The following is a 55,865-nucleotide window of genomic DNA, read 5'->3' on the forward strand; positions in this document are numbered from 1 at the left end:
AAGAGCGGATCAGCACCATGTCGGGGCGTAGCGCAGCCTGGTAGCGCATCTGCCTGGGGGGCAGAGGGTCGTCGGTTCAAATCCGGCCGTCCCGACCACTGATCGAGCCGTAAACGCAGCCCTGGCGAAAGCCGGGGTTTCGTGTTTCTGGGGATCGGCGTCCGCCGGCCGCGCGACGATGCCGGTGCGGCGATGGGGGGGGGCATATGAGGCCCTGCCGCGCGAGGCTTTGCGCGCGCGAGCGCCCGCCGCGCGTCGGCGCCGAATCGCGTGCCGGTGGTGCGTCCCGGTCTTATCGATTCCGACTATTGGTCGACGACAGCGTGGAAGCCGCGAGGGTATGCTCGGCGCTCCCCCAATGTGGAAAGGAGTTCCAATGCGCTATCTGGCCGCAATCGTCCTTTCGCTGCTGCTGGCAGTGCCCGCTTGGGCCCAGTCGGTCGCCTTCGGCAGCAAGCTGGTCACCGTCGGCGACAGCACCGGCAAGGTCTATCAAGTCGCGGGCAAGCCCGACCGCGTCGTGCAGCTGCAGAACAAGTTCGGCGCCAATAACGGCGAACGCTTCGAGTACTACGTCGGCAATAAGACGGTGCTGATCACGGTTCGTGATGGGCATGTGGTGGAGATCAGCGAAGTTTTCTGAAGTCGTGGAACGAAGTAGCTCTTGGGGACGCGATTGACCGTGTTTTTTCAATCGCATCGCGCAAGGCCATGTCTGCGGTCGCTTCCCGTCGTCTGGTTCGGTCTGAAGTAGCGAAATATCAGCTCAGTTTCTGAGGTTTCCACCGCCCTCGAGTCGTAAACGAAGCCCCGGCGAAAGCCGGGGTTTCGTTCTTTATTCTTGGCAGTTGCGTCCCGATCATCGTCGACGAGGGGCTGCAGGCTGGCAGACACATGTATGAACCGGCCTGGCAAGGCGCACGACGCTGCAGGCGGTCATTGGACCGGGGCCGGATGAAGCGACGAAGATGAGTGTATCGGCGGTGGTTTGTGCACAGGGTATGGGGCTTGGAGGGATTCGGTTCGCGCCATAACTTTTCAACGACATATCAATGCTGTTGCGGCACTTCCTTGACGTCCTCGTCCACGATGCGAACCAGATCGGATCGTCGCGCCTCTATTCGTGAATCGAGCCGTTAATCAATCATTTCGAATGCGTTACCTTGCCGGTAGAGCGCTTACTACGACGGCCGATCGCGATGGCACTTAAATAAGTCACGTTTGGTCAATCATTTGGCGTAATCGAGTGCGTTAAATGTGCGCCAGGGCATTCGAAGCCAGGACGCAGCTTGTCGTCGCCGAACTGGTGTCCGCAAAGGGTGTAACCACTGGGGCTGCTGATAACGACGTGGTCCGAGAGTATTTTGACTTGGCTCGCTTTCTTCGTCCCCCGAGCACGCTTCTCTGTTTGCGTGAAATTTTTTGCATTCCGAACATGCAAATTATGTGTAGTAAATAAGTTGACGGATACACGCTCGCGGCATTTCATTGGCTCAATTATGCGACCTTCATGTCGTTAATCGATTTGGATCGGGCTTGAATACATGCAGTGAAAACAAGTACGCTCGAAGCGTTTATCGTTTCAGGTCGGGGAAGGCGCATGGGTTACGATTTTACTTATGACTGGTTTAGTTGGAATATTCCGCTTTTCGAGAAGCATCTAGGGCCATTGCGGGACACGCCGATCAACGTCGTGGAAATAGGCAGTCACGAAGGTCGGTCGACCACATGGCTGCTGGATAACGTTCTCACGCATAACGATGCGCGTTTGATTTGCATTGATTATCATCTGCAGGAAAAGTTCTGGCCCAATGTCGAGCAGACTGGGGCACGGGCCAAGGTCGAAATGATATTGGGGTATTCTTATCGGGGCTTGGCTTCGCTTCCCGCCGAAATCTACGACTTCGTCTATATTGACGGCAGTCATTGGTCCTGCGACGTGCTGGAAGATGCCGTGCTCGGATTTCGTCGTGTGAAGGTTGGCGGAATTATCGCTTTCGATGATTATCTTTGGAATGATCCAAAATACAACCAGCATGGTTGCCCCAAGCCGGCTGTCGACGCCTTCTTGCAGATGTATTCACACAAGCTGGAAGTGTTGGACGTGGCCCAACAAGTGTGGGTGCGAAAAATAAGCGACTGAAGGGATTGGACGGATTTATTGATGCACTCCGGTGTCGCTATTTCGTATCAATATTTTTCAAGTCCGCTCTTCCTGGGCGCTGATCGAGGCGTAAGCACAGCCCCGGCGAATGTTGGGGCTGCGTGTTCCCTCGCAGTGCTCGACCTTGCTCGCGCGTGGCGATAGCTATGCGCGCCGTGGCCAGACAGATTGCGAGACTGCATAGCGCCACTACGTGGCTCGTCCTATGCGCGGCTGAGTTTCCTGTACACGCCCCGTTCGCCTCGCGATCGCTTTGATCGATAGATCGGCTGCATGCATTCGGCTGTTCGATCCCGTCGCGGCCGCTGCGAGCGGTGTGCGGAAAATGGGCGGTGATGCCCATGCGCTTTTTTCCAGAGGTCGAGTGATTTGGTACTGGGCCGATGGCGGCGCGGCCGATGCGTTATCGCGATAGCAAGGACAGCCGATGTTTTCCTGGAGATGAGTATGGACAACGATCGAGGCAAACTATTTATCGGCGGCACCGTGGGGATCGCGGCGGCTTGCATGACGTTCGCCCCGGGGCAGAGTCGGGCCGCTGCCGCGCTTTCCTCCGATCAGGTCAGTTACCAGCCGTTGGGCGCGGCCGCGGTCGAGCGCACCGTGCGCGACAAGTTACGCGAGCAGGTCAGCGTCAAGGATTTCGGCGCGGTCGCCGATGGCGTCGCCGACGATCTCGCCGCGATCGATCAGCTGCACTCGCTCGGCGGCGGCTGATTGTTTCTGCCGGCCGGGTATCTACGACGTCGGCGCGGCGCTCGACCTGTCCGCGATCGATCACCTGTGGATCGATGGCTGCGGCCAGGACAACACGACCATCCGCACGACCTCGGCGACCGCGTCGATTTTCTTTTGCGGCGCCGACCGCAAGTATCGCAAGTTCAGCAATTTCACCCTGGGCAGCACCGTCGCCAAGACCGACGGCGCCCATTTCGACCTGTTGGCGGAGCGGCGGTCGATATTTCAGGATCTCAAGCTCAGCGGCTGGTTCAACGCATTTCGTCTGCGCGGCTTCGAGGAGTGCGAGATTTCGCGTTGCAAGATCGTCAATCCCTCGGGCGCGGGCACGGCCCTGCTGCTGAGCGCGCCGGGCGCCTGCGGGCAGAGCGCCAACTGGCATGTGATCGGCCGTTTCCTGCGCGGCAACGACGATATCGTCCAGAACGCGCCGACCGGGCTGTGGGGCTTGCAGACGTTCGATGTCGATGCGCTGCCCGCCGTAATCGGCGGGCTTTTTGTTTTCGCCGGCCTTGGTATCTGCGGATTGCGCCGACGATCTTTGCATTCGACTTTCGCTGGTCGACAGTGGTCGCTCGATTGTCGCGATATCAAGCATGCGTATTTATGTGCAGATATAGGCGTTATTTTTAGGCCTAGAGCAAAATTTGATTTTAACTAGAATTTCTTTATCGAACATCGATGAAGCGGCATGGAAAAAATTGGTTTGATTCAAGTGCTGCGTGCCTATGCGGCACTGTGGGTTGTGTGGCGGCACACTTATTACCAGGGGTTTGAAGTCGGTGTTTTTGGGGTCGATGTATTTTTCGTGATCAGCGGCTTCATCATGGCGTATATCTGCGCCGATCAAGCCGTGACTCCCGGCCGGTTCTTGTTGCGGCGCACGCTGAGGATCGCGCCCTTGTACTGGCTGGTGACCTGCGCCGCGTTCGGCCTCGCGCTGCTGGCGCCGCATTTGTTCAATTCGACGACGGGGAACTGGTCGAACCTGCTCAAGTCGCTGCTGTTCATTCCCTATCTCAAGGAGAACGGGACAGTAATGCCGGTGATTCCGGTCGGCTGGACCTTGAATTGCGAAATGCTGTTTTATCTAGCGATGAGCGCATGCCTGGGGTTCGGGCGCAAGCGCGCGGCCCTGGCCGCAGCGGCGGGGCTGGCGATGTTGCCGATTGTGGTGCGTGCCGATTTGGCCGACTCACCGGCCGCGTGGTTCTACAGCCAGCCGGTCATGGCCGAATTTTTATTCGGCGTGCTGGCGTTCATGGCCTGGTCGCGGTTACGCAAGCTTGAATTGTGGGTGCCCGTGCTGGCTGTTACGGCTGCGCTTTCGGCGCTGTCGCTGCCGATTCTGGAGTGGCAGCGTGGTGCCGCGACGGCGTTTGCAGATCGGCTTTTCCTGTTCGGGGTGCCGGCGGCGGCGTTGGTTTTATCGGCCGCATTGCTGGATGGGCGGTGCCGCGCGGTTGCGGCGCTGAAGAACCGGGTGGCGTTGATCCTGGGCGATGCGAGTTACTCGATCTACCTGTCGCATATCTTCGTCATCGAGGGGCTGCGCAAGGTCGTGTTCCCGCGCACCGGGCTGTTCGACATGACGACGTTCGCGGGCGCCTTCGCGGCGCTAACAACGGCGGCGCTGGTGGGCGTGGTCATTCACCGGCTGGTGGAGCGTCCGCTGATGGGCCTGCGCTCGTATTGCAACGGGTTGCCGGGGACGCCGCCGCCGGCGTCGGGCCATGCCGCTGGCGATGTCGTCGTGACGGTCGACGTCAGCGATCAGTCCGCGGCATCCAGGCGGCATGGCGGCTGACGCCCTGCCGTTTTCGCCGCGTTCCCGGCCGCATGGGTCACGGCTCAGGGATCCTCGACCGTATACCCCGCCGCGCGCAGCTTATCCAGCAGCCCGCCGGTTTCCAGCAGGTCGGCCACCGGCAAGGTCGCGAAGGTGCTGTTGTTCTTCGCGATCGCGTCTTCGGCGCGTTCCAGCCATTGCGCGGTGACGCGCTGGCGCAGGTCGCCCAGGTTGAGGCGCTTGGCCACGCCGGTCGCGGCGAGCGCTTCCAGGCAGGTGCGGTATTGGTCGCCCTGCGGCAGGGTGCGCAGGGTGGCGATGTCGCCGATCGCCCAGGCGTTGCCGCGCGCGCGCATCGATTCGAGGTCGCTTTCGATCCGCGACAAGGTCTTGGCGAAGCATTCGCGGTCGTCGAGCGCGCTGGCCGAGAATTCCTTCAAGGTGGCCTTGGGATCGTCGATTTTCAGGGTCACGCGCGCTTCGGTGATCGGCACGTCGTGCTGCTTGGCGGCCTTGTCGACCACCGGCTGGACCACGCCCTTGAGCGACATTCCGGACTGCTTGATCGCCGCTTCGTACAACTCCTGCGCGGCGAAGATCGGGCGCCATTTCTCGACTCCGCCGTCGCGGCCGATGTAGCGCGCCTTGAGCGTGGTCCAGCGCGCGTAGAGGTCGGCCGGGACGACTTCCTGCAAGGTTTTGCCGTCCGGGTTCTTGCGCGCCTTGAGCGCGGTCGGGATCAGCATCATCGTGCGCACCACGCCCAGTTCGGTGCCGAAGCTGACCGAGGGCGGGGCGATGACTTCCTGCGATTCGGCGATGGTCGCCTCGACCTGTCGCGACAGCCAGGTCATGTCCTTCGGCAGCGGGCTCAGGGTGCCGAGGATCCACAGCACGTGACCGCCGCGCATGACTTTCCACAGCCCGGGGCCGGGCTGTTCGCCGGTGACCACCAGGGTGTCGAAGTCGCGGATATCGCCGCCCGGCGGGGCGGCGGCGGGTTGGGTCGGGGCGGTCTGCGCGGCGGCGGCGCCGGGCAGCAGCGCCAGCAAGGCGAGGACGATGAGGGCACGACGCATCCGTAACGCTCCTGAGCGGGGGATGAGGACTCGGCGGAAGCCGGATCGTAGCCGTTCCCCGGTCGTCGCTGTGTACTCATCTGTAACCGGACCGCTGCGGCAAGGCGGGTTTGCGCCGTCGGTTCGATCCGAATCGCGACCGCGAATGGTTTGCAAATGAGAACCATTGGCAACTAGACTGGGCACTGGCCCGCCGCCGCGGGCGTCCGACCGCGCGGCAGGAAGCCGGCCCGGCCCTCGTCCGCCTACGAAACCGCATGACCGACACGCTCGCCCCCACGGCCTCCGCATCCGTTGCTTCGCGCAAACCGCGTCCGACCCTGTCGTGGGGTTATCGCGGCGGCGTCGCGTTGCGCGCGCTGGCCGCGATCGTGATCGGTTATCTGGTCGCGTATGGATTCACCGCGTTCGGCACCGTGGTTTTGCCGTTTGATCGCAACGACAGGGTGGTTGCGGCAAGTCTGCTCTGCTTCTTCGTGTGGTGCGCGGCGGCGATGTACGCCTTCGCCGCGCGCAGCGCCTGGCGCGCGTGCTGGGTGCTGGCGCTGTGGGCGGGCGCGATGTACGCGGTGGCGTTGCTGTTCCCCGAAGCCGCGGCGCGGCCATGAGCACCGTGAGGGCGCACGCATGAAGAATTCCTTCTCCCAGGCGATGGCCTGGTTGCATACCTGGGCCGGGCTGGTGATCGGCTGGCTGCTGTTCGTGATCTTCGTCGGCGGCACCATCGCCTGCTTCGACAAGGAGCTCACGCATTGGATGCAGCCGGCGCTGCACGGCCATGAGCGCAGCGGCGAAAGCATCGATCTGGACCAGGCCATCGTCCAGCTGCAGCAAGTGTCCAAGCCGCACCCGCATGCGTACTACGTGACTTTGCCGAGCGAGCGCAGCAAGTCGCTGGAAGGCGGCGTGTACTACGACGCCGGCGATCCGGACCTGCTCAGTCTCGATCCGGCGACCGGCAAGAAGATTCCCGAAACCGCCGGCGGCGAGTTCTTCTTCACCCTGCATTTCAACCTGCATTCGCCGGTCTGGGGGATGTACATCGTCGGCATCGCCGGCATGTTCATGCTGATCGCGATCCTGACCGGCATCGTGATCCACAAGCGTATCTTCAAGGACTTCTTTACCTTCCGGCCGAAGACCGGCGGCCAGCGCGCCTGGCTGGACGGACACAATCTGACCGGTGTGCTCGGTCTGCCGTTTCATCTGATGATCGCCTACACCGGCGTGGCGATCTTCGTCGCCAACTACATGCCGGCCGGGTTGAACGCGGCGTACAACGGCGATGTCGAGAAATTCTTCGTCGAGGCCGCGGACAGTTACGAGCGTCCGGAAACCGGCAAGGAATTGAAGACGATTTATCCGGTCGACAAACTCGTCGCGGATGCGCGTCAGCGTCTGGGCCAGCCGATCACCTGGGTCAGCGTGCATCATCCCGACGACACCAGCGCGACGATTTCCTTCGGCGGCGATCACAGCCGCAATGTGGCCTGGAATTTCGACTCGGTGTTCTACGACGCCAACGACGGCAAGTTCCTGCACCAGTCGGGCGCGCCGCAGGCCGGCTACAAGACCTATACCTTCCTCGGCGGCATGCACATGGCGCAGTGGGGCGGCAGCGCGCTGCGCTGGCTGTATTTCGTGATGGGCCTGGCCGGCTGCGTGATGATCGCCAGCGGCATGCAGGTGTGGGTGAGCAAGCGCGCGAAGAAGATCGCCGAGGCCGGCAGCGCATCGGGCTACGGTCTGGTGCAGGCGCTCAATCTCGGCGTCGTCGGCGGCCTGCCGTTGGCGAGCGCGGCGATGGTGATCGCCAATCGACTGATCCCGGCCGAGATCGCGCAGCGCGCCAACGCCGAGATCACCGTGTTCTGCGCGGTCTGGATCGTGGCCACGCTGTACGCGGCGATCCCGGCGGTGCACAAGCGCGGCTGGGGCCAGTTCTTCGCGATCAATGCGGTGGCGTTCGCGCTGATTCCGCTGGTGAATCTGGCGACCGCGTCGAACAGCCATCTGCTCGCGACCATCGCGCGCGGCGACTGGTCGCTGGCCGCGGTCGACCTGACCGCGTTCGCGCTGGGCGCCGGGTTCGCGCTGCTGGCGCGCAACAGTTTCGTCAAGGCGCGGCAGCCGATCGTCGAGCGCAAACCGCGTCGCGCCGAGCGCGGCAACGAGTCGGGCAACCAGCCCGCGCTCGCGGATCGCTGAGGAACACGCATGCTTTGGTTGGGTCTGTGCCTGGGAATCGCCGCGTGGTGCCTGTTGAGCCTGGGGCTGGAAAAGCACCATCGGCAGGTGTTCGCGGAAGCGTTCGACGCCTCGCGCGCGCGCCTGTTGCGCGGTGCCGGATGGTTGTTGCTGGCGGTGGATTTCGGCTTGTTCGTGTACGGCTGGGGCTGGGCGCAGGGGCCGATCTTCTGGACCGCCGCGCTGATTATTTCGGCGTTGGCGTGGAGTCTGCTGATGACGATGCTGCCGCGTGTGAGCACGAAGATCGTCGCGATCGCGCTGCTCAGCGCCGTGGTATTGATTCCGCTCTGGGCCGGTTGAAACGCTGACCGCAGCGTCGACGCGACCGTCGCCCGCGTCTCACGCGATCCAGCGCATCAATTTCTCGACATAGACACCGTCGCCGTCTTGAACCGGCGCGCGAGTCAGCAGTTCCTGTCTGAGTTGCGCTGGCAGCGCATCGGCCTCGATGCTGTCGAGCAAGCCGCGTATCTCCAGCGACCAACCGGCGCGCAAGGCTTCGCTGTGCGCGGCGTCGTGGCCGGACCACTCCCAGCCTTTGTCGTTGTACGCGGCGATCGATCCGAGCAGGGCGAGCAGCCGCTTCATCGCCATCGACGATGCGGCCGGTTCGCTCATCCGATCGCGTCGCTCACCTGATCGCGGTCTGCGCCGGCACCGCCAGCAACTGCGGCCAGCGCTTGAGCACCGACGCGCGAATCGACGCCGCATCCAATCCCGCTTCAGCCAGCAGCTGTTCGCGGCTGGCGTGGTGCTGGAATTCGTCGGGCAGGCCCAGGTGCAGCACCGGCAGCACGATGCCTTCGGCCGCGAGCAATTCGGCCACGCCGCTGCCGGCGCCGCCGGCGACGACGTTGTCTTCGAGGGTGACGAAGCCTTCGTGGCTCTTGGCCAACTCGAGAATCAGCGAACGATCCAGGGGTTTGACGAAGCGCATGTTGACGACGGTCAGCCCGAGTTCGGCGGCGACGGCTTCAGCCGCGGGCACGATCGCGCCGAACGCGAGCAGGGCGATGCGCGAACCTTGGCGGCGCAGTTCGGCCTTGCCGATCGGCAAGGTGTCCAGGCCGGGCTGGATCGTGGTGCCGGGGCCGGTGCCGCGCGGATAACGCACCGCGGCCGGGCCTTCGTAGCGATGGCCGGTGCTGAGCATCTTGCGGCATTCGTCTTCGTCGGCCGGCGCCATCACCACCATGTTCGGCACGCAGCGCAGGTAGGACAGGTCGAGATTGCCGGCGTGAGTGGCACCGTCCGGGCCGACCACGCCGCCGCGATCGATCGCGAACAGCACGTCGAGGTTCTGGATCGCGACGTCGTGCACGAGTTGGTCGTAGCCGCGCTGCAGGAAGGTCGAGTAAATCGCGACGACAGGTTTGGCGCCTTCGCAGGCCATGCCGGCGGCGAGCGTCACCGCGTGCTGCTCGGCGATGGCGACGTCGAAATAGCGTTGTGGGTATTCCTTGCTGAAACGCACCAGGCCCGAGCCTTCGCGCATCGCAGGCGTGATGCCCATCAGGCGCTCGTCGGCGGCGGCCATGTCGCACAGCCATTCACTGAAGATGTCGGTGTAGGTCGGCTTCTTCGCGCCGGGCTTGCTGATCAGGCCCTTCTCGGGATCGAACGGGCCGACCGCGTGATAGCCGATCTGATCGCCTTCGGCGAGTTCGTAGCCTTTGCCCTTGGTGGTGATGATGTGCAGCAGCTGCGGGCCCTTGAGGCCCTTGAGCGTCTTCATCGCGCCGAGCAGGGCGGGCAGGTCGTGGCCGTCGATCGGGCCGGTGTAATGGAAGCCGACTTCCTCGAAGAACGTGGACGGCACGAACATGCCCTTCCAGTGTTCTTCCCAGCGGCGCACGAACTTGGCCGCCGGCTTGCGCTTGTCGCCGAGCAGCTTCTTGCCGCCTTCGCGGATCGCGTTGAGCGTGCGGCTGCCGGTGAGCTGGCCGAGCATCTTGGTCACGCCACCGACGTTCTCGGAGATCGACATCTGGTTGTCGTTGAGGATCACCAGCAGGTTCGGTTCCGGATCGGTCATGCCGCCGGCGTGGGCGAGCGCTTCGAACGCCATGCCGGCGGTCATCGCGCCGTCGCCGATCACCGCGACGATCTTGCGCTCGTCGTTCTTGCGCTGCGCGGCGATCGCCATGCCGAGCGCGGCCGAGATCGAGGTCGAGCTGTGACCGACGCCGAAGGTGTCGTAGTCGGATTCGTCGCGCTTCGGGAACGGCGCGACGCCGCCTTGTTGCTTGACGGTGTGGATCTCGTCGCGGCGGCCGGTCAGGATCTTGTGCGGGTAGCACTGATGGCCGACATCCCAGACCAGACGATCGATCGGAGTCTCGTACAGCCAGTGCAGGGCGACGGTGAGTTCGATCACGCCCAGGCCGGCGCCGAAGTGGCCGCCGACCAGCGCGACCTGTTCGATCAAATAGGCCCGCAGCTCCTCGGCGATGGCCGGCAGTTCCTCTTCAGGAAAGCGGCGCAGATCGGCGGGGACCTGGATGCGGGAAAGACGCGGGTAGCGCTGCGAATCGATCATTCCGACCATCTGGCTTTCTGCTAGTCGGGCATTGTCCCGCCCCCGCGTGAGGCGAGCAAGAAGTGTGACGGTTTGATGTTCAGGCCCAATCGAAGCCGCCAGAGTCGGTCTGCGTCGACTGGCACCGCAGTCCGGACCGACAAGCCGCTCGATTCAGCGGCGTTCGTGGATATATCGCGGCGTTGCCGGACGTTGTCCGGACCGCGCCTGCGAGGGGCCGCGACGGTTCGTCGCAGCCGCCTCAGCGACCGCGCAGGCGCCCGAACAGGCCGCCGGACTTGGCCGGTTCGGCCGGGGTCGGATCGCCCTCGGCCTCGGCGAAGCCGGTGGCGAGGTTGGCGTTGATGAAATCGGCGACTTCGGCCTCGGTCACGCCGCTGGCCTCGGCGATCTCGGTCACCGTCGCCGGCGCCTTCATCATCACCGTGGCGATGCGGAAGTGCTTGGGGTATTCGCGTTCGGTCTGCGGCCACTTGGTCATGCGATAGCGGCGCTGCGGGTCGTAGCCCGGGGCGAGGCGGCCGTGGCCGGCCAGCAGGTTGCCGAACCACACCAGCCGGGTCAGCGGCATCGCCGCGCCGAGCTGGACGGCGGCGGCGTCCCACTGCGCGGCCGGCAGCAGTTCGAATTCGGACGGGGCGAAGCCGCGGTCGAACAAGCCGGCCAGCGGCTTGAGCGCGGCCGGGCCGTGGTATTTGCGCTGATCGGCATCGATCAGCAGGCGTTCTTCGCCGCTGCCGACGCGCAATAGGCCGCGCAGGCGGCCGGCGACCAACCAGTCGAGCAGGCCATCGCCGCGCGCGGTGATGCTGGGCACGGCCGGGTTCGCGGCCACGGGCGCCGCGGCAGGCGCGATCGGCGTCGGCGCGGGTGCGGCAGGCGCTGCGGCGACAGGAGCGGGCGCAACCGGTGCAGGCGCAGCAGGCGTGGGTGCGGCGGGAGCCGGAACCGCCGCCGGAGGCGCTGCGGTCATCGGTGCGGGCGCGGCCTGCTGCGCGGCCGCCTTGGCCTGGGCCAGGTCGGTTTCGAGCAGGTCCACCACCACGTCGGGCAGCGCCGCGGTCGGGTCGGTGCGCGGCTGCTTGGGAATCTCGACCGCGGTCGGCGCCGCGGCGGGCGCGGGCTTGGCGATCGCGTGGCCGCTGAGGGTCGCGATCTCGCCGAGCAGGGTCGACATCGAGTCGGCACTGAACGGATGCGCCAACAGATAATCGGCCTGGGTGCGCTGCGCGGCGGTCAGCGCAATCACCGACTTGCCCGCGGCGTGCAAACGCAACCAGCTCATCGGGCCGTACATGCTGTCCATGTCGACCACGACGAAATCGGCCTGTTGCTCGGGCACGATGGTCCAGTGACCGCCGAGTTGTGCGTTGGCGACCTTGAAGGCCGTCTGCAAAGCAGACTCCGTCGCCGGGTCCATGCCGGTCAGACCGAGGGTCAAAGGCATCTTGATTACATCCGTAAGTCGATGGCGACGAGTGTCCGGGACGACTGGATTGTCGTCAACGCGCGCTTGACGTCGCATATGCGCACTGATTGGCACATTCGCTGCAGCTATTTTGTGAATACTGCGACGCGCTTCACGACTTCAGCCGTTGAGGCGGGCTTTCTTCGGCAGCTGGTTTTTCAAGAACGCCATCTGATCGGCCAGGATGTTCCTGTTCGACAGGATCAGATGCTCGACCCAACTGGGCCGGTACGGCACCGCCAGCAGCGGCATGCTCGCCTGCTGCGGGGTGCGGTTGCCCTTGCGCGAATTGCAGGCGAAGCAGGCGGCGACCACGTTCTCCCACAGGTCGCGGCCGCCCTTGGACACCGGCACGACGTGGTCGCGGGTCAGGTGCGGGCGGTGGAAGTCGTGGCCGCAGTACATGCATAGATGGCCGTCGCGCGCGAACAGCGCGGCGTTGGTCAGGGTGGGCGTGGGATCGAGCGCGCCGGGCCGCGCATGGCCGCGCGCGGCGACGATGGGATGCAATTCGAGCACGCTGCGCTCGCCGGTGAAGCGGTTGATGCCGCCATGCACTTCCAGGCAGGGTTCGCCGAGGGTCCAGGCGACCGCGCCGCGTGCGTACAGGCAGCTGGCTTCCTGCCAGTTCATCCAGTCCAGCACCCGCCCATGCGCGTCGAGCGACAGCAGTCGCACCGAGTTGAGTCGTTCCAGGGCGTTGCGCGGTACCGCGCGCGGACCGAGCCAGGGCGAGTAAGGATCGGGGACACCCGAGGCATCCGGCTCACGCTGAAGCATTTCAGCGTGGGTTCCGGTTCGGACCAGGCGGATCTTCGCTCTATCGGTCTCCATCGGGGACCCAGCTTATACCCTCTGGATTACATTTTGTGTAGACGGGGCGACCTGTTGTCGACCGACCGGCGGCATAGGGGCGGGCTCGGTGGGCGATCGTGCGTGCTCACCCTGGGCGATGAGCTGCGCTTGTCGGTGTTCGCTGGATCGAAGCTTGCGCCCGGGGCTTTCTGGGTTCGCGGTCGCAGCTTGCGCAGCTCCTACAGTGGGAGGTGCGGCGGTCGCGGTGATTCGCGGTACCAGGCTTGGGCGCAATGCGGCAGCGTCGAGCCTGAGCGCCTCTTGCATGAGGCCTCAGGCGTCGACGCTTTCCGGGCCGGACGAATCAGTCGCCGAAGCCTTCGGCCGACAGGTTCATCAGCGGCGCGGTGCCGCTGTCGATCGCGGCCTTGTGCGCCTGGGTGCGCGGCAGGATGCGGCTGAAGTAGAAACGCGCGGTTTCGCGCTTGCTGTCCTTGAAGCCCTGCGACTGCTTGGAGGCTTCGGCCGCGGCGACGCTGCGCGCCCACCAGTAGGCCAGCGACACGTAACCCGAATAGAACAGGTAGTCGTACGCCGCCGCGCCGACTTCGTCGGCATTCGCCGCGGCGCGCTTGCCGATGCTCATGGTCAGCTGCATCCATTCGGCCGCGATCTTGCGCAGCGGCGCGACGAATTCGGCGACCGCGGCATTGCCTTCGTTTTCGGCGCAGAACGCTTCGATCTTCGCCAGCATCACCTGCAGGCCCGCGCCTTGCAGCTGCATGACCTTGCGGCCGAGCAGGTCGAGCGCCTGGATGCCGGTGGTGCCTTCGTACAAAGTGGTGATGCGCGCGTCGCGGGCGAGCTGCTCGATGCCGTGCTCGGCGATGTAGCCGTGGCCGCCGAAGCATTGCAGCGCGTTGTAGGTGCATTCCACGCCCCACTCGGTGAGGCAGGCCTTGACGATCGGGGTCATGAATCCGATCAGCGCATCTGCTTGAGCGCGTTCCTTTTCGTCCGGCGCGGCGTGGGCGATGTCGACCTGCAGCGCGGCGTCGTAGCCCATCGCGCGGCCGCCTTCGACCAGCGCCTTGCAGGTCAGCAGCATGCGGCGCACGTCGGGGTGGACGATGATCGGATCGGCCGGCAACTCGGGGAACTTGGTGCCCGACAGCGAGCGCATCTGCAGACGGTCGCGCGAATAGCGCAGCGCGTTCTGCAGCGCGCGGTCGGACAAGCCGAGGCCCTGCAGACCGACCGCGAGACGCGCGGTATTCATCATCGTAAACATGGCCATCAGGCCCTTGTTCGGCTGACCGATCAGATAGCCCTGCGCGCCGTCGAAATTCATCACGCAGGTGGCCGAGCCGTGGATGCCCATCTTGTGTTCGAGGCTGCCGCAGCGCACGGCGTTGGCCTCGCCGACGCTGCCGTCGCGCGCGACCTTGATCTTCGGCACGATGAACAAGGAAATGCCCTTGCTGCCGGTCGGTGCGTCGGGCAGGCGCGCGAGCACCAGGTGGATGATGTTTTCGGTGAGGTCGTGCTCGCCGGCGGTGATGAAGATCTTGGTGCCGCTGATCGAATACGAACCGTCGGCCTGCGGTTCGGCCTTGGTCTTGAGCAGGCCCAGGTCGGTGCCGCAATGCGGTTCGGTGAGGCACATGGTGCCGGTCCAGCGGCCTTCGACCAGCGGCTTGAGGAACACCTCCTGCTGCCATTCCTCGCCGTGGTGCAGCAGCGCTTCGGTCGCGCCGTGCGACAGCAGCGGGAAGTTGCCCCAGGCCAGGTTGGCCGCGTCGATCATTTCCTTGAGCGGCACGCCGGCCGCGTGCGGCAGGCCCTGGCCGCCGAACTTCACTTCGGCGGTGAGACCCGACCAGCCGCCTTCGACGAACTGGGTGTAGGCCTGCTTGAAGCCCGGCGGCGTGGTGACCGCGCCGGTGGCCTTGTCGTGGCTGCAACCGATCTGGTCGCCGATGCTGTTGAGCGGGGCGAGCACGGTTTCGTTGAAGCGCGCGCCTTCTTCGAGCACGGCATCGAGCGTGTCGCGGGTCGCGTCGGCGTAACCCAGGCGCTCGAACTGCGCTTCGGCGCCGAGCAGGTCGAACAGCACGAAACGCATGTCGGTGAGGGGGGCTTTGTAGGTGCTCATGGTTTAAGGCCGGGATTAGTGATTGGGGATTCGGGATTCGAAGAGCGAGGGAGCTGTCAGGCGGGTGGCGGGAAAGGAGTGTCGGGTCTACGAATCTCGAATCCCCAATCCCTAATCCCGGCCGTCAACGCATCACCCCGGGCAACCCGGGCGCCGGGCTCAGCGCGCTGCTGCGCTCGATGGTGAAGGTGCGCTGCTTGGCTTCGTCGGGGGTGGCGAAGATGTCGCCCTTGAGGCTGTAGTTGAGGCTGCGGCCGCCGGACAGGGCGTCGGCGATGGCGAGCTTGGCCGCGCCGCTCGGGGTCAGTTCGACCTTGATCACGTCGGCCGATTCCGGGCCGATCGACAGGCCCGGCTGGGCCTGCAACTGGCCGGCGGCGTCCTCGCCGAGCTTGAGCTGCAGGTCGAAGCGGTCAAAGCGCATCGGGATGCTGCTGAAGTTCTCGATCCGCACTTCCACCGCCCAACTGCCGTTGGCGCGCACGGTCAGCTGCTGAATGCGCGCGGCCGGCTCGGAGACACGGCGGACCGGCCCGGTGCCGCAACTGGCCAGCAACGCCACCATCATCGTCAGACCGACTAACCGCACCCAGGCCCCTGCTTTCATGCCGCTGCTCCGTCGCTATCGCCAGATTGGCAGGCGAGGATACTACGGCGCATGGTGGGGCCGGCAGGGCTGGGGTCGGCGGTTTGTGGCGGGTGAAGCAAATCCCCCCTGGCTCCCTTTTTAAAGGGGCGAAGTCTTCGGCTTGGTTCGCAGCGACCTTGGTGCCGCGCGTTAACCGGTGCCCACTTTGGAAAAGGGGGCAAGCGCCCGGCGCAGGGTGGCGATCAGGTCATCGCACCGCGCGGGGGATTCGCTTCACCCCGCAAGCCCCACCGCCCCGGCTCAATCCAGCAACCGCTTGCGCAACGCATACCGCACCAACTCCACGGTATTGCGCACCCCCAGCTTGTCCAGCACCCGCGCCCGGTGGTTCTCCGCGGTCTTCACGCTGATGCTGAGCTGGCGCGCGATCTCCTTGGTGGTCAGCCCCTCGGCGATCAGATGGAACACCTCGCGTTCGCGCGCGGTCAGGCGGCCGTAGGGATCGCCCAGATCGCGTTCGGGATGACGCAGTTGCTCGGCCAGCGCGCGCGCCGCCTGCGGGCCGAAATAGCCCTTGCCGGCATGCACGCTGTGGACCGCGGCGAGCAGTTCGGCGGCCGGGCTGTCCTTGACCATGTAACCGGTCGCGCCGGCCCGCACCGCCTGCAGGATGTATTCGTCTTCCTGGTGCATGGTCAGCACCAGCACGCGCGTGTCGGGCAGGGTTTCGTACAGGCGGCGGATCACTTCCAGCCCGCTCAGCCGCGGCATCGACAGGTCGGTGACCACCACGTCCGGGCGCGTGGCCTCGGCCTGCCTGAGCGTGTCCAGGCCGTCGGCGGCCTGGGCGACGACATCGATGCCACCGCCGCGCAGCAACTGGACCAGGCTTTCGCGGACCATGGTGTGGTCGTCGGCGATCAGAACGCGTACGGGCGAAGACTGCATCGTCGCAGGGTGGGCAGGCTCGCGGCGGGCGTCAAGCGCGGGCGTCGGCGCGGCGAATGGCGATGTGTCGATCAAGTGAGTTTCACGTGTAATCCAGCGGCACCTGCGCGCTCACCCGCAAACCCGCGCCGGGCGCGCCGCGCAACTGCAGGCGACCGCCGTACAGGCGCAGGCGTTCGCGCATGCCGCCCAGGCCGGTGCCGCCGCTGCCGAGCGCGAGCGCCGGATCGCAACCGCGGCCGTCGTCTTCGATTTCCAGCGACAAGGCCGCGCCCTGGCGTTGCAGGCGCACCTGCACATGGCTCGCGGCGGCGTGCTTGGCGGCATTGGTCAGCGCTTCCTGGGTGACCCGGAACAGCAGGGTCTGCAGTTCGCCGTCGAGCTCGGGCAGGGCCTCGATCTGCAGCTCGACCCGCGCGCCGCTGGCCTGGCTCTGGCTGCGCACCAGCCAGCGCAATGCCGCTTCCAGGCCGAGGTCGTCGAGGATCGGCGGCCGCAGCAGGCGCGACAGTTCGCGGGTGTCTTCCAGGGTGTCGCCGCACAGCGCCAGCGCGGCGCCGACGGTGTCGCGCAAGCCGGCCGGCTGCGCGGGCAAGGCCGCGTCGAGTTCGTGCAGGCGATGCTTGAGCACGGTGAGGTTTTGACCGACCCCGTCGTGCAGCTCGCGCGCGATCCGGCGACGTTCGTCTTCCTGCACTTTCCACACCGCGCGGCCGAGCCGGCGGAACTCGCGCTCGTTGCGTTCCAGCCGCTCGAGCAGTTGCTGGTACAGCTCGCGCAGTTCGGCGGCGTCGTTCATGGGCGCGGCGCCGCAGCGGGTTCGGCTTGCGGTGGCGCGTGGTTCGGGGTTTGCGCCAATGCCGCGCGATCCGCGCCGGTGCGCAAGGCCGGCGGCAATTGGTCGCGCAGGCGTTGTCGCGCGGTCGAGGCATCGTTCTCGGCCGTGGCCGCGAGCGTGTTGTCGCCGGCTGCGCGCGCGGCGTTGGCGGCCAGCGTGTGCAGCGCGAACGCTTCGAGATTGTCGCCGCGGCGCAGCACCGGTTGGACCTCGCGATAGATGCGCAGCGCGGCGCTCGGATCGTTCCGTGCGAGCGCGTCGCGCATGCGCGCCTGAGTCCATTGCAGGCGCAGGCCGGCATGGCCGAGCGCGGCGATCTGCGTGTCTAGAGCCGCGGGCAAGCGACCATCGCCGGCCATCTGCAACGCCACCTGCAATTGCAGCAGACGCACGCCCGAGGCCTGCGCGTCGCGCTGCGCTTCGGCCAGCGCGCGCCGCGCGCCGTCGGTATCGTTCGCGCGCCGCGCCAGCTCGGCCTGCAGCAAGGCGGCGATGCCGCGTTGCTCGGACGAGGCCGCGGCGATCTGCGCGGTCAGTTCGGCCAGGCTGTTGCGCGCCTGATCGTCGGCGTCGGCGCGCAGCAGTGCCTGCGTGCGCAGCAGGCCGACATCGACCTGGCCGCGCGCGTCGCTGCGCTGGCGGAACAAGGCATCGGCCTGCGCGATTTGTTCCAGCGCCGCGCCGAGATGGCCCTGCATCAATTCCAGTTCGGCCAGATTGCGCCGGCTCACCGCGGCCTCTTCCATCATCTGCTTGGCCAACGCGTCGCGCAGCGAGGTCTGCAGGCGTTCGCGCGCCAGCGGCCATTGCCCGCGCGCGGCGGCGAGTTGGCCGAGATTCTGCGAGGTGCGGATGCGCCCGGTCTCGTCGTCGAGCTTGGCGTAAGCCGCCTGCGATTGCTGCAGATAGGCCTCGGCGTCGTCGTAGGCGCCGAGTTGGTAATGGGCGAAGCCGATGTCGTTGAGCGCCTGCGCGGTGCCGCTGGCATCGCCGGCCTGCTGCCAGGCCGACAGCGCGCGGCGGAACGCGGCCAATGCGCCGGGGTAGTCGCCGCGTTCTTCGGCGAGCAGGCCGAGTTCGTTCTCGACCGCGGCCAGGCCGTGACGATCGTCGAGCGCGGCGTGCAGTTCGCGCGCTTGTTGCAGGCTGCGCTGGGCTTCGTCGAACTGGCCGGTCAGCACCAGCACGTTGCCGAGATTGCGCAGACTGGTCGCGAGCCCGCGCCGGTTGCCGACCGCGCGGCGCAGTTCCACCGCCTGACGGTACTGCGCCTGGGCGTGATCGTTCTGGCCCAGCCGGGCGTAGCCGATGCCGAGCGCGTTGACGGTTTCGCCTTCGCCGTAGCGATTGCCGCTGCGCTTGTACAGCACCAGTGCGCGCACCAGATAGTCGTCGACCGCCTGCTGCGCCTGGCCGTGCAGGATCGAGAACTTGCCGCGTTCGAACCAGGCGCGCGGATCGTCGGGATCGCGCTCGCTCAGCGTGCGCGCCTGCGCGATCGCGGCGGCCGGATCGCCGCCGGCGCCGAGCGCGCGGGTCAGGCCCAGCGCGGCGTAAGTGTCGTCGGGCGTCGTGCGCAAACGCTGGCGCCAGTAGTTCGTCGCCGCTTCGGCGTCGCCGTCGAGTTGCGCGCGTTGCGCCGATACGTAGGCGCGCATCGGTTCGTTGCCCTGGCCCGGGCGGTCGCTGTTTTCCAGCGCGGTATACGCGGCGTCGAGATCGCCGGCGGCCTGATTCGCATCGGCCAGGGCCAGCCAGGCCGAAACGAAGTTCGGTGCTTGCGCGGTGGCTTCGGTGAAACCGGCGACGGCCGCGGCGATGTCGCTGTTCTGGCGCGCGAGCAGGCCTGCGCCGTACGCCCGCAAGGCCGCATCGGACGAAGGCAGCGGTAACGGCGGCGGCGAGGCTTGCACGCCGGGCAGATCGGTCAAGCGCCGCGAGGCGATCAGTTCCTTGAAAGCGTTCAACGCGCTCGTGCCATCACCGGTCGCGACGATGCGCGGCGCGGCGGCGCCGTCGTGCAATCGCGCCTGCATTCGCCACTTGCCCTCGTGCCGGTTCAGTTGCAGCGAGACGATGCGATCGGCGCGCGCGATCCGGGCCAGATCGGCGGCGCTCGGCGGCGCGGCGCCGCTGGGATCGAGCTGGCGGATCGCCTGCTGGCTGCGTTCGTCGTCGACCACGGCCAGGCCGGGCAGGGTGGCGAGCGCTTCGCGCAGCAGGGAGGTGAAAGCGCGGGACTCTTCGGCGTTGATCGCGCCGGCCGGTGCCTGCAACGGAGACACCACGATCCGATGCAAGGCCGCCACTACCGGCGCGGCGGAGACCGACGCCGGAGCTGCGGGTGATGGCGCGGACGGGCGCCATAACCACGCGCCCACGCCTGACGCAGCAAGCAACGCAGCGCTCGCCGCGCCGATCCACAACGTCCTGCCCGGCCGCCAATCGCGCGCCACGTGGCGGGTATCGATCGCCTGCATCACCGCCTGCGCGCTTTGCAGCCGGTGCGCGGGTTGCGAACGCAGCAAGCGGTCGACCAATCGCACCAGCCACACCGGCGTGTCGGCGCGCAGACGGCTGACCGGCGGCGGCGTGCGCAGCATGCGCTGGGCCAGGATTTCGCTGATCGTGCCGCCGTCGAACGGCATCTTGCCGGTCAGCATTTCGTGCAGGATCAGGCCGAGCGCGTACAGGTCGCTGCGGCCGTCGCTGGGTTCGCCGCGCGCCTGTTCCGGCGATAGGTAATCAGGTGTGCCGACGATCGCGCCGGTCTGGGTCAGGCCGCTGCCGGCGAGCGAACGGGCCACGCCGAAATCGCTGATGTAGGCGTCGCCGGCGCGGTCGATCAATACGTTCGCGGGTTTGAGATCACGATGGATCACCCCACGCGCATGCGCCGCGGCCAGGCCTTCGGCGATCTGCCGCGCGATCGCGATCGCATCGTCGATCGGCAAGGCGCCGTCGCGATCCAGGCGCTTGTCCAGCGCCTCGCCGTCGATCAGGTCCATGCCGATCAGCCACTGCTGTTCGTGCCGGATCAGGTCGTGGATGCGCACCACCCGCGGGCTCGACACTTGGCGCGCGGTCAGCAGCTCCTGGCGGAAGCGTTCGAACGCGTCGCCGCGCGCGGCCAGTTCCGGCCGCAGCAGTTTCAACGCCACCTCGACGTCGAGCGCGGTGTCGTGGGCGCGGTAGACCACGCCCATGCCGCCGACGCCGAGCAGCGCTTCGATGCGGAAGCGGCCGGCCAGCATCGCGCCGGGCTTGAGGCTGTGCTGGGTGTAGATGCCGGTCGCGGTCGGTTCGCTCACGGCGTGGTGACCTGCGCGTCGACGATCCGGCCCCAGCGTGGCGCCGACCCGGCCGAATCCGGCGCGAGCGCGTCGAACGCGCGCTGCGCGAGCAGCCACAGCGCGGCGCTGTCGGCGAAGGCGCACAGCAGTTCCAGGTCGAATTCGCTGATCGCCTCGCCGGCGCCGCGGCGATCGGCATAGACCGCGCCGAGCACGCGCCCGGCGTGCAGCAGCGGCAGGCAGACCAGACTCTTGAGGCCGCCTGCGAGCACCGATGCGCGTCGCGCCAGCCACAGTTCGTCGGCGATCCAATTGACCACGATCGGCCGGCGTTCGGCCAGGCAGCGCTGGACCGCGCCGACGCTGCCGGAGAACGCGCGCTGCTGCAGCGCGTCGCGATCGAGCATCAGGCTGGCGCGCACGATGAAGTCGCCGTCCTGCGCCAGCAGCAGGAAACCGCGGCTGCAGCCGGCCAGTTCGACCACTCCGCGCAGGATGTCGTCGGCAAGGCCGGCACCGGGATCGCGGCGCCCGGCGTCGGCGTTTGCGGGCGGGGCAGCGCTAGGTGTGGGCGTAGGCGCGGGCGTGGCGGCGGGTTCGGCGCGCGCTTCGGCCACCGCGATCGCGGTCGCGCCGATGCCGAGCCGTTCGACCTCGATCCGGCGCGTCCACGCCGCCGACAGGTCGCGCTGCGCGCGCTGGCGTTGTTGCTGGTCGAGCGCGGACACCTCGTCGATCACCGAGAACTCGCACAGCACATCGCCGAAGCGCAGCCAGCATTCGCCCTGGTCGAGGCGGGCGCGGCTGATCTCCAGGCCGTCGACGTGCGAGCCGTTCTTGCTGCCCAGGTCGAGCAACTGCCAGCCGTTTTCGTCGTGCAGCAATTCGGCGTGGCTGCGCGACACGGTCGGGTGATCGATGCGCAGCCCGCAGTCGCTGTCGCGGCCGATCTGCACGCGCGAGCCGTCGGCGATCCATCGGCTGATGGCGGCGGCTTCGGGCGGGTAAGCGATCAGGCGAGCCGGCATGGCCGCATCTTAGCGCGCGGCCATGACGTCCCGCGCCTGGTCACCGTCGTGTTTGGGACAGCCGTGGCAACGCCGGCGTTACGGGCCGTGGTCGCGCAGGAAGGCGATGCTGAAACGCAGGGTGGCGGCGCCGGCGGCTAGCTCGCCGGCATGGTTGCGGTGAGTGCGGGTCGCGCGCCAGGTGTTGGCGATGTAGCTGCCGGCGCGGGTCTGCGCGCGGCCGCGGACATCGTCGGTCGCGGCCAGGGCCGCGGCGTAGTCGGCCACCGCCAAGGCGCTTTCGACGTCGTCGAGCAGGTCGTCGAAGGCCGCGCGCTCGGCCAGCGGCAGCAGCTCGACCCGGTTGCGCAGGCGCGCGATCTTGTTGGCGATGACCGTGCCGGTCGGACGCAGGTCGGCCAGTATCAGGAACTGCGAGAACCCGCCGTAGGTGCCGCGCGCGCGCACGCTGCCGGCGGCGATTTCGTCGGTGATGTCGCGGAACGCGCCGCCGAGCGGCGCCTTGAACAGACGCAGCCGGCTGCCGGCGGTGTAGGGCAGCAGGTGGGTGTGCAATTCGACCCGGCCGGTGCCGTTGAAGCGCAGGCCGCCGTAGCGGGGCGGTTCGATCGTGACCATCACCGGCAGCGTCGATTGCAGGGTGGTCAGGTCGAAATCGGGCAGGCGTGCGAGCAGTTCGGCGTCGCTGAGGCTGACCGCGCGCGCGCTGATGCCGAGGCTGTAGGGGCTCAGGCCGCTGGCGTCTTCGAAATCCAGCAGCACCTCGACCAAGGGCGACCCCGGCAGGCCGGGCAGGGTGATGCTCGCCTCGGCGTGGTTGCCGCTGGCGCTCACGCTGACCGGCAGGGTTTGCGCCTGCGCGCTGGCGGCGAACAGCCACAGGGCGGTGAGTGTCCAGGCGAGCCAGGCGGCGCCCCGGCGCGAGGCCGGCGACTGCGCGAACGTGTGTCTCATGGTCCTTCCCCCTGTTGCGTACCGGTGCGAATCAGGTTTCCGCCCCGGCGTGACTGCCAAGCCCGGGCTCGGTACGAATCCGGGTTCCCCGTCGCAGCGATGTTGCGGTATCGGTCCGGGTTTGCACAGCCTACTGCGGGTTTCCCGGCCGGTCTGTAGGGGTTTTTCCCTATGCCGGCTGGGCGGTCTTCCGGATGTTGCCGCAACCGCCATGCGCGCCAAGGTGAGCCACCCCAGCCGTGGGGGTCAACAGGGAGTTTCGCCGAACATGCAACTCAGCCGCCGCACCCTCATCAAATTCTCCGCTCTGGCCGTCGGCATGATGGCCAGCGGCATGAGCCTGGCCGAAGCCCGCCTCGGCGCCGCGCTGGAAACCGCGCTGAGCACCGCCCAGGCCGCCAAGCCGCTGGAAGTGATCGTCTCCTACAACCAGAACGGCCCGCTGCGCGCGAGCCAGTTGCAGGCGCTCAAGCTGCTCGGCATCGACACCGGCGTGAGCATGCGCGCGCTGCCGATCGCCGGCGCCCTGGCCACTCCGGCGCAGATCCGCGCCCTGGCCCAGCGCGGCGACGTGCTGTCGATCCATCTCAACAAGCCGCTGACCTATTACAACCAGGAAGCGCGCGAGCTGTCGGGCGTCAACCGCGTGCAGGCCAACCCGGGCGACTTCGGCCGCACCACGCCGTTCACCGGCAAGGGCGTGACGGTGATGATCAACGACTCGGGCATCGACGCCACCCACGCCGATCTCAAGTACGGCCAGCGCGTGGTCCAGAACGTGCAGGCGTTGACCAATCTGCACTCGGTGGTCGACTTCCTGCCGGTGACGGTGCTGGAAAACCAGCTCAACACCGACATCAGTTCCGGTCACGGCACCCACTGCGCCGGCACCGTCGGCGGCAGCGGCGCGCAGTCCGCCGGGCTGTACCGCGGCGTCGCCACCGGCGCGGATCTGGTCGGTTACGGCTCGGGCGCGGTGATTTCGATCCTCGATGCGGTCGGCGGGTTCGACTATGCGATCTCACACAAGAACAGCTTCGCCTCGCCGATCAAGGTGATCTCCAATTCCTGGGGTTCCTCGGGCACCTTCGACCCGACCGATCCGGTCAGCCTGGCGACGTACGAGGCCTACAAGAACGGCATCGTCAGCGTGTTCGCCGCCGGCAACGACGGCCCCGGCGCCAATACCCACAATCCTTATGCGCAGGCGCCGTGGGTGATCTCGGTCGGCGCCGGCAACAAGGACGGCACCCTGGCCGACTTCTCCTCGCGCGGCAATCCCGGCGAGACCGCCAGCTTCACCATGCCCGACGGCCAGAGCTGGACCTACGTCAACGAACCGACCCTGGTCGCGACTGGCGTCGACATCGTCTCGACCCGCGCCTTGACCGGCGCGCTGCCGCTGCTGGCGATCCAGCAGGACGCCTCGCTCGGCGCGCGGCTGCCGTTCTACACCCACATGAGCGGCACCTCGATGGCGACCCCGCACGTGGCCGGCATCGTCGCGCTGCTGTTCGAGGCCAAGCCTTCACTCAAGCCGCTGGAGGTCAAGCAGATCCTCAGCCAGACCGCCAACCCGATGGCGGGCCGGCAGCGTTTCGAAGTCGGCAGCGGCCACGTCGACGCCTACGAGGCGGTCGGGGTCGCGAACGCTTACTGATCCACCGAGTTCGGACCGGCCGCTCTCGTCGTACCGGTCCGCACCCCGTCCGCGGCTTCGCGTGCCCGATGCCGCGGGCGTCTCTCTCCGAACGCGGCAACTGTTGTCATGAACGGGTATCCGGATGGGTGCGGATACCCGTTTTTTTTGCTTGCGAAGTGGTGCTGAGTCGCGCGCTGCCGCGTTGATTTCATCGCCCATGGCCGCGGTCGCTTGGCTATGCCGATCGGATCAGCGTGTGTGGGAGACGTGGTGTTGCGACGCAGGAACGCGACGCGGAGCGAGAAAACCCTGAGAAGGGCGCGCGAGGTCGCTAGTGAGCAACGGGAGCTGCATTGCGGCGATGGCGGCAAGTGCGAATGCCGGATCGCGATTGCGGGCGGCGGATTGCATCGGGCGCGCGCAGGTTTGTGAACGTGCACGCGCAGGTGGGTGCAACGCGTCGACAACGGTAAACGCGAATGTCGGTGTCGCCCGACGGGCCAATCGGTTATCAGGCAGATACGGACCCCGCCGGAGGCGTTCGCGTCGATGCGCACGCCGCGACGGCGAAGCCGTATGGCCTGGCGATGTGGCTGCGCGAAACCAACCGGAGTGGGGCGGGAATGCGTGATGATCCGCCGCCAAGTCGATAAGTCGATCCAGCCGACGTTTTAGCGCAGCGATCGGTCGGCGAACGCTTTCACCATGACCATGGCCGGGCCGGGCGTTCAACCCTGGCCGAAGTTGTACGGTACGTGCGGCCGGCAAGCTCCGCGCCTGGAATCGCTTAGCGCGTGGTTGCGCCAGCGCGAGGATCCCCTGCTCCGATGTTGAACCGCGCCGCCGCGGACGGCGATACCTCATCGCGACGCAAAGCGCCGTAGTTGCCGGGTATCGATGACGCGCGCTGCGACAGCGCCGCGATCAGCGCGTCATGCTCGTGCGGGTAAGCGGCTGCGCGCGAAGCGGTCGGAGTACGAGCGGCGTGGTCATCAGCGGTGGCGGCGCCCGCAGATGTAAAAGCCGCGTGCGACCCAGGAACGACGGCACCCGAAACGGACGCGGGCACGGCGGACACGCCCGAAGCAAAGACGGGCGAAGCAAGCACGGGCGAAACAGGCACGCGCGAATCAGGCACATGCGAATCGGGCAGTTGCGAATCAGAAAGGGGCAAAACAGAAGGATGTGAAGCAGAAGGAGCCGCTGCTCGGGCCAACAGCGCCAGCGCCGAGACAGCGGCCAGTACGAGGAGGTAGCGGGGCAGCGCGCGGACCGAATCCTGGACCCAGATCGCTGCCTTCATGCACGCGCCCCGCATCGTCCCAGCGAGACAAACCGACCGGCCATCCTGGCCGTCGGCGCAAGTTCCTTTTTGCCGTGCATACCGCTACTCCAACCTCTGCAAATCAGTAACCCCGGCTCCGCTGGCTCACCTGCTCAAGGGTGACGGCCTGTTCTCCATTGCTGAGCGGCATCCGTGTCATCGCATCGACCGTGCTGCCGGGGCCCGCATAGATTGAGCCGCGGCCCCGGCGAAAGCAGTAGGCCGACGGCGCGGCGGGGTGTAGGAATTTTCTGACCCGGTCATTGCGCGGTTTCGAACCAGTCAGGCCGATCGATACACCCGTTCGGTCGATGCACCCAGGCGCGACCGGCGACGCCGCGACCGAGTCGCGGCCTGTCGCGTGATCGCGGCGATCGGCATCGTTGCTGCAGGTCCGTTCGGCGCATCCCGGCAACGCAACGCCCGGTTCGCAGCGAACCGCGAAACCCGACCTTCAGGGCTTCGCGTCTTCCGGCATCGTCCCGGCCGCGCGCATGTCCTGCTGCGCCTGCTTGATCGCCTTGACGTCGAGCGGAAGGATCCGGCTGATGAAGCACGGCATCTTGATCGACTGCCGGCCGAGCACCAGGACCTTGTCGAAGCGTTGATGCACGCGTCCCATCTGATTGCTGACCGTGATCGCCTGGGCGAAGTCCAGGTCCGGGCAGCCGCCGTTGAGTTCGAGCAGGTAGGCCTGGTTGGGCTTGGTCCACAGCGCGAGCGCGCTGTCGCCGAGCGGCGTCCAGCCGTTGATGCTGCCGAAATACTGGAAGCTGTCGACCGGCGCGCCGGCATGCGCGCGGTACAACGCCAGCCGCTGGTTGTCGTCCATCTTGGGGCCGGTCGCGCAACCGGCCAGCGCGAGCATGGCGAGCACGGTCGAAAGCAGCGCGGAAGTCAGCGGAATAAGCCGTTTCATGATCGATCTCCGGGCGGCGCGGCCGCCGTTGCGGGCGTTCCCGGGAATGATGCGCTCGCCCGCGAAAGGCGGCGTCGGTGCGGCCGGGCATCGTTCAGCGCGCATGAGGCTTGCCATCCCCGCCTGCCGTCCGTATCATGCCGCCTCTCTCACGGGTTGCCGTGAAATGGCCGGGTAGCTCAGTTGGTAGAGCAGGGGATTGAAAATCCCCGTGTCGGGGGTTCGATTCCCTCCCCGGCCACCATTTCGAAACAAGGGCTTGGCAGCGATGCCAGGCCCTTTGTTTTTGCCGGCTAGGTGGCTGGAAGCGGTCTATGGTGCGCGCTACTGATTTTCCTAGCCTATCCGGCGGAGGAAAACATCGTTGGGTCCATCGGGGGTGTAGGTGATCCACGCTTTTTCGCCCAAGGGGCTATGCACGCGAAGTCGAGATGAGTCGATTACGGGTTCTAACACATAGTCAGGGAGTTCAATGGCCACTGGTAGGGCTGCGAACTCTTGCCCGCCTGCTGTTAAGACGATGCTGCTGGTTAACCAAAAACCATGAGAATCTTTATCGGGCTTCATCGATGCAAATGATGCGGATGGCTCGATCTCCATGGACACATTGCCGGCCGAAAGTCGGGCGCCGCGAAGCAGGTGGTATGCGAATGAGATGTCCTTGGTTTCGTCTTCTGTGAGTACGCAGTCGGGTGGAATAATGAAATTCAGGTCAAGGCATCGTGCAATTAAATGCAAACGGCTCAGCATTCGTACGTGATACAGCCACCCTCCGATTGTTTCGATAGATAACTCGGATGGCTGCAGCTTAGTTCTACTTCCATCGAAGATTATTTCCGGAAGCATCGCTCTCTCTTCGGCAATTTGCTCTGCCCATGTGCCCGCAACAGCTAGTTCTGTTAGATCTTGGATCGGAATGCTGGTGAGCATGCTTTGTCGCAGGTCAAATGTTGTGTTTCCGCGTCCATGTTCATCAATGCGCGCGTCGATCTGGAATAAGCCGTTAAGCGAGCCGCTGGATATTGCAAAGCCCTTCTGGCCAACAAACAACTCTGCCTCGATTTCAAGGCACTGGGCCATTGGTGAAAATCTGCGGCCCGGGTGGATGCGAACGATGCCCTTGCGTGGTTTATTTCCAATTGTGAGCGCGCCCGAGTGCTTGTTGCTCATGCCCAGCGTTTCAAATAATGGTGAGCCACTCAACTGAAACTGGCTGACTTCGACTTTTCGGGGAAGTCCGTATTCGAGAGCCTCCTTTAGTTTGGAGATATTATCCGCACGTTTGTCAGGCTGAAAGCTAAACCTCGTTTCAGCGCTTTCAGATCTTGCGAAGACCTCATGCTGTTCTCTCCCATTACTCACACCAACCTTCACTAGGAACCGGGGGTCAATGTTGCTTAGAAATGTGGATCGTTCTTCAGCCATCTGGGCTAGTGCGCCCGCACACTCATTTGCTGGAGCCAGAATTTTGTCGAGATAGCGTCCGAATGCATCTCGATCAGAGAGGTTTCGGGAAGCATCCATTGGAATGCGAGCGATGCCGGAGCCTGTGAGTCGAGAGCGGTTGCTTTTTGCCCATTCTTGGATATGCAGCCAATAAAAACAGCCGTCAGGGGCCGCGCGCACAAGAAAAACTGGATGTGGATTGCGAACATATTCCACGAGTCTATGCTTATCGACTGGTGCGACTAGGCTGGCTCCTCGCCGCTTTTGAATGGTTCCTTTAACCTGTACGAGAAATCTGCTGCCGTGATAACGCACTCGGTCGGGTTCCACAAACAGGTCATAGCCGGCATCGATCCTGTCTCGACCGACTGACCATCCCCACTTCATGAAGCGAATTCCAACCTCATCTTCGGCGATGGTGCCGGTCTGTTCGTTTTGCGTGAAGTTTGACGCCATGGCTCTTATCCAGTGTTCGTGGTTGTTAGGCGAAGATGTAATCTCGAATGTAATTTGGCCCAGCAGGCGGCGGCAATCTGTTCGTCCAACGCTCACAGAGCTCGTCCAAGCCGCTTTAAGATCGGGCTTGACAGCCCCGGACACGGACATTACGTTCGCACTCCCCATTACCGCTGATCGGCGGGCCCAGAGGGATACCATGTCCGAGAGTGTAGCCACCCGCTAATCCTTCGCTGCGCGAAGGTGGGTAACGCGTCGAGTCTTACGCCGTTCGCGCCATGCGAATGGGCGTCGTCGCGTTCGTTTCGGCTACAACCGACATGCGATATGAAAATTTCCCAGCGACAGCCGCGCACATTGCGCGCGCGAGCCATGGGTGGAGCGTCGCTCCATCGAACCAACCAAAGCCGGCGACTAATGGCCGCCGATTCAATCCAACAACCTGTCGTCACCGCCCCTGATCGCGTCTTCGACGACACCGCGGTGCATTCGTCCGCGGCACGCGGACATTGCCGTGGGCGGTGTTGGCCCGACGCTCAAGGGCGGAGCATCGACATCCCGATGGCCGGCCGCCACCGGCATCCACACACATCACGGCCTGAGCCGATGCGTTCTCGTCCTCACGACGAGGTGAAGTCATGCTGAGCCTGTTGATGTTTGCCCGAACACCTTGTCTCTCAAGACCATGCGCCATGGAGGAGCTTATGCAGATCGCGATCGAACAACCGCAGCATCACGCCGAGGTCTTCGAAGTTACCCGCGCGGCCTTCGCCGGCGACGACGAGGCGCACTTGGTCGAGCGCCTGCGCACGGACGGCCTGGTGCGGCTGTCGCTGGTCGCGGTCGAGGACGAGGAGGTCGTCGGCCACGTGCTGTTCACCGATCTGGCGGTGACCGTCGACGCACGCGCGCTGCGGGCGCTGTGTCTGGCGCCGGTATCGGTACGGCCGGATTACCAGAACTCCGGCGTGGGGTCGATGTTGATCCGCGAAGGCCTGCGGCAGTCGGCGCAGGCCGGTTTCGAAGCGGTGGTCGTGCTCGGGCATCCGGCCTATTACCCGCGTTTCGGTTTCAGCCCGAAGCTCGCGGAAAAACTGGTCGCGCCGTTCTCGGGCGATGCGTTCATGGCGATCGAACTGGTCGACGGCGCGCTGCAAGGCCAGGCGGGGACGGTCGTGTATCCCGAGGCGTTCGGGATCGTGGACGGTCATTGAGCCGATGCGAAAACACAAAGCCCGGCGCTACGCCGGGCTTTGTTCTGCATGCATGTTCGATACAAGCAAGCCGACGGCTCAGGGCTGCGGATTGGTCCCGCAGTTGACCGTGCGGATGGTGAAGTAGCGGGTGTGCGTGCCCCAGTCGAACGGTTCGCCGCGGGCCTGGGTCGCAGATTTCCGATCGCGAAGCGTGACCGCGGTCGGAGCGAGGTGATCAGGCTTCGGGCACGTAGCCGGCCGGCTTGTCGGCGCCGCCGCCGAACAGGAATTTTTCCATTTCTTCCTGCAGAAAGGCGCGGTGCTTGGGGTCCAGCGGCGACAGGCGATTTTCGTTGATCAACATGGTCTGATGCGCCAGCCATTTGGCCCAGGCGGGTTTGCCGATCTCGGCGAATACGCGCTTGCCCAGTTCGCCGGGCCAGGGCACGAAATCCAGGCCCTCGGTCTCGCGTTGTTCGTACTGGCAGAAAACGCTGCGGCTCATGGGATGGTCCTGGTTGGAGAAAGGGAGCCGCTCGCGCGGCGAGGGCGGCAAGGTTTGCGGGCGCCGTTCAATGCGCCGCTTCGATCAGTTTGCGGATCGGCGCGGGGATGCCGAGCGCGGCGAGTTCGGCGCGGGTGTACCAGCGCAGGTCGTCATTGTCGCCGACCGCGTCGCGCAAGGCGACCCGGCGCCAGCGTCGCGGCTGCAATTCCAATTTGTAGTGACTGAACGCGTGCGCGATCGGCGGCAAGGTTTCGCCGGCGTCGAACTCGCTGCCGGCGGCGTGGGCGGCGAACCACTGCGCGGCCTGCGCTTCGTCGTCGGCCTGCGGCAAGGTCCACAACGAGGCCCAGATGCCGACCGGCGGACGCCGCTGCAGCAGCACGCGATCGTCCGCGTCGAGCAGCCACAGCACCTGCGCATACCGTTGCGGCGCGACCTTGCCGGGCTTGGGCGTCGGCAATTCGGCGACGCGGCCCTCGATGCGCGCGATGCACTCGTGTTGCAGCGGGCACAGGATGCAGGCGGGATCGGCGCGCGTGCACAAGGTCGCGCCCAGGTCCATCTGCGCCTGGGTGTAATCGACCATGCGCGCGTGCGGCAGATGCGATTCGGCCAGCGCCCACAATTGCCGTTCGATCGCCGGCAGGCCCGGATAACCGGCGATGCCGTGGTAGCGGCTGAGCACGCGCTTGACGTTGCCGTCGAGGATCGCGTGGCGATCGCCCCAGGCCTGCGAGGCGATCGCCGCGGCGGTGCTGCGGCCGATGCCGGGCAGTGCGGTCAGCGCATCGAGATCGCGCGGCAGATCGCCGCCGTGGTGTTCGACGCACAGTTTGGCCGCGGCGTGCAGATTGCGCGCGCGAGCGTAGTAACCCAGTCCCGACCACAGCCCGAGCACGGTATCCATCGGCGCGGCGGCGAGCGCGGGCAGGGTCGGCAATGCGGCGACGAAGCGTTCGAAGTAGGGCGCGGCGGTCTTGACCTGGGTCTGCTGCAGCATGATTTCCGACAGCCACACCCGATACGGCGAACGCGGGTGTTGCCAGGGCAGATCATGGCGGCCGCTGACCTCGAACCACGCCAGCAGTTTGCCGGCGAAGGCGTCGGTGTCGTCGGTGTTGCTTTTGGCGCTATGGCTGGGGGATTTCATCGAATCGGGTGTGGTGAACGGCTAAGGCGTCGGGCTCGACGCCGGTGGCGGGTCGTCTTGTTCGATCTCGATCTCGACGCCTTCCAGGCTGGCGCCGGAGACTTCGATCTTCGGCGTGCTCAGGGTTCCGCTCAGCGGCGGCAGCAGCGCGCCCTGCGCGCCCGCGTCGACCCATTGCAGCATCTGCGGCAGACGGAAGCGGCCGTCGAAACGGGTCTGGTCGCGGCTCAGTCGCAGCGCGGTATCGCCGGAGAAATCGGCCGCGCCGCGGTAATCGAGCACGAACGGCAGCGGCGAGTGTGATTGGCCCAGCGGTGGCGGCAGCGCCGGCCACGCGTCGGGCCAATCGGCCAAACGGCCATCCAATTGCAGTTGCATCGTCTCGCCGAACGCGAAGCGACCGGCCGCATCGAAGTTGGGCATCACCCCGGCGCCGCGCACGGCCGCGCCCAGTGGCGCCAGACTGACTTGGCCGTCGCGGTAACGCAGCGGAGCGAACAGTCCGAATGCAAACGGCAGATCGGTATCGCCTGCGAGGTAGCGCGCCTGCGCGGCCAGACGCATGCGATCCAGGCCGAGGCCGTCGTCGCCGGCATGCAGTAACGCGCCCAGGCGAATGCGCATCGGCAGGTTCCAGTCCTTGGCGTCGACCGCGACCTGGCCGGCGAGGCCGAGTCCGCGCGCGGCGGCGGGACGTTGCAAGGTCGCGGCGAGATCGAACGGCACCTGCACGCCGCTGCTTTGCACGCGGCCTTGCAGGCGTCCGCGCACCGGGTGGTCGGGATGCAGCTCGGCGACGGCGATCGCGATGTCGTCGATCGACCAGCCCGCGCCGCCGACCCGGCCGCGCGTCACGCGCAAGCCATCGCTCAACGAAGGCAGCCGCAGCGGCTCGCTCGACGGCGGACGCGTCGCCAGCCAGCGTTGCAGTGCGGCGATATCCAGCTGCGGCGCGTCGAGCTCGACGCGTTCCACATCCAGCGCCGCCCCGGCGGCGCGGATCGTGCTCCACGGCAGCGACAGGTATACGCGCTCGGCGCGCAGCAGCGGCGTGGCCGCGCCGGGTTCGCGCGCGACCAGATCGCGCACTTCCAGCATCGGAGTGCCACGCAGGCGGTATTCGCTGGCGCCGCTGGCGGTGATCTCCAGGCCGAGCGCCTTGCCGGCCTGGCCGAGCACGATCCAGCTGACCTGGCTGGGTCGCGACACCCAGCGCAGCGCGATCAGCGCGAGCAACAGCAGCGCCGCGACGATCAGCAGTTTCCTGCGCCAGCGTCGCGGCCGCGGCGGGCGAGGCGCGGGCGGCGCCGTCGTGTCCGCGGGCATCGCGCCTCAGCCGCCGAGCGCTTCGGGCAACAGTGCGTCGACGAAGGCTTCGGCGTCGAACACGCGCAGGTCTTCCGGACGTTCGCCGATGCCGGCGAAGCGGATCGGAATGCCGAACTCGCGCGCCAGCGCGAACACCACCCCGCCCTTGGCGGTGCCGTCGAGCTTGGTCACCACCAAGCCGGTTACGCCTACGGCCGCGTGGAACTGGCGCAGTTGCGACAAGGCGTTCTGGCCGGTGGTGCCGTCGATCACCATCAACACTTCGTGCGGCGCGGTCGGGTCGACCTTGCCGAGCACGCGACGGATCTTGCCCAGTTCGGCCATCAGGCCGGTCTGGGTGTGCAGACGACCGGCGGTGTCGGCGATCAGCACCTGGGTGCCGCGCGCCTTGGCCGCCTGCAGCGCGTCGAACGCGACCGATGCGGCGTCGGCGTTCTGGCCCTGAGCGATCACCGGCACGCCGTTACGTTCGCCCCAGGCCTGCAACTGCGCGACCGCGGCGGCGCGGAAGGTGTCGCCGGCGGCGAGCATCAGCGGACGGCCTTCGTCGCGAAAGCGCTTGGCCAACTTGCCGATGGTGGTGGTCTTGCCGACGCCGTTGACGCCGACGGTCAACAGCACGAAGGGTTTGGCGTTGACGTCGATCACCAGCGGCTTGGCCACCGGCTGCAGCATCGCGATCAGGTCGGCGCGCAACGCCGCGAGCAGCGCGTTGGCGTCGGCGAACTCGCGCGACTTCATGCGCTTGCGCAGGTTCTCGATCAGCGCGGTGGTCGCGCCGACGCCGACGTCGGCGGTGATCAGCGCGGTCTCGATTTCGTCGAGCAGGTCGTCGTCCAGGCGCGGGTTGCGCGAGAACAGGCCGCCGAAGCTACGCGCGAACGCGCTGCCGCGCAGACGTTCACGCCAGCCGAGCTTGCCGGCGGGCGCGGCGGGTTTGTCGATGTAGTCGGTCGGCTCGACCGGTTCGGTTTCGGCCGAGATGGTCTGGACCGGAGGTGGTGGGATTGGCTGCGTCGCGGGCGCGGGCGCAACAGCGGCCGGCGTCGGCGCGGTGGGAGCTTGCACCGCGGGCGCTTGCGCAGCAGCAGGTGCCGAAGCAGCAGGCACCACCTGCCCAGGCTCGGCCGGCCGCGTCGCCGGTTCGGCCGGTTCGGTCGTCGCCAGCGGCGGTTCGATCTCGTGCAGCGCGGCCACGACTTCGGGCGGCACCGGCGGTTCGGTGGTGCGCGCTGGGTCTGCCGGCTGATGTGGAGCGGCGGGCGGTGGGGGCGCGCCGGCTTCGAGTGGCTGCGCGCTCGGGAACGCGGCGGCCAATTCTTCGGTGCTATAGCCGCGCTCGGCCGATTTTTCGGCGGCGGTTTCGTTTTTCTTGCGGCGGAAAAAGCTGAGCATGAGACGGGAGATGGGGCCATGCGCGAGAATCACCACATGCTAGCACCGGCCCCCAGAGTCCCCCGATGAACACTTTTCGACGCGGCCCGCGCGGTGGCGCCGACGCCGGCCCGCCACGATCGCCGTGCGGCCCCGCCAAGCCGGGCGCCAGCGGCGGCCACAACGCGCAGGCCGGCAAGGTGCGGATCATCGGCGGGCATTGGCGCGGCACCCGACTGAACGTGGGCGAGGCCCCCGGGCTGCGCCCGACCTCCGACCGGGTGCGCGAAACCCTGTTCAACTGGTTGATCCCGGCCTTGCCCGGCGCGCGCGTGCTCGACCTGTTCGCCGGCAGCGGCGCGCTGGGCATGGAGGCGCTGTCGCGCGGCGCGGCTTCGGCGGTGCTGGTCGAACGCGACCCGGCCCTGGCCGCGGAACTGCGCGCGCTGGCCGGACGCCTGCAGGGCGGCGAGGCGGCCCAGGTGGTCCAGGCCGACGCGCTGGCGTGGCTGGCGCAACAGCCGGCGGCCGGCGAGGGCAGTGCGGCGGGCTTCGATCTGGCCTTCGTCGATCCGCCGTTCGCGGCCGGGCTGTGGGACGCGGTCTGGCCGCTGCTGTTGCCGAGGCTGGCGCCCGCGGCCTGGCTGTACGTCGAAGCCCCCGGCGAGGCCGCGATCGAACTGCCCGCGCAGTGGGACCGCCATCGCGAAGGCGCCACCCGCGAGGTGCGTTACGCGCTGTATCGCCGCCGGCCGGCCTGAGCGGCCTTGTCGCGACCCCGGCGCGGCGGCCGCGGCGGGTGCTGACCAGCGCGCGCGGACGACTGCTACACTGCGCCGCATCCGGCGGGGGCGGCCCACCCGCTCCCTGTCATTCCATCAGCGAACGACCATCGAATGAGCTCGGCCCGCAACCGAATCGCCGTCTATCCCGGCACGTTCGACCCCATCACCAACGGCCACATCGACCTGGTCGACCGCGCCGCTCCCTTGTTCGAACGGCTGATCATCGGCGTCGCCGAAAGCCCGAGCAAAGGTCCGGCGTTGCCGTTGGAAGTGCGGGTGGACCTCGCCCGGCAGGCGGTCGCCCATCATCCGCATGTCGAAGTGCGCGGCTTCAATTCGCTGCTGGCCCATTTCGTCGCCGAAGTCGGCGGCGGGGTGCTGCTGCGCGGATTGCGCGCGGTGTCCGACTTCGAATACGAATTCCAGCTCGCGAGCATGAACCGCCATCTGATCCCCGAGGTCGAGACCTTGTTCCTGACCCCGGCCGAGCAGTACGGCTTCATTTCCTCCTCGCTGGTGCGCGAGATCGCGCGCCTGGGCGGCGACGTCTCGGGCTTCGTGCCGCCGGCCGTGGCCGCGGCGCTGCAGGCCGAATGGCGGCGCAGCAAGCAACACTGATCATCCACACGACACACGACCAATCCTTTAAGGGGCTTACGATGAAAACTTCCTCCCGCTTGCTGCTGATCGCCTGCCTGACGCTGCCGTTCGTGGCCGCCTGCCAGAAAGAGGAGAAGAAGGAGGTCGTCGAAGCCGCGCCGCTGTCGGCGCCCAAGACCAGCGACGAAAACGCCTGGAACGCGTATCTGACCGACGTGGTCAAGCGCAATCTCGACAACGTCACCGGCAGCACCTACGTGTACGTCCTGCCGGCGCCGGAAGCGCCGACCTTCGCCGGCGAATACGAGCGCATGGTCGAGAAGGCGCAGACCGACCTGTCGCGCGGCATTCTCGAAGGCAACCTGGTCGCGTTCGGCTCGCCGAATTCGGCCAAGAGCGCCGACCTGGCCGTGGCCGCGCTGTCGAAGGCCGAGCCGAGCACGATGAAGGGCGTCAAGTTCATCTTCATCGGCGACGCCGCCGACAGCGAACGCGTCAAGACCGCCGCCACGCCGGCCGGCGTGAACTACGTGTTCGTGCAGGTCAAGTAATCGTCTCAAGCAAGCGGGGGCCGATCGGGCAGGCGGCGCGGTGCGTTCACCGTGTCGCCGGCAGGTCGGCACATGCCGGTCGCGTCAGCGGCCGGTATGGCACCGCGGCCTTGCAGCGCTGGCAATATCGAATCGAGCCGCTTATGCGGCTCGATTTTTTTTGCGCGGAGATTCGCTTTGCTTTTGCTTCGCAGGGGGAGCAGAGCAAAAGCGAATCCCCCAGCCACCTTTTCCAACGGGGGGAACAGCAGTAGCGGATCGGTTCGAGATGGTGTGCTCAAGCCCGAACGCGGCTCAAGCACACCCGGCCAAGCGCGTGACCCAGCCCACTTTGCAAAAGGGGGCGGCGCCCGGCGCAACCGCGAGGTCGAAAAACTCTGCGGCGCGGGGGATTCGCTTTGGCTCTGCTCCACTCGCAGAGCAAGGAAAGACAATCCCCACACCACCGATCCCACCTGAACAACACCGTCAGGCCAGCGACCCCCGCCCACGCGACGCAGCATCCCGGCCCATGGCTATGCCCCAGGCCCCGCGCGGCCTAAACTGCGCGCATGCGCTGCCATAGCGAATTCCGCTGCCCCCACGGCGCTGCCTGCCCATGTCGCTGAAGATCAACGAACTGTGCGTCAACTGCGACGTCTGCGAACCGGCCTGTCCCAATCAGGCCATCGCCCAGGGCGAGACGATCTATGTGATCGATCCGGCGCGCTGCACCGAATGCGTCGGTCACTACGACGAACCGCAATGCGTGGTCGTGTGTCCGGTCGAGTGCATCGACAAGGACCCCGCCCACCCCGAATCCGAGCCGCAGCTGCTGGAAAAACTGCGGCGTCTACAACTGGAGTGAACCCGATGCGCAAGATGCCGTGGCCGCGAGCCGGTGCGTTGTCCCCGTGGCTGCTGGCCTCGTTGCTGCTGATCGCCGCGCCCGCCTACAGCGAAGCGCCGGCGCAGAAAACCGCCGCGCGCGCGCAGGCCGGCACGAGCGCCGCGCATCCGCCCGGCGCCGCGATCGCCAGCGCGCATTCGCTGTCGACCCAGGCCGGCCTGGAAATCATCGGCAAGGGCGGCAACGCCTTCGACGCCGCGATCGCGGTGTCCTCGACCTTGTCGGTGGTCGAACCGATCAGTTCGGGCATCGGCGGCGGCGGTTTCTTCCTGCTGCACGATGCGAAGAGCGGTCGCGATGTGTTCGTCGACGCGCGCGAAACCGCGCCGGCCGCGTCCACCCCGGCCGCGTACCTCGACGACAAGGGCGAACTCAACCGCGATCGCGCCACCAACGGCCCGTGGTCGGCCGGTATCCCGGGGCTTCCGGCCGCGCTGGTGCACCTGGCGCAGAAGTACGGCAAGTTGCCGCTCAAGACGTCGCTGGCGCCGGCGATCCGGATCGCGCGCGAAGGCTTCCCGATCTACGCGCGCCTGGAAAAAGGCTACGGCAGCCGCCGCGAGGTGATGGAGCGCTACCGCGGCACCCGCGAAGTGTTCCTCGCCGCCGGTCATGCGCCCAAGACCGGCGAGATCCTCAAGCAACCCGATCTGGCGCGCACGCTGGAACTGCTCGCGGCCAAGGGCTTCGACGGTTTCTATCGCGGCGACGTCGCCGACAAGCTGCTCGCCGCGGTCAAGGAAGAGGGCGGCCAATGGCAGGCCAGCGAACTGGCCGGCTACAAGATCCGCGAACGCGAACCGCTGCGGCTGAAATACCGCGGCTGGGACATCGTCACCGCGCCGCCGCCGTCCTCGGGCGGCGTGGCGATGGCCGAAATCCTGCAGATGATCGAAGGCTGGGACCTGAGCAAGCTCGATCCCGCGCATCGCACCCACATCCTCGCCGAGGCGATGCGCCGCGCGTACCGCGACCGCACCCTCTATCTGGGCGATCCGGACTTCGTGAAGATGCCGCTCAAGCGCCTGACCAGCCCGGATTACGCGGCCGGCCTGCGCGCGACGATCCATCCGGAAAAGGCGACCCCGAGCGATCTGCTGTCGGGCCAGCCGGCGCCGCTGGAAGACGACGAAACCACCCATTTCTCGATCATCGATCGCGACGGCAACCGGGTCTCGGCGACCCAGACGGTCAACCTGCTGTACGGCTCGGGCATGATCGCGCCGGGCACCGGCGTGCTGCTCAACAACGAGATGGACGATTTCGCCCTGCGCCCGGGCACGCCCAACGCCTTCGGCGTGATGGGCTTCGGCGCCAATGCGCCGGAACCCGGCAAGCGCATGCTCAGCTCGATGACCCCGAGCTTCCTGGAGTCGCAGGACAAGGTGATCGCGGTCGGCGCCCCCGGCGGCAGCCGCATCATCACCCAGGTGCTGCTGGCGATCCTGGCCTACGACGCCGGCCTGCAACCGCAGGCGGTCGCCGCGCTGCCGCGCATCCATCACCAGTGGATGCCGGACGTGATCTCGGCCGAACAGGGCGCGCTCGACGCCGATACGGTCAAGAAGCTGCAGGCCATGGGCCACAAGGTCAACGCCGGCGAATCGAGCTGGGGTAACCTGCAGACGGTGATGTGGGACAAACGCGCCAACACCTTGTCGGGCGGCACCGATCCGCGCAATCCGGTGGGATTGGCTGAGGTGGTGTTGAAGCCCTGACGGGCTGGGGATTCGGGATTAGAGATTCGGGATTCGAAAGCGGTTTGCGACGGCTGCGGCTATTGCGAATCCCGAATCCCGAATCACCAATGCCGGCAACCAATAGCGCACCCGCCACGCCGTGCAGTAGATTGCGCCGCATGGACAGCACGCACGGCGTTTCAGCACAGGGGAACCGGCAATGAGTGACGACGACAAGCGTTGGTACACCCGCGTGCCCGCGATCTCGATCGCGCTGGTCGCGTTTCTCGTCGCCCTGACCACGCTGATCAACAACGTGCGCGAGATCGGCGGGCTCAAGGACAAGACCCCGTCCGCGCCGGCCGCCGCCACGCCGGCCGCGCCGCTGGTCAAGCCCGAGGCGCCCAAGGCGCCGTCGCGCTATTCGGTGCTGCTGACCCTGGAAAAGATCGAAGTAGTCAACGACGGCACCAGCGGCAGCACCTCGTGGTCGTTCGACGTCAGCGCCGGCGGCCAGGATCTGTTCGAACTGCCGGCGCGCGATTACCTCGATAGCGAGGAAAGCCGCAACGTCACCCCGCGCACCAGCGACCCGTCGATGGGCCGGGTGGTCCTGGTCCCGGGCCAGGAAATGCTGATCAAGATCAGCGGCCGTTCCTCCGGACTGATCAGCAAGGCCTCGGCCAGCGGCACCGCGACCCTGGTCGCCGAGCGCGCGCTCGCGCCGGTGCGGGTGGTCGCGGCCGATCCGCGCGATGGCGAGTTTGTGTTTCATTTCGCCACGGTGGCTACGGCGCAGTGAGGCCGGGATTGGGGATTGGAGATTCGGGATTCGATAAAGCCGCGATGTCGCTTTCGTCGCTCGTTTATCGGTTTAGCCCCGCTTTTGCCAATCCCGAATCCCAAATCCCGAATCCCGGCTAAAATCAAACCTCCCCCGCCACCCCGGTACCACCGCCATGAAACTCTGGTCGATCCTGGGCAATTCGCAGAAGCTCGACGGCGGCGCGATGTTCGGCAACGCGCCGCGCGCGATGTGGGCCAAATGGTCGCCGCCCGACGAACACAACCGCATCGCGCTGGCCTGCCGCGCGCTGCTCGCCAGCCCGCTGGCCGGCAAGACGGTGTTGTTCGAGGCCGGCATCGGCGCGTTCTTCGAACCCAAGCTGCGCGAACGCTACGGCGTGGTCGAAGATCGCCATGTGCTGATCGAGTCGCTGGCCAAGGCCGGTTTCGCGCCGCAGGACATCGACGTGGTGGTGCTGTCGCATCTGCATTTCGACCATGCCGGCGGTTTGCTCGCGCCGTGGTCGGAAGGGCAGGCGCCGCGGCTGTTGTTCCCGAATGCGTCCTATCTGGTCGGCCGCGAACACTACGAGCGCGCACGCCATCCGCATGCGCGCGACCGCGCCAGTTTCATCGCCGAACTGCCGCAGTTGCTGGAAGCCACCGGCCGGCTGGAACTGGTCGAAGGCGCGCATTCGAAACTGCTCGGCGACAGCGTGCGCTTCCACTACAGCGACGGCCACACGCCCGGCCTGATGCTGGCCGAGATCGTCGGTCCCGAGCGCGAAGACGGCCAGCCGCATGGCGGCGTGGTGTTCTGCGCCGACCTGATTCCCGGCCGGCCGTGGGTGCATGTGCCGATCACCATGGGCTACGACCGCAACGCCGAGCTGTTGATCGACGAGAAGAAAGCCTTCCTCAGCGACAAGCTCGAACGCAACGTGCATCTGTTCTTCACCCACGATCCCGATTGCGCGCTGGCCCAGGTGGTGCGCGACGACAAGGGCAAGTTCGGCACCACCCACGAAGTCGCCGAATTGCAGGCGCGGGCGCTGGCTGCATGAACTTGCGCCGCGCGACGCGGCGTTGGCGCGGTCTCGCGCTCGCCGCGGTGCTGCTGATCTGCGCCGTCCCGCTGTCGGCGCAGGAAACCGCGGACGGCGAACCGCTGGGCGACCCGCAGGCCGGCAAGGCCTTGTCGGATCGCGATTTCGGCGTGAGCACGCGCCAGTTCGGGCTCGATCGCCGGGTCGAGATGTACCAGTGGCGGCGCGAATTCGGCATCGCGACCCAAGGCGAAGGTTACGAGCGGGTCTGGAACGCTGCGCCGATCGATTCGGCCGGTTTCACTTCGGGCTACGTCAATCCGCCCAAGATGCCGCTGGAAAACAAACGCTGGTGGTCGGAGTCGGCGACGCTCGACGGCAAGCCGCTCGGCAGCGAGGTATTGCGCGCGGTCGGCGAGTGGCGGGTGTTCCGGCCGAATTTCAGCCGTCTGCCGGCGAATCTGGCGGCGACGTTTCAGCCCGAAGGCGATGGCCTGGGCAGTTCGGAGAATCCGCTCGATCCGCAGATCGGCGACTTGCGCGTGACCTGGCGCGAACTGCGCCTGCCGTCGCTCGAGGGCAAGCTGGAGCTGCGCGACGGCGTGTGGCATCTGCGGCCGGAGGCGATCGCCGCGGCCTTGAATCCAGCGGCGGCACGCGAGCGCGCGATCGTGGTGGGGGCGGAGCCGGAGGACAAGCGCTGGTCGCCGGGCTGGTTCGCGCTGGCGGTCGTGTTCGCGCTCGGCTTGCTGTATCGGTTGCGCAGGCGGCGGCGGGCGAAGGCGGCGGCGAAGTCGTAGGCGCGCGTTCTTGCTTCGGGGCGGGGGCGCTTCTGATCGCGTCGCGTTGCGATGCATGGCCGTGGCATTTCATCGCGATTAATCGCCGTAGCGCGGCATCGGCAGAGATTCGAACCGACGCGCCTGGCTTTTATCGCCCGTCATTCCCGCGAACGCGGGAATCCAGCGACTTTGATCTTGCTACTCGTCCGAAGACGTACCGGCAGTTCGACCGCGCCCGCACGAAAGTCGATGGATTCCCGCGTTCGCGGGAATGACGGGCGGGTGGGATCGACACCTTCCTGTGAAGCGCGGGCCGATTCGTCTACACGTAAATCGCGGGATCGCTGAATCGCTAAACCGCCCAAGTCGCGAACCATCAAGCGTAATGCTTGGTCCCGAAAATCTTGTCGCCCGCATCGCCCAGTCCCGGCAGGATGTAGCCGACCTCGTTGAGGCGTTCGTCGACCGAGGCGGTGAACACTTCCACGTCCGGATGCCGGGCTTCCAGCGCCTTGAGGCCTTCCGGCGCGGCGACCAGGAACAAGCCCTTGATGCGCTTGCAGCCGGCGTTCTTGAGCAGGTCGACGGTGGCGATCAGGCTGCCGCCGGTGGCGAGCATCGGGTCGAGGATCAGCGCGGTGCGCTCGTCCATGCGGCCGGTGAGTTTTTCGTAGTAGCCGACTGGCTGAAGCGTCTGTTCGTCGCGCTGCAAACCGACCACGCCGACCTTCGCCGCCGGAATCAGTTCCAGCACGCCCGGCAGCATGCCCAGGCCGGCGCGCAGGATCGGCACCAGGGTGACTTTCGCGCCCTTGATCCGGCGCGTGACGACCGGCCCGGCCCAGCCTTCGACCACTGCCTCTTCGGTTTCCAGGTCGGCGGTGGCCTCGTAGGTCAGCAGGGTCGCCACTTCCGAGGCCAGTTCGCGGAACGACTTGGTGCTGTTGTCGGCGCGGCGCATCAGGCCGAGTTTGTGCTGCACCAAGGGGTGGCGGACTTCTACGATTTTCATGAGGGGCCTGGGGATGCGGGCGGCGGTTGCCGCAAGGATTGATGGTTACGGGTCGACGCGCAAGCGCGGCTTGGGCGTCGACCGAATCGGAAGCCGCGGCTTGTCATCCGATCCAGGTGCGCAGGCGCGCGGCGCGGTTTCACGGCGCTATGGGTTCCACCCGCACGCTTGGCGGCATGGCGTCGTCGAAGGTCCAGCGATAACGGTAAGGCGGATCTTCGGAAATCGCGACGATGCCGCGCGCTTCGAACGTCGCCGAAACGAAGATTTCGGCGCAATCGCAATACAGCAGCCAGCGCGGCGTTTGCATGCCGGCATCGAATAAGGCGAGAAAGCCTTCTGCTTCGAAGGCCCCGCCGCCACCGATGGCGATGCGGCCGTACGCGGCCCGAGCCTCGAACCCGGGATACAGCGTCGCCATGCCGGCATCGTCGCAAGGCGGCGGAAGCGAATCCTGATCGGCCAATTGCAGGCTGTCGCAGAGACTTCCGTGCAGGGCGAACCAACGCCCGTCCTCGAGCCGCACGCCGTTCGCCACCGGCAGCTCGAACGACGCGGTGGCGACGATACGGGGAAACACCGTGGCGGTGTCGTGCTCGATTACCGCCCCGGCTCAGGCGGTACGAACGTACTTGATCTCGATTCCGTCGCCGCCGCCGATCGCCGCGCGCAGCACGGTGATCAGCGAACCGGCATTGAGATGATCGATCTCGATCATGTCGACCACCGCGTGATCGATCCAGTAGTCCTGATCCTTGCTGTCTTCTTCCTCCAGCGCGGCGACCAGGATCTGCAGTTCCTCTTCGCTGATCTCGCCGATATCGGCGCCGGTTTCCTTGTTCGACAAACGGATCATTCCTGGGCCTCTTGAAGCAGAAGTGAGTGGAGAAAAGTGAGAAATGAGTATAAGCGACAAGCCGGCCCACTCACTCCTCACTCCTCTTAACTCACTCCTAGGTCTCAGGCCGCCGCTGCCGCGTAGACCTTGAGAGCAGAAGTGAGTGGAGAAAAGTGAGAAATGAGTATGCGCGACGGACCGCTCCCACTCACTCCTCACTCCTCTTAACTCACTCCTAGGCCTCAGGCCGCAACCGCCTGCTGCGCCCGCGGCCCCTCGCGCAGGGCGCGGCCGACCATCGACACCAGCAGTTCAAGTTCGTCGCTGGCGATGGTGAAGTTCGGGGTGAAGCGCAGCGAGTTCACGCCGCCGTGGATCACGCCGATGCCGCGCTCGCGCAGCCATTCCTCGGTGGAATCGGCGCCGAAGCACTTGAACTGCGGGGCGAGTTCGCACGAGAACAGCAGGCCGGTGCCCTGGACCTTGGTGATCAGGCCGCCGAGTTCGCTCTTGAGCTTCTCCAGCTTCTCGATCGCCTCGATGCCGCGCGCGCGGATGTTGGCGCGCAGCTGCGGGGTGACCTGCTGCAGCACGGCGACGGCGACGTCGAGCGCGCGCGGGTTGCTGGTCATGGTGTTGCCGTACAGGCCCTTGCGGTACAGCGAGGCGGCGCGTTCGCCGACCGCGAGCACCGACAGCGGGTACTGGCCGGCGTTGAGCGCCTTGGAGTAGGTCTCCATGTCCGGCGCGTCCAGGCCTTCGAAGCCGGGGTAGTCGATGATCGACAGCACGCCGTGCGCGCGCAGGCCGGCCTGGATCGAATCGACCAGTAGCATCGAGCCGTGGTTGCGGGTGAGTTCGCGCGCGGCGGCGTAAAAACCCACTGGCACGCCGCGGCCCGGGTCGCCTTCGCCCATCACCGGTTCCAGGAACATCGCCTCGACGAACCAGCCGTTGCTGTCGGCGTCGGCGAAGGCTTTCTTCAGCGCGTCGATGTCGTAAGGCTCGATGGTGATCACCGAGTCCTCGTGGCGGAAGCTGGCCAGGTGCTGCACGTAGGCCTTGCGCGAGGAATCCGAATACAGCGCCGGGCGCTCAGTGCGGCCGTGGAAGCTGCCCTTGACCACGATGCGCTTGATCGCGCGGCCGGCGTATTTGGCGCCCGGGTCGGTCATCAGCTTGCTGTTGACGTCGGCGATGCGCGCGGCCAGCGAGACCGATTCGGAACCCGAGTTCAAACAGAAGAAGCGCTCGTACGGACAGCCGCCGCGTTCCGCGCCGATGGCCGCGCGCAGGGCGCGTTCGAAGCGCAGCTGCGACAGCGACGGGGTCATGATGTTGGCCATCACCTGCGGCTTGGCCATCGCCGCGATCACCGCCGACGGGGTGTGGCCGAAGCCGAGCATGCCGTAGCCGCCGGAGTCGTGCAGCACCGCGCCCTTGAGGGTGACCACCCAGGGGCCGCGCGCGGACAGGGCGATGTACGGGTTGACGGCGTCGTCGGGGTAGAAATTGACGTAGCCGTCCTGGACCGCGTGGATCTGCGCGTCTTCGTCCAGGTCGAGCAGGTCGGCGTGCAGATCGCGGATCAGCGCGTATTCGGCGGCGGCGGCGGCGATGGCTTCGGCCAGGTCGGGATGATTGACCGCGAAACGCACGACGGTGTCGTCGTCCAGGCCGAGGGTGCGGCGCTTGCCGGCATGGGCGCGCAGCGGCGCGAGTTGGTTGAGCAGGTTGGTCATCTCGATCTCCAAAAGGTGTCCGGCGTCCGGCCGGGTTGACTGCGTGGGAGACCGTCCGCCCTCATGGCTGGACGCTCGCAGTTGCAGCAGCCCCCGGCTGCCAAGCGCCATCTCTCACGAACCGAAGCGGCCTGGGAACGGTCGCTTCGCTAACTCCTTGAAATGCCGGGACGTCGCGCAAGAATTTTGCGTGGCGCTATCGCCTTTCGACGATTTTTCGTTTCATTTCAATGATTTATGGGAGTCTATCACGTCCCCCGAGCGCCGATAACCCCCTGGCCATGGGCAGTTCACGGGCCGCGCCGAGCCGTTGTTTCCGCCGCTGGTGACGCTTGTCACCGGCGATGGATGCTTTCGCCCACTGCCGCGGCCGCGGCGTGGCGCCGACAGTGAAGTCACCTTCCGGCAACCCGTGTGGAGCCGCTCATGACCGCGATCCATCCGTTCCACCGCGTCGTCGCCGCCACCGTGCGCGCCGCTGGCGCAGCGGCCGTCGTGGCGCCCGTGCCCGCCGCGATGGCGCCATGGCTGCGTTACCGCTGCGGCAGCGCGAGCGCCGCGCCGATTGCGAATCGCAACGGCGTCGAGCGCCGGAGCACCACTGGCCCGGTGCGAATCTCTTGAGGTCGCCGCCGCGCGCCCGTCATGCCGCGGATGCGGACGATTTCGTCGGCCTTCGCTCGCGCATCGATGCGATCGCGGAGCGTTTGTCATGTCGCGCGGAGCATCGGGGGTATGCCGGCGACATACGCATTCGAGATCGAAGCCGTCGAACTCCGTTAAAGTCCGCATCGACCGTGACCCGCAGCCGGCCTGAATCGTTCAGATCGACCCGTTTGCATCGTTGCGCTCCGATCACTCGCCGTCGAGCTGCACGCACCCGCCCGGCGCGGGTGCCGATCGCACCGTAGGACCTTCGAACATGCGTCTGCACACCCCGCCGATCGACACCCAAGACAACCTGCTGGGTTGGCACCTGGCGTCGTTGCTGTATCTGAGTTTCGTGTTCATCCCGCTGTTTTTCTGGCAGCCGCCGTGGTGGATCATCGCCATGGCGATCGCCTCGGTGGTCGCGTTCCTGCCGATGTACTGGGCGTTCTATCGCGGCGGTTCCAAGCTGCGTCTGTGGCTGGTGCTGGCGGTCGCGGGCATCGGTTACGGGGTGTTGCCGTACGGGATCGGCGGCGGCACTTATCTGATTTTCGCCGCCGGCATGATCGCCAGCTTCCTGCCGCGCTGGCCTGGGCTGGCGCTGGCGGTGACGCTGTTCGCGATCTTCAGCGTCGAGGCGCTGGTGATCCTGCCGCCGGAGTTCTCGCCGGTGTCGAGCGTGCTGATCCAGATCCTGGTCGGCGCGATCGTCTACGCCGGCGTGCTGGCCGCGCGTTCGCGCGAATTGCGCAACGCCGAGCTGCGCCTCACCCAAGAGGAAGTGCGGCGCCTGGCCAGCCTGGCCGAGCGCGAACGCATCGGCCGCGATCTGCACGATCTGCTCGGCCACACCTTGTCGGTGGTGGTGCTCAAGTCGCAGCTCGCCGCGCGCCTGCTCGAACACGACAAGAAAGCCGCGCAGGATCAGATCTGCGAAGTCGAGCGGGTCGCGCGCGAAGCGCTGACCCAGGTGCGCGAGGCGGTTGCCGGCATCCGCGCCAACGGCCTGCAGGCCGAACTCGCGGCGGCGCGATTGGCTTTGCTCGGCGGCGAAATCAGCCTGGATCACAAGCTCGCGCCGGTGGATATTCCGCTTAACGTCGAGGCCGCGCTGGCGCTGGCCTTGCGCGAGTCCGTCACCAACGTGCTGCGGCATGCGCGCGCGCGCCGGGTCGATGTCGAACTGACCCAGGACGCGCGCGGCGGCATCGTGCTGCGCATCGCCGACGACGGCCGCGGCGGCGTGAGCGGCGAGGGCCACGGCCTGACCGGCATGCGCGAACGCCTGCACTCGGTCGGCGGCGTGGTCGAAATCGAAAGTCCGAACGGCGCCGGCACGCGCCTGAGTCTGCTGGTGTCGCGCGAGGCGCTCGCCGCCGCGCGCCGGCTGCCGGCGCCCGCCGCCACTCCCGGGACCGCGCGCGAGCCGGTCCTGCTCGAACGAGGTACCGCATGATCCGTTTGTTGCTCGCCGAAGATCAGGCCCTGGTACGCGGCGCGCTCGCCGCGCTGCTGAACCTGGAACCCGACATCGAAGTCGTCGCCGAAGCCGGCGACGGCGCCACCGCCTGGGAAGCGGTCAAACGCGTCCAGCCCGACATGGTGGTGACCGATATCGAGATGCCCGGCATGACCGGCATCGACCTGGCGATGCGGGTGCGCGACTCGGGCATGCCGACCCGGGTGGTGATCGTCACCACGTTTGGCCGCGCCGGTTATCTGCGCCGGGCGATGGACGCCGGCGTGCGCGGTTACCTGCTCAAGGACGCGCCGGCCGGGCAACTGGCCGAAGCGCTGCGCCAAGTGCATCGCGGCGGCCGCGCGATCGACCCGCAGCTGGCGGTCGCCGCATGGAGCGACGAAGACCCGCTGACCGAACGCGAGCGCCAGGTGCTGCGGCTGGCCGGCGAAGGCCTGTCCACCGCCGAGATCGGCGAACGCCTGCACCTGAGCCAGGGCACGGTGCGCAATTATTTGTCCGAGGCGATCGGCAAGCTCGACAGCAGCAACCGGATCGAGGCGTATCGGCGAGCCAGGCAGAACGGCTGGCTGTAAACCCACCGCCCCGGTTCGTCCCTGATCGCGGCCTCGATACCTACCTGTAGGAGCGGCGTAAGCCGCGACCACGAACTCCCGCCCACGCCGCAACCTGCAAGAACGCGGTCGCGGCTCACGCCGCTCCTACAGGGGGCCGCCAAGACGTCGCCTGGGTCGGTCGCACCGTAGTGGCCGCTATAAATCCATTGCATCCCCTCATCGCGGCCTCGATGCCCATCTGTAGGAGCGGCGTAAGCCGCGACCACGAACTCACGCCCACGCCGCAACCTGCAATAACGCGGTCGCGGCTCACGCCGCTCCTACAGGGGGCCGCCGAGACGCCGCCTGGGTCGGTCGCACCGTAGTGGCCGCTATAAATCCATTGCATCCCCTCATCGCGGCCTCGATGCCCGTCTGTAGGAGCGGCGTAAGCCGCGACCACGAACCCACATCTACGCCGCGATCTGCAAGAACGCGGTCGCGGCTCACGCCGCTCCTACAGGGGGCTATCGGGCTTTGTCGGGGAGGGTCATTCGACCCGGCACGCCCCCACTTTTGCCGATCCGGCCCAACACCCGGGATAATGGCCGCCTCCCCGATCCCGGCCCCGGCATTAGCCGCGGTCCGGCATCGCCCGCGTCCGCCCGTCCGAGCCGGTTTGCACCGGCCCCGACGCCCGCGGCGCATCGCGCCTAACGATCCGGTTTCTTGAAAAAGTCCGATTTCAACTACGAACTCCCGCCCGAACTGATCGCCCAGGCGCCCCTGGCCGAGCGTTCGGCCAGCCGCCTGCTGGTGGTCCCGCCCGCTCCCGCGCCGCGCGAGGACCGGGTGTTCAGCGATCTGCCGCAACTGCTGCAGCCCGGCGACCTGCTGGTGTTCAACGACACCCGGGTGATCCCGGCGCGGCTGTTCGGGCAGAAAAGCACCGGCGGGCGGGTCGAGATATTGATCGAGCGCCTGCTCGGCGGCAGCGAAGCGCGGGCCCAGCTCGGGGTGAGCAAGTCGCCGAAGGAAGGCGCGCGCATCGCCCTGGACGCCGGCGGCGAGGCCGAGGTGCTCGGCCGCGACGGCGAGTTCTACCGCCTGCGCTTCCACGTGCCCGAATCATTGGAGCAATGGCTGCTGCACGCCGGCCGCCTGCCGCTGCCGCCGTATATCCAGCGTGAGCCTGGGCAGGACGACGACGAGCGCTACCAGACCGTGTTCGCGCGCGAGATCGGCGCGGTCGCCGCGCCGACCGCGGGCCTGCATTTCGACGAAACCCTGCTGGCGCGGCTGCGCGAACGCGGGATCGAGTTCGGCCACGTGACCTTGCACGTCGGCGCCGGCACCTTCCAGCCGGTGCGCGCCGACAGCCTCGACCAACACGTGATGCACAGCGAGTGGCTCAACGTCGGCGCCGGCCTGATCGAGCAGATCCGCCGCTGCCGCGCGCGCGGCGGGCGGGTGATCGCGGTCGGCACGACCGTGGTGCGCGCGCTGGAAAGCGCGATCCGCCTGAACCCGGCCGACGACGGCGAACTGCTGCCGTTCGCCGGCGAAACCCGCTTGTTCATCCTGCCGGGCTATCGCATCACCTCGGTTGACGGCCTGATCACCAATTTCCATCTGCCCGAAAGCACGCTGCTGATGCTGGTCTCGGCGTTCTCCGGCAAGGAGCAAGTGTTCGCCGCGTACGAACACGCGATCGCGCAGCGCTACCGGTTCTTCTCTTATGGCGATGCGATGCTGCTGTGGCCACTCGAAGCTACTTAGCTCCGCCGTCCCATAAAGAAGCGACAAAACCCCAAGCCATCCAGGTGAAGTCACCCGCGCACGACGGCAACCGGGCACCCTCGCAACCCAAGCCAATGAATCCCGACCGCTCCCACCCGCGCGACACCACATGCGCCTCACCACCTAAAGGAACCCGCGCATGAGCCGCATGTCCTTCGAATTGCTCGGCAACGACGGCGCCGCGCGCCGCGGCCGGCTGACCTTTCCGCGCGGCACGGTCGAAACCCCGGCGTTCATGCCGGTCGGCACCTACGGTTCGGTCAAGGGGATCATGCCCGAGCACGTCGCCGAGCTCGGCGCGCAGATCATTCTCGGCAATACCTTCCATCTGTACCTGCGTCCGGGCCTGGACGTGATCGGCGATCACGGCGGCCTGCACGGGTTCGCGCGCTGGAACGGGCCGATCCTGACCGACTCGGGCGGTTTCCAGGTGTTCTCGCTCGCGCACCGGCGCAAGATCACCGAGCAGGGCGTGACCTTCGCCTCGCCGGTCGACGGCAGCAAGGTGTTCCTCGGGCCGGAAGAGAGCATGAACATCCAGCGCGTGCTCGATTCGGACATCGTGATGATCTTCGACGAATGCACGCCGTACCCGGCGACCGAGGAGGTCGCGCGCAAGTCGATGGAACTGAGCCTGCGCTGGGCCGAGCGTTCGAAGAAGGCGCACGAGGGCAACGACGCGGCGCTGTTCGGCATCGTCCAGGGCGGCGTGCACCACGACCTGCGCACGCGTTCGGCCGACGGTTTGAAGGCGATCGGCTTCGACGGCTACGCGGTCGGCGGCCTGGCCGTCGGCGAGCCCGAGGAGGAGCGCAACGCCATGCTCGAACACACCTGCCCGCAGCTGCCCGAAGACCGGCCGCGTTATCTGATGGGCGTGGGCCGGCCCGAGGACCTGGTCGAATCGGTCGCGCGCGGCGTCGACATGTTCGACTGCGTGATGCCGACCCGCAACGCGCGCAACGGCCATTACTTCACCGCCCACGGCACGGTGCGGGTGCGCAACGCCAAGTACGAACGCGACCTGCGCCCGATCGAGGAAGGCTGCGACTGCTACGCCTGCCGCAACGGTTTCAGCCGCGCCTACCTGCGCCACCTGGACCGTTGCAACGAAATGCTCGGGCCGATGCTGGGCACCTTGCACAACCTGCGCTACTACCAGCGGCTGATGGCGCAGATGCGCTCGGCGATCGAGCAGGGAACCTTTGCGGCCTTCCGCGAGTCTTTCTACGCCGCGCGTGCCTGAAGGCGGTTCGCCCGCGAGGGCGAACTCCCCATCCCCCTCTCCCGTCCACGGGAGAGGGCAGGGGTGAGGGCCCACCAGCCGACCTCGACCCATCCCCCGACCGGAACCCGGAAGGCGGCCAAGTCGCCAAGGCCGCCACCGCCTGGTCCGGACCCCAGCCCAAACCGGCGAACGTCTCTAAAACCGTGCGCTGGCGCCCATTTGGGCCCCGGCCGTGGCCCCCACCCAGCCGTGGCATAATCCCCGGCTATTTTTCGCTCCAGGACTTTCCAATGAATCTGCTCGACTTCTTGATCGCTCCGGCCCATGCCCAAGCCGCTCCAGCCGCGGCGCAGGGCGGACTGTTCGGCGGCGGCCTCGGCGGCCTGATCCTGCCGCTGGTGCTGATCGCGGTGATGTACTTCCTGATCTTCCGTCCGCAGGCCAAGCGCGCCAAGGAACACCGCGGCATGCTCGAAAAGCTGTCCAAGGGCGACGAAGTGCTGACCAACGGCGGCATCGCCGGCACCGTCACCGATATCGGCGAGAACTTCATCACCGTGGAAATCGCCGCCAACGTGCGCATCCGCGTGCAGAAGGGCGCGATCGCCAACGTTTTGCCCAAGGGCACCTTGAAGTCGGCCTGAGCCGACGCCACGCCATTTTTACAAGCGGCGACCGGGGAGGTCGCCGCAGGGGTTCTCGATGCTGACCTTCGCGCGCTGGAAATACTTCGTCATCCTGCTAGTCCTTGCGGTCAGCGTGATCTACGCGCTGCCCAATGCCTACCCGCAGGACCCATCGGTACAGATTTCCGCGTCGCGCAGTGACGGCGTCCAGGTCAACGCGAGCCTGGCCAAGAAGGTCGAGAGCCTGCTGAGCCAGGCCAAGATCCCGTCCAAGTCGATCAAGGTCGAGGATCAGGGCAACCTGCTGGTGCGCCTGGAAGACACCGACCAGCAGACCCGCGCCGCCGACCTGCTGCGTCCGCAACTGGGCAACGACTACGTGGTCGCGCTGAGCCTGGCGCCGACCGCGCCGGACTGGCTGGAATTCCTGCGCGCCAAGCCGATGCCGCGCGGCCTCGACCTTCAGGGCGGCGTGCACTTCGTCATGCAGGTCGATCAGGCCAGCGCGATCGACAAGCGCCTGGACGCCTATGTCGAAGACGTCCGCTCGACCCTGCGCGACAACCGCGTGCCGTACACCTCGGTGGTCCGTCGCGGCAACGAGGCGCTGGTCGCCACGCTCGGCACCGGCGCCGACACCGCCAAGGCGCAGACCCAGTTGCGCACCGCGTTCCCGACCCTGACCCAGAATCTCCAGGATCAGACCCTGACCCTGGAAGTGCCGCAGGCCGAACTGCAGCGCATCTCGCTGGAAGCCATCGAACAGAACCTCAACACCCTGCGCAACCGCATCAACGCCTTCGGCGTGGCCGAGCCGGTGATCCAGCGCCAGGGCACCGACCGCATCGTGATCCAATTGCCGGGCCTGCAGGACACGGTCGAGGCCAAGCGCCAGATCGGCGCGACCGCGACCTTGGAATTCCGCGCGGTGATCGGCAACGAAGCCACCGCCGACGCGGCGGTGCGCGACCGCAGCGTCCCGCCGGATGCGCGCGTGTACTACACCGAGACCAAGCAGCCGCTGCTGCTGTCCAAGCGCCTGCTGGTGTCGGGCGAGCAACTGGTCAACGCCCAGCCGATGACCGATCCGCAGGACGGCCGCCAGGGCGTGTCGATCACGCTCAACAGCGTCGGCGGCCAGCGCATGCTCGACCACACCCTGGAAAACGTCGGCAAGCGCCTGGGCATCGTGTATGTCGAGCAGACCCCGATCACCTCGATCGTCGACGGCAAGGAAGTGCAGACCATCCGCACCGACGAGCGCGTGATCAACTCGGCGGTGATCCAGGGCGTGTTCGGCAAGAGCTTCCAGACCACCGGCCTGAGCGCGGAAGAGTCCAAGGCCCTGGCCAGCCAGCTCAAGTCCGGTGCGCTCGCCGCGCCGATGATCTTCGTCGAAGAGCGCGTGGTCGGCCCGAGCCTGGGCGCCGAGAACGTCAAGCGCGGCACCATGGCGGTGGCGTACTCCTTCATCTTCGCGCTGAGCTTCTTCCTGATCTATTACCGCATGTTCGGCCTGATCACCTGCATGGCGCTGGTGCTCAACCTGCTGATGGTGGTGGCGCTGATGTCGATCGTCGGCGCGACCATGAGTCTGCCCGGCTTCGCCGGCCTGGCCTTGTCGGTGGGCATGTCGGTCGACGCCAACGTGCTGATCAACGAACGAATAAGAGAAGAATTGCGCGCGGGCATACCGCCGCAGACCGCGATCGCGACCGGTTACGACAAGGCCTCGGGCACCATCTTCGACTCCAACATGACCGCGCTGCTGGCCGGCGTGGCCCTGTACGCCTTCGGTACCGGTCCGCTGCAGGGCTTCGCGATCACCATGATCGTCGGCATCCTGACCTCGGTGTTCACCGCCGTCACCGTGTCGCGCGGTATCGCCACGCTGATCTACGGTGGCAACCGCCGCAAGCTCAAGTCCATCGCGATCTGACGGGAATACTCCAGACATGAAAATTTTCCCGCTGACCCTGCTGCCGAACGACGCCAACATCAACTTCATGAAGATGCGGTGGCTGTCGATTGCCATCGCCGCCATCATCATGTTCGTCGCGATCGGGGCGATGGCGACCCGCGGTTTCAACTTCGCCCTCGACTTCACCGGCGGCAACCTGGTCGAAGTGCACCTGGACAAGTCCGCCTCGCTCGACACCATCCGCGACAAGCTGGCCGCCGACGGTTACGACAGCGCCCAGGTCCAGACCTACGGCTCGGGCAACGAACTGCTGGTGCGCCTGCAGCCGCGCGAGGGCGACGATTCCTCCGCCGCCACCGCGCACGCCGCCCAGGCGGTGATGAAGGCGGTCACCGCCAGCGGCAACACCGGCAAGATCCTGCGCAACGAATTCGTCGGTCCTCAGGTCGGCAAGGAGCTGGCCCTCAACGGTCTGTACGCGCTGATCTTCGTGGTCGTCGGCTTTCTGATCTACATCGCCTTCCGCTTCGAATGGAAGTTCGCGGTGGCGGCGATCATCACCACCTTGCACGACGTGGTCGTGGTCGCCGGCTGGTTCGCGCTCAGCGGCCACGAATTCGACCTGACCGTGCTGGCCGGCATCCTGTCGGTGATGGGCTACTCGATCAACGACACCATCGTGGTGTTCGACCGCGTGCGCGAGAACTTCCGCTCGATGCGCGCCGATCCGGAGACCATCCTCAACCGCTCGATCAACCAGACCCTGTCGCGCACGGTGATCACCTCGTTCGTGGCGTTCCTGACCGTGGTCGCGCTGTACATCTACGGCGGCGGTTCGCTGCGCGGCATGGCCGAATCGCAGATGCTCGGCATCGTCATCGGCACCGTGTCCTCGATCTTCGTCGCCTGTCCGTTGCTGACCCTGGGCTTCCTCAAGGTCACCAAGCAGGACCTGCTGCCCAAGGCCAAGGACGACGCGGCACTGGCGCGTCGTCCGTAACGGACGGCGGGTCTGGTTGGACGAAAAAGGCCGCGCACTGCGCGGCCTTTTTCTTGGGCGTGGCCGGCCGGGCGATGGCGAGGCGGGGCGTAGTCGATATCTTGGTGCCGCCGTTCGATGATGCGGTGGCAGATCGGCGTCGCCGGCCATGGCGATATCCTTATCGAATGACGCGGGTCAGACCCGACTGCATGGAGCGAAGATGTCCGCACGCAACCAACAACAGATCAGCGACTGGAACGGCCCGGTCGGCGACCGCTGGCTGACCTACAACGATTGGCTCGACGAACGCACCGCCGCCTACGGCGAGGTGGCGTTCGCGGCCGCCGCGCCGCGACCCGGCGAAGCCGTGCTCGACATCGGCTGCGGCGCGGGCGCGACCTCGCTCGCGCTGGCAAGGGCGGTCGGCACGGGCGGCAACGTGATCGGCGTGGACGTGTCCGAACCGCTGATCGGCCGCGCGCGCGAACGCGCCCAGGCCTCCGGGCTGTCGGTCGAATTCCGCCTCGCCGACGCCAGCGCGCCCTTGTTCGCGCCGCACAGCTTCGATCTGCTGTTCTCGCGCTTCGGCGTGATGTTCTTCGACGACCCGGTCGCCGCCTTCGCCGAACTGCGCAAGACCCTTAAGCCCGGCGGCCGGATCGCCTTCGCGTGCTGGCAGGAACCGGCGAAGAACGACTGGTACGTGCTGCCGTTGAACGCGATCGCCGGGATCGTCGAGCAGCCGAGCGTCGACACCAACGCGCCCGGTCCGTTCGCCTTCAGCGACCCGCAGCGGGTCGAGCGGATTCTGACCGAGGCCGGATTCGCCCAGATCGAACTGCGCGCCTTCGAAGCGCCGTTCTACTACGGCCGCGGCGACACCCGCGAGGCCATGGTCGAGGACGCGTTGCAGCAGGTGTTTCGGGTCGGGCCGATCCAGCGGCTGTTGGCGGCGCAGAGCGAAGAGGTGCGCGAGCGCGCAACGATTGCGATTCGCGCGAAGCTTGCGGAGTTGGCGAATGAGCACGGCATCGCGGTGAGCGGGGCGACTTGGGTGGTACAGGCCCGGGTTGCTTGAATAGCCGGCCGCAAGCCGCTCCAGTGCGAGGCATTGAAACGACTCCTACAGGTGGCTTGACCTGAATTCGCGACCGTTGCCGATCGATGCGCATCAATAAAAAAACGCCGCGATGAGCGCGGCGTTTTCGTTAGGACTCGGCAATTCGACTCTTGTCTTGTCAATCGAACGCAGCGGCGTAGCCCGTATTAACGATCCGATTCTGCAACGCATCGGCGATCTTCAAATTACCCGCCACCAACTGCCGCGGCGGCAAACCGCGGTTGTCCATCGGCCCAGTCGAGCGGCCCTTGAAGTCGCAGACCTTGCCGCCGGCTTCGCGCACCATCAGGGCGCCGGCGGCGATGTCCCACGGCTTCAGGCCGGCTTCGAAATAGGCGTCGGCGCGGCCGCAGGCGACGTAGGCCAGGTCGAGCGCGGCCGAGCCGGTGCGGCGCACGTCCTCGGCGTCGACCAGCAGGTTGTCCAGGCACTTGAGGTGGGCGCTGGCGCGGGCGCGTTCGCGCGGCGGGAAGCCGGTGATCAGCATCGCGCCGGTCAGGTCCTTGCGCTCGGCGATGCGCACGCGCTTTTCGTTGAGCTGGGTGCCGCTACCGCGGCTGGTGGTGAACAGGTCGTTGCGCAGCGGATCGAAGATCACGCCGTGGATCGGTTCGCCGTTTTCGCACAGCGCGATCGACACGCAGAAATGCGGGATGCCGTGCAGGTAGTTGCTGGTGCCGTCGAGCGGATCGATGACCCAGGTGAAACGGGCCTGGCCGATCGGGCCGCTTTCCTCGCCCAGGATGGCGTAGTCGGGGGTGGCGCGGCGGAATTCCTTGATGATCTCCGCTTCGGCCAGGCTGTCGACTTCGCTGGCGTAGTCCATGCGGTCCTTCTCGA

General features: G+C 66.6%; 51 protein-coding genes and 2 tRNA genes (1 of these 53 only partly in view). 29 read left to right on the forward strand and 24 right to left on the reverse strand.

Annotation, left to right across the window (positions count from 1 at the left end):
- The first annotated feature begins 21 nt into the window (after window positions 1-21).
- The 6 genes from AC3A4T_RS06205 (at window position 22) to AC3A4T_RS06230 (ending at window position 4,709) form a co-directional block, all read left to right on the forward strand.
- A tRNA-Pro gene (locus AC3A4T_RS06205) sits at window positions 22-98 on the forward strand.
- Between the two features lie 278 nt (window positions 99-376).
- Window positions 377-643 (forward strand): DUF2845 domain-containing protein, encoded by a 267-nt coding sequence (locus AC3A4T_RS06210; protein ID WP_487674594.1) that lies wholly within the window; start codon window positions 377-379, stop codon window positions 641-643.
- A 906-nt stretch (window positions 644-1,549) separates the two neighbouring features.
- Entirely contained in the window at window positions 1,550-2,143 is a 594-nt protein-coding gene (locus AC3A4T_RS06215) for a class I SAM-dependent methyltransferase (protein WP_487674595.1), read from the forward strand.
- Window positions 2,144-2,611: 468 nt separating this feature from the next.
- Window positions 2,612-2,881, forward strand: coding sequence for a hypothetical protein (locus AC3A4T_RS06220; protein ID WP_487674596.1), 270 nt, complete (start codon window positions 2,612-2,614; stop codon window positions 2,879-2,881).
- A complete protein-coding gene (locus tag AC3A4T_RS06225; RefSeq protein ID WP_487674597.1) occupies window positions 2,823-3,563 on the forward strand; it encodes a hypothetical protein in 741 nt (246 codons plus the stop codon). Before AC3A4T_RS06220 ends, AC3A4T_RS06225 begins: the two co-directional genes overlap by 59 nt.
- 30 nt (window positions 3,564-3,593) lie before the next feature.
- Window positions 3,594-4,709, forward strand: a complete 1,116-nt coding sequence (locus AC3A4T_RS06230) for an acyltransferase family protein (protein ID WP_487674598.1) — start codon at window positions 3,594-3,596, stop codon at window positions 4,707-4,709.
- A 44-nt stretch (window positions 4,710-4,753) separates the two neighbouring features.
- Here AC3A4T_RS06230 and AC3A4T_RS06235 read toward each other — a convergent pair whose 3' ends face one another.
- Window positions 4,754-5,770, reverse strand: coding sequence for a TraB/GumN family protein (locus tag AC3A4T_RS06235; RefSeq protein ID WP_487674599.1), 1,017 nt, complete (start codon window positions 5,768-5,770; stop codon window positions 4,754-4,756).
- A 257-nt stretch (window positions 5,771-6,027) separates the two neighbouring features.
- On the opposite strand from AC3A4T_RS06235, the gene AC3A4T_RS06240 reads away from it, so the two are divergent.
- The 3 genes from AC3A4T_RS06240 to AC3A4T_RS06250 are packed head-to-tail and all read left to right on the forward strand — an operon-like array spanning window position 6,028 to window position 8,320.
- Entirely contained in the window at window positions 6,028-6,378 is a 351-nt protein-coding gene (locus AC3A4T_RS06240; RefSeq protein WP_487674600.1) for a hypothetical protein, read from the forward strand.
- Between the two features lie 19 nt (window positions 6,379-6,397).
- Window positions 6,398-7,978 carry a PepSY-associated TM helix domain-containing protein gene (locus AC3A4T_RS06245; protein WP_487674601.1) on the forward strand — a complete coding sequence of 527 codons (1,581 nt, stop codon included), beginning with the start codon at window positions 6,398-6,400 and terminating at the stop codon, window positions 7,976-7,978.
- 9 nt (window positions 7,979-7,987) lie between these two features.
- Window positions 7,988-8,320 (forward strand): DUF3325 domain-containing protein, encoded by a 333-nt coding sequence (locus tag AC3A4T_RS06250; RefSeq protein ID WP_487674602.1) that lies wholly within the window; start codon window positions 7,988-7,990, stop codon window positions 8,318-8,320.
- 39 nt (window positions 8,321-8,359) lie between these two features.
- Here AC3A4T_RS06250 and AC3A4T_RS06255 read toward each other — a convergent pair whose 3' ends face one another.
- The 11 genes from AC3A4T_RS06255 to AC3A4T_RS06305 form a co-directional block, all read right to left on the reverse strand.
- Complete coding sequence (locus AC3A4T_RS06255) at window positions 8,360-8,638, reverse strand: hypothetical protein (protein ID WP_487674603.1); 279 nt, start codon at window positions 8,636-8,638, stop codon at window positions 8,360-8,362.
- Window positions 8,639-8,651: 13 nt separating this feature from the next.
- Window positions 8,652-10,559, reverse strand: coding sequence for a 1-deoxy-D-xylulose-5-phosphate synthase (dxs, locus tag AC3A4T_RS06260; protein ID WP_487674857.1), 1,908 nt, complete (start codon window positions 10,557-10,559; stop codon window positions 8,652-8,654).
- A 241-nt stretch (window positions 10,560-10,800) separates the two neighbouring features.
- A complete protein-coding gene (locus tag AC3A4T_RS06265; RefSeq protein ID WP_487674604.1) occupies window positions 10,801-12,006 on the reverse strand; it encodes a hypothetical protein in 1,206 nt (401 codons plus the stop codon).
- A 141-nt stretch (window positions 12,007-12,147) separates the two neighbouring features.
- A complete protein-coding gene (locus AC3A4T_RS06270; RefSeq protein WP_343123614.1) occupies window positions 12,148-12,660 on the reverse strand; it encodes an HNH endonuclease in 513 nt (170 codons plus the stop codon).
- Between the two features lie 526 nt (window positions 12,661-13,186).
- Window positions 13,187-14,977: an acyl-CoA dehydrogenase C-terminal domain-containing protein gene (locus AC3A4T_RS06275; protein ID WP_487674605.1), complete on the reverse strand. Its 1,791-nt coding sequence runs from the start codon at window positions 14,975-14,977 to the stop codon at window positions 13,187-13,189.
- A gap of 124 nt (window positions 14,978-15,101) precedes the next feature.
- Entirely contained in the window at window positions 15,102-15,584 is a 483-nt protein-coding gene (locus tag AC3A4T_RS06280) for an LEA/WHy family protein (protein ID WP_487674606.1), read from the reverse strand.
- A 282-nt stretch (window positions 15,585-15,866) separates the two neighbouring features.
- Entirely contained in the window at window positions 15,867-16,514 is a 648-nt protein-coding gene (locus AC3A4T_RS06285) for a response regulator (protein ID WP_487674607.1), read from the reverse strand.
- An 82-nt stretch (window positions 16,515-16,596) separates the two neighbouring features.
- Window positions 16,597-17,313, reverse strand: a complete 717-nt coding sequence (locus tag AC3A4T_RS06290; protein WP_487674608.1) for a sensor histidine kinase — start codon at window positions 17,311-17,313, stop codon at window positions 16,597-16,599.
- Entirely contained in the window at window positions 17,310-20,663 is a 3,354-nt protein-coding gene (locus tag AC3A4T_RS06295; protein WP_487674609.1) for a protein kinase domain-containing protein, read from the reverse strand. Before AC3A4T_RS06295 ends, AC3A4T_RS06290 begins: the two co-directional genes overlap by 4 nt.
- A complete protein-coding gene (locus AC3A4T_RS06300; RefSeq protein ID WP_487674610.1) occupies window positions 20,660-21,673 on the reverse strand; it encodes a GAF domain-containing protein in 1,014 nt (337 codons plus the stop codon). The genes AC3A4T_RS06295 and AC3A4T_RS06300 overlap by 4 nt, the downstream gene beginning before the upstream one ends.
- Before the next feature lie 78 nt (window positions 21,674-21,751).
- Window positions 21,752-22,627 carry a DUF6689 family protein gene (locus AC3A4T_RS06305; protein ID WP_487674611.1) on the reverse strand — a complete coding sequence of 292 codons (876 nt, stop codon included), beginning with the start codon at window positions 22,625-22,627 and terminating at the stop codon, window positions 21,752-21,754.
- A gap of 268 nt (window positions 22,628-22,895) precedes the next feature.
- Here AC3A4T_RS06305 and AC3A4T_RS06310 point away from each other — a divergent pair, with 268 nt between their 5' ends.
- Window positions 22,896-24,287 carry a S8 family peptidase gene (locus AC3A4T_RS06310; RefSeq protein ID WP_487674612.1) on the forward strand — a complete coding sequence of 464 codons (1,392 nt, stop codon included), beginning with the start codon at window positions 22,896-22,898 and terminating at the stop codon, window positions 24,285-24,287.
- 769 nt (window positions 24,288-25,056) lie between these two features.
- Here the strand turns inward: AC3A4T_RS06310 and AC3A4T_RS06315 are convergent.
- Window positions 25,057-25,572: a hypothetical protein gene (locus AC3A4T_RS06315; RefSeq protein WP_487674613.1), complete on the reverse strand. Its 516-nt coding sequence runs from the start codon at window positions 25,570-25,572 to the stop codon at window positions 25,057-25,059.
- A gap of 475 nt (window positions 25,573-26,047) precedes the next feature.
- Window positions 26,048-26,512, reverse strand: coding sequence for a DUF6491 family protein (locus tag AC3A4T_RS06320; RefSeq protein ID WP_487674614.1), 465 nt, complete (start codon window positions 26,510-26,512; stop codon window positions 26,048-26,050).
- A 168-nt stretch (window positions 26,513-26,680) separates the two neighbouring features.
- On the opposite strand from AC3A4T_RS06320, the gene AC3A4T_RS06325 reads away from it, so the two are divergent.
- Window positions 26,681-26,756, forward strand: a tRNA-Phe gene (locus tag AC3A4T_RS06325).
- A gap of 92 nt (window positions 26,757-26,848) precedes the next feature.
- Here AC3A4T_RS06325 and AC3A4T_RS06330 read toward each other — a convergent pair.
- Window positions 26,849-28,414, reverse strand: coding sequence for a DUF4365 domain-containing protein (locus AC3A4T_RS06330; protein WP_487674615.1), 1,566 nt, complete (start codon window positions 28,412-28,414; stop codon window positions 26,849-26,851).
- A 704-nt stretch (window positions 28,415-29,118) separates the two neighbouring features.
- Between AC3A4T_RS06330 and AC3A4T_RS06335 the strand changes: the two genes are divergently transcribed.
- The gene (locus AC3A4T_RS06335; protein WP_487674616.1) at window positions 29,119-29,628 is read left to right on the forward strand and encodes a GNAT family N-acetyltransferase; all 510 of its coding nucleotides are present in this window, start codon (window positions 29,119-29,121) and stop codon (window positions 29,626-29,628) included.
- Between the two features lie 217 nt (window positions 29,629-29,845).
- Here the strand turns inward: AC3A4T_RS06335 and AC3A4T_RS06340 are convergent, their stop codons facing one another.
- The 4 genes from AC3A4T_RS06340 to ftsY form a co-directional block, all read right to left on the reverse strand.
- Window positions 29,846-30,115 (reverse strand): oxidative damage protection protein, encoded by a 270-nt coding sequence (locus tag AC3A4T_RS06340; RefSeq protein ID WP_056116682.1) that lies wholly within the window; start codon window positions 30,113-30,115, stop codon window positions 29,846-29,848.
- Window positions 30,116-30,182: 67 nt separating this feature from the next.
- Window positions 30,183-31,268 carry an A/G-specific adenine glycosylase gene (gene mutY, locus AC3A4T_RS06345; protein ID WP_487674617.1) on the reverse strand — a complete coding sequence of 362 codons (1,086 nt, stop codon included), beginning with the start codon at window positions 31,266-31,268 and terminating at the stop codon, window positions 30,183-30,185.
- 21 nt (window positions 31,269-31,289) lie between these two features.
- Window positions 31,290-32,594 carry an AsmA family protein gene (locus AC3A4T_RS06350; RefSeq protein ID WP_487674618.1) on the reverse strand — a complete coding sequence of 435 codons (1,305 nt, stop codon included), beginning with the start codon at window positions 32,592-32,594 and terminating at the stop codon, window positions 31,290-31,292.
- 6 nt (window positions 32,595-32,600) lie between these two features.
- Complete coding sequence (ftsY, locus tag AC3A4T_RS06355; protein ID WP_487674619.1) at window positions 32,601-33,992, reverse strand: signal recognition particle-docking protein FtsY; 1,392 nt, start codon at window positions 33,990-33,992, stop codon at window positions 32,601-32,603.
- Window positions 33,993-34,057: 65 nt separating this feature from the next.
- Here ftsY and rsmD point away from each other — a divergent pair, with 65 nt between their 5' ends.
- The 8 genes from rsmD (at window position 34,058) to AC3A4T_RS06395 (ending at window position 41,107) form a co-directional block, all read left to right on the forward strand.
- Window positions 34,058-34,732 (forward strand): 16S rRNA (guanine(966)-N(2))-methyltransferase RsmD, encoded by a 675-nt coding sequence (gene rsmD, locus AC3A4T_RS06360; protein WP_487674620.1) that lies wholly within the window; start codon window positions 34,058-34,060, stop codon window positions 34,730-34,732.
- Window positions 34,733-34,867: 135 nt separating this feature from the next.
- Entirely contained in the window at window positions 34,868-35,374 is a 507-nt protein-coding gene (gene coaD / locus AC3A4T_RS06365; protein WP_487674621.1) for a pantetheine-phosphate adenylyltransferase, read from the forward strand.
- Window positions 35,375-35,415: 41 nt separating this feature from the next.
- Window positions 35,416-35,907: a hypothetical protein gene (locus AC3A4T_RS06370; protein ID WP_487674622.1), complete on the forward strand. Its 492-nt coding sequence runs from the start codon at window positions 35,416-35,418 to the stop codon at window positions 35,905-35,907.
- Window positions 35,908-36,505: 598 nt separating this feature from the next.
- Window positions 36,506-36,754, forward strand: a complete 249-nt coding sequence (locus AC3A4T_RS06375) for a YfhL family 4Fe-4S dicluster ferredoxin (RefSeq protein ID WP_036101971.1) — start codon at window positions 36,506-36,508, stop codon at window positions 36,752-36,754.
- A 14-nt stretch (window positions 36,755-36,768) separates the two neighbouring features.
- A complete protein-coding gene (gene ggt, locus AC3A4T_RS06380) occupies window positions 36,769-38,514 on the forward strand; it encodes a gamma-glutamyltransferase (RefSeq protein ID WP_487674858.1) in 1,746 nt (581 codons plus the stop codon).
- A 181-nt stretch (window positions 38,515-38,695) separates the two neighbouring features.
- The gene (locus AC3A4T_RS06385; RefSeq protein WP_487674623.1) at window positions 38,696-39,277 is read left to right on the forward strand and encodes a hypothetical protein; all 582 of its coding nucleotides are present in this window, start codon (window positions 38,696-38,698) and stop codon (window positions 39,275-39,277) included.
- A gap of 157 nt (window positions 39,278-39,434) precedes the next feature.
- Complete coding sequence (locus tag AC3A4T_RS06390) at window positions 39,435-40,325, forward strand: MBL fold metallo-hydrolase (protein WP_487674624.1); 891 nt, start codon at window positions 39,435-39,437, stop codon at window positions 40,323-40,325.
- On the forward strand, window positions 40,322-41,107 hold the full coding sequence (locus tag AC3A4T_RS06395) for a TMEM43 family protein (protein ID WP_487674625.1): 786 nt from the start codon (window positions 40,322-40,324) through the stop codon (window positions 41,105-41,107). The genes AC3A4T_RS06390 and AC3A4T_RS06395 overlap by 4 nt, the downstream gene beginning before the upstream one ends.
- Before the next feature lie 358 nt (window positions 41,108-41,465).
- Here the strand turns inward: AC3A4T_RS06395 and upp are convergent, their stop codons facing one another.
- From upp to AC3A4T_RS06415, 4 genes are all read right to left on the reverse strand, one after another.
- A complete protein-coding gene (gene upp, locus AC3A4T_RS06400; protein ID WP_056116669.1) occupies window positions 41,466-42,101 on the reverse strand; it encodes a uracil phosphoribosyltransferase in 636 nt (211 codons plus the stop codon).
- 139 nt (window positions 42,102-42,240) lie between these two features.
- The gene (locus AC3A4T_RS06405; RefSeq protein ID WP_487674626.1) at window positions 42,241-42,639 is read right to left on the reverse strand and encodes a hypothetical protein; all 399 of its coding nucleotides are present in this window, start codon (window positions 42,637-42,639) and stop codon (window positions 42,241-42,243) included.
- 75 nt (window positions 42,640-42,714) lie between these two features.
- Entirely contained in the window at window positions 42,715-42,957 is a 243-nt protein-coding gene (locus AC3A4T_RS06410; RefSeq protein WP_487674627.1) for a hypothetical protein, read from the reverse strand.
- Window positions 42,958-43,181: 224 nt separating this feature from the next.
- Complete coding sequence (locus tag AC3A4T_RS06415) at window positions 43,182-44,681, reverse strand: aminotransferase class III-fold pyridoxal phosphate-dependent enzyme (protein WP_487674628.1); 1,500 nt, start codon at window positions 44,679-44,681, stop codon at window positions 43,182-43,184.
- Between the two features lie 426 nt (window positions 44,682-45,107).
- Between AC3A4T_RS06415 and AC3A4T_RS06420 the strand changes: the two genes are divergently transcribed.
- The 9 genes from AC3A4T_RS06420 to AC3A4T_RS06460 all read left to right on the forward strand — a co-directional run bounded on the left by AC3A4T_RS06420 (window position 45,108) and on the right by AC3A4T_RS06460 (window position 54,983).
- Window positions 45,108-45,305, forward strand: a complete 198-nt coding sequence (locus AC3A4T_RS06420; protein ID WP_487674629.1) for a hypothetical protein — start codon at window positions 45,108-45,110, stop codon at window positions 45,303-45,305.
- A gap of 298 nt (window positions 45,306-45,603) precedes the next feature.
- A complete protein-coding gene (locus tag AC3A4T_RS06425; protein WP_487674630.1) occupies window positions 45,604-46,788 on the forward strand; it encodes a sensor histidine kinase in 1,185 nt (394 codons plus the stop codon).
- Window positions 46,785-47,387, forward strand: coding sequence for a response regulator transcription factor (locus AC3A4T_RS06430; RefSeq protein WP_036101987.1), 603 nt, complete (start codon window positions 46,785-46,787; stop codon window positions 47,385-47,387). Before AC3A4T_RS06425 ends, AC3A4T_RS06430 begins: the two co-directional genes overlap by 4 nt.
- Window positions 47,388-48,077: 690 nt before the next feature.
- Entirely contained in the window at window positions 48,078-49,127 is a 1,050-nt protein-coding gene (gene queA, locus AC3A4T_RS06435; RefSeq protein WP_487674631.1) for a tRNA preQ1(34) S-adenosylmethionine ribosyltransferase-isomerase QueA, read from the forward strand.
- 160 nt (window positions 49,128-49,287) lie between these two features.
- Window positions 49,288-50,394 (forward strand): tRNA guanosine(34) transglycosylase Tgt, encoded by a 1,107-nt coding sequence (gene tgt / locus AC3A4T_RS06440; protein WP_487674632.1) that lies wholly within the window; start codon window positions 49,288-49,290, stop codon window positions 50,392-50,394.
- Between the two features lie 272 nt (window positions 50,395-50,666).
- Window positions 50,667-51,020 carry a preprotein translocase subunit YajC gene (gene yajC, locus AC3A4T_RS06445; RefSeq protein WP_487674633.1) on the forward strand — a complete coding sequence of 118 codons (354 nt, stop codon included), beginning with the start codon at window positions 50,667-50,669 and terminating at the stop codon, window positions 51,018-51,020.
- A 58-nt stretch (window positions 51,021-51,078) separates the two neighbouring features.
- Window positions 51,079-52,941, forward strand: coding sequence for a protein translocase subunit SecD (gene secD / locus AC3A4T_RS06450; protein WP_487674634.1), 1,863 nt, complete (start codon window positions 51,079-51,081; stop codon window positions 52,939-52,941).
- 16 nt (window positions 52,942-52,957) lie between these two features.
- Window positions 52,958-53,923, forward strand: a complete 966-nt coding sequence (gene secF, locus AC3A4T_RS06455) for a protein translocase subunit SecF (RefSeq protein ID WP_487674635.1) — start codon at window positions 52,958-52,960, stop codon at window positions 53,921-53,923.
- Window positions 53,924-54,125: 202 nt separating this feature from the next.
- A complete protein-coding gene (locus tag AC3A4T_RS06460) occupies window positions 54,126-54,983 on the forward strand; it encodes a class I SAM-dependent methyltransferase (RefSeq protein WP_487674636.1) in 858 nt (285 codons plus the stop codon).
- 160 nt (window positions 54,984-55,143) lie between these two features.
- On the opposite strand, the gene AC3A4T_RS06465 is transcribed toward AC3A4T_RS06460, so the two are convergent.
- On the reverse strand, window positions 55,144-55,865 hold the 3' portion of the coding sequence (locus tag AC3A4T_RS06465) for an inositol monophosphatase family protein (protein WP_036102003.1). 97 nt of this gene lie beyond the right edge of the window; 722 of the gene's 819 nt are visible here — the last part of the coding sequence; the start codon falls outside the window, past its right edge; its stop codon occupies window positions 55,144-55,146.

The sequence above is a fragment of the Lysobacter sp. Soil_N_51 genome (genome assembly GCF_057655755.1).

Coding starts and splice junctions, on each gene's coding strand:
- dxs (WP_487674857.1), bottom strand. CDS start 10,559: ATGATCGATTCGCAGCGCTACCCGCGTCTTTCCCGCATCCAGGTCCCC.
- AC3A4T_RS06460 (WP_487674636.1), top strand. CDS start 54,126: ATGTCCGCACGCAACCAACAACAGATCAGCGACTGGAACGGCCCGGTC.
- AC3A4T_RS06315 (WP_487674613.1), bottom strand. CDS start 25,572: ATGAAGGCAGCGATCTGGGTCCAGGATTCGGTCCGCGCGCTGCCCCGC.
- AC3A4T_RS06300 (WP_487674610.1), bottom strand. CDS start 21,673: ATGCCGGCTCGCCTGATCGCTTACCCGCCCGAAGCCGCCGCCATCAGC.
- rsmD (WP_487674620.1), top strand. CDS start 34,058: ATGAACACTTTTCGACGCGGCCCGCGCGGTGGCGCCGACGCCGGCCCG.
- AC3A4T_RS06255 (WP_487674603.1), bottom strand. CDS start 8,638: ATGAGCGAACCGGCCGCATCGTCGATGGCGATGAAGCGGCTGCTCGCC.
- AC3A4T_RS06285 (WP_487674607.1), bottom strand. CDS start 16,514: ATGCAGTCTTCGCCCGTACGCGTTCTGATCGCCGACGACCACACCATG.
- AC3A4T_RS06370 (WP_487674622.1), top strand. CDS start 35,416: ATGAAAACTTCCTCCCGCTTGCTGCTGATCGCCTGCCTGACGCTGCCG.
- coaD (WP_487674621.1), top strand. CDS start 34,868: ATGAGCTCGGCCCGCAACCGAATCGCCGTCTATCCCGGCACGTTCGAC.
- AC3A4T_RS06290 (WP_487674608.1), bottom strand. CDS start 17,313: ATGAACGACGCCGCCGAACTGCGCGAGCTGTACCAGCAACTGCTCGAG.
- AC3A4T_RS06430 (WP_036101987.1), top strand. CDS start 46,785: ATGATCCGTTTGTTGCTCGCCGAAGATCAGGCCCTGGTACGCGGCGCG.
- AC3A4T_RS06385 (WP_487674623.1), top strand. CDS start 38,696: ATGAGTGACGACGACAAGCGTTGGTACACCCGCGTGCCCGCGATCTCG.
- AC3A4T_RS06305 (WP_487674611.1), bottom strand. CDS start 22,627: ATGAGACACACGTTCGCGCAGTCGCCGGCCTCGCGCCGGGGCGCCGCC.
- AC3A4T_RS06310 (WP_487674612.1), top strand. CDS start 22,896: ATGCAACTCAGCCGCCGCACCCTCATCAAATTCTCCGCTCTGGCCGTC.
- AC3A4T_RS06420 (WP_487674629.1), top strand. CDS start 45,108: ATGACCGCGATCCATCCGTTCCACCGCGTCGTCGCCGCCACCGTGCGC.
- AC3A4T_RS06410 (WP_487674627.1), bottom strand. CDS start 42,957: ATGATCCGTTTGTCGAACAAGGAAACCGGCGCCGATATCGGCGAGATC.
- upp (WP_056116669.1), bottom strand. CDS start 42,101: ATGAAAATCGTAGAAGTCCGCCACCCCTTGGTGCAGCACAAACTCGGC.
- AC3A4T_RS06240 (WP_487674600.1), top strand. CDS start 6,028: ATGACCGACACGCTCGCCCCCACGGCCTCCGCATCCGTTGCTTCGCGC.
- AC3A4T_RS06330 (WP_487674615.1), bottom strand. CDS start 28,414: ATGGCGTCAAACTTCACGCAAAACGAACAGACCGGCACCATCGCCGAA.
- AC3A4T_RS06230 (WP_487674598.1), top strand. CDS start 3,594: ATGGAAAAAATTGGTTTGATTCAAGTGCTGCGTGCCTATGCGGCACTG.
- AC3A4T_RS06350 (WP_487674618.1), bottom strand. CDS start 32,594: ATGCCCGCGGACACGACGGCGCCGCCCGCGCCTCGCCCGCCGCGGCCG.
- AC3A4T_RS06265 (WP_487674604.1), bottom strand. CDS start 12,006: ATGCCTTTGACCCTCGGTCTGACCGGCATGGACCCGGCGACGGAGTCT.
- tgt (WP_487674632.1), top strand. CDS start 49,288: ATGAGCCGCATGTCCTTCGAATTGCTCGGCAACGACGGCGCCGCGCGC.
- AC3A4T_RS06320 (WP_487674614.1), bottom strand. CDS start 26,512: ATGAAACGGCTTATTCCGCTGACTTCCGCGCTGCTTTCGACCGTGCTC.
- mutY (WP_487674617.1), bottom strand. CDS start 31,268: ATGAAATCCCCCAGCCATAGCGCCAAAAGCAACACCGACGACACCGAC.
- AC3A4T_RS06340 (WP_056116682.1), bottom strand. CDS start 30,115: ATGAGCCGCAGCGTTTTCTGCCAGTACGAACAACGCGAGACCGAGGGC.
- AC3A4T_RS06235 (WP_487674599.1), bottom strand. CDS start 5,770: ATGCGTCGTGCCCTCATCGTCCTCGCCTTGCTGGCGCTGCTGCCCGGC.
- AC3A4T_RS06225 (WP_487674597.1), top strand. CDS start 2,823: ATGGCGTCGCCGACGATCTCGCCGCGATCGATCAGCTGCACTCGCTCG.
- AC3A4T_RS06390 (WP_487674624.1), top strand. CDS start 39,435: ATGAAACTCTGGTCGATCCTGGGCAATTCGCAGAAGCTCGACGGCGGC.
- ggt (WP_487674858.1), top strand. CDS start 36,769: ATGCCGTGGCCGCGAGCCGGTGCGTTGTCCCCGTGGCTGCTGGCCTCG.
- AC3A4T_RS06275 (WP_487674605.1), bottom strand. CDS start 14,977: ATGAGCACCTACAAAGCCCCCCTCACCGACATGCGTTTCGTGCTGTTC.
- AC3A4T_RS06425 (WP_487674630.1), top strand. CDS start 45,604: ATGCGTCTGCACACCCCGCCGATCGACACCCAAGACAACCTGCTGGGT.
- AC3A4T_RS06220 (WP_487674596.1), top strand. CDS start 2,612: ATGGACAACGATCGAGGCAAACTATTTATCGGCGGCACCGTGGGGATC.
- AC3A4T_RS06375 (WP_036101971.1), top strand. CDS start 36,506: ATGTCGCTGAAGATCAACGAACTGTGCGTCAACTGCGACGTCTGCGAA.
- AC3A4T_RS06280 (WP_487674606.1), bottom strand. CDS start 15,584: ATGAAAGCAGGGGCCTGGGTGCGGTTAGTCGGTCTGACGATGATGGTG.
- AC3A4T_RS06250 (WP_487674602.1), top strand. CDS start 7,988: ATGCTTTGGTTGGGTCTGTGCCTGGGAATCGCCGCGTGGTGCCTGTTG.
- secD (WP_487674634.1), top strand. CDS start 51,079: ATGCTGACCTTCGCGCGCTGGAAATACTTCGTCATCCTGCTAGTCCTT.
- AC3A4T_RS06335 (WP_487674616.1), top strand. CDS start 29,119: ATGCAGATCGCGATCGAACAACCGCAGCATCACGCCGAGGTCTTCGAA.
- ftsY (WP_487674619.1), bottom strand. CDS start 33,992: ATGCTCAGCTTTTTCCGCCGCAAGAAAAACGAAACCGCCGCCGAAAAA.
- AC3A4T_RS06415 (WP_487674628.1), bottom strand. CDS start 44,681: ATGACCAACCTGCTCAACCAACTCGCGCCGCTGCGCGCCCATGCCGGC.
- AC3A4T_RS06395 (WP_487674625.1), top strand. CDS start 40,322: ATGAACTTGCGCCGCGCGACGCGGCGTTGGCGCGGTCTCGCGCTCGCC.
- yajC (WP_487674633.1), top strand. CDS start 50,667: ATGAATCTGCTCGACTTCTTGATCGCTCCGGCCCATGCCCAAGCCGCT.
- AC3A4T_RS06270 (WP_343123614.1), bottom strand. CDS start 12,660: ATGAACTGGCAGGAAGCCAGCTGCCTGTACGCACGCGGCGCGGTCGCC.
- secF (WP_487674635.1), top strand. CDS start 52,958: ATGAAAATTTTCCCGCTGACCCTGCTGCCGAACGACGCCAACATCAAC.
- AC3A4T_RS06210 (WP_487674594.1), top strand. CDS start 377: ATGCGCTATCTGGCCGCAATCGTCCTTTCGCTGCTGCTGGCAGTGCCC.
- AC3A4T_RS06245 (WP_487674601.1), top strand. CDS start 6,398: ATGAAGAATTCCTTCTCCCAGGCGATGGCCTGGTTGCATACCTGGGCC.